We start from the raw sequence: 56,484 nt of genomic DNA on the forward strand, positions 1-56,484 counted from the left end.
CCTGCAGTACCGCAACGTCCGCCCGGACTACGTGGAGAAGCTGTGGTCCCTGGTCAACTGGGACGACGTCATCACCCGCTACACCGCCGCCGCGGCGTGACCGTCCCGTCCTGACCCGGGACGGTCCCCTGACCGGTGCCCGCACGCCGGCCTTCCTTGGCCGCCATCCGCCCGGCGTGCGGGCGCCGCCGGTGGCCGTCAGCGGACGAAACGGCCGCGGGCGGCGAGGTCGACGGTCACCAGGACGGCGACGGCCTCGGCGGCCAGGAGCGCCACCAGCACCACCAGCTGCACGATCCCCGCCTGGATCGGGCTCGCGCCGCCCAGCACCATCCCCACGAACGCGCCGGGCAGGGTGACCAGCCCCACGGTCCTGGTCTGGTCCAGCGCGGGCAGCAGCGCCTGGGCCGCCGCCGGGCGGCAGATCTCCAGCGCCGCGTCCCTCGGCATGAAGCCCAGTGCCAGGGCCGCCTCCACCTCGCCCCGCCGCTGGGTCAGCTCGTCCACGGCACGGCGGCCCGCCAGGGCCGTGGCCGTCAGGCAGCCGCCCAGCAGGATCCCGCTGACCGGGATCAGGACGATCCCGGCCGTGGAGATCACCCCGCCCGCCAGGAGGACGGCCAGCACCGGCGCCGTCCCCGCCGCGATGGGCACCGCCGCCCACAGACCCGACCGGCCGGAAGTGATGCGCCGCCCCGCGGTGAAAACGGCGACCCCGTACATGAGCAGGATGAACCCCGCCACCGCCGGGGAGGACGCGATCACCCAGGTGATCACCGCCGACACGGCGAGCAGCTGCGCGGCCGCCCTCAGGCACGCCCTCACGACGGCCCCGCCGTGCCCGAGCCCGCCCAGCCGGGCCACCACCGCCCCCATGAGGCACAGCGCGACCAGGATCGCGGGCAGAAGCGGCGTGATGGAGATCAGCGACGAGTTCCGCACATCAAGCAGTCTGTCGTGATGTGCGGTGATCTCCGCGGCCGGGCCCAGGCCTGTTCTCCGCACGAGCCCGAATCTCCCTGGCCAGGTGGTGTATGCGATCCGGTGCTATCAGTGCTCAACCCAGGTCGATGAGGGCGATGTGCGGAAAATGGGCCTAGGAGTCCTCGTCGATCATCTTGCGCAGGGCCCGGGTGAGCTCCTCCAGCTCGCCGTCGGTGGTGAAGTAGTGCACGGACGCGCGCACCAGCTCGGGCAGCCCGCGCCGCTCGTGGTCCAGCCGCGTCGAGGACGCCTTCGCGTACGAGGTGTTGACGCGCTGCTCGCGAAGCCGCCCGCTGATCCGTTGGGCCCTCAGCCGGTCGTGGGCGAAGGTGACGATTCCGCTCGGACGGCGCCCCTTGTCGTACACCGTGATGCCGGGGATCTCCGTCAGCATGGCGCGCAGGCGGGCGGCGAGGGCCACCACCCGCGTCTCGATCCGGTCGAGCCCGATCGCCAGGGCGTAGTCGGCGGCGGCGCCGAGCCCCAGCCGGCCCGCGACGTAGCTCTCCCAGTTCTCGAAGCGCCGGGCGTCGGGGCGGAGCTCGTAGGAGTCGCGGGTCACCCAGGTGGCCGCGTGGAGGTCGATGAGCGGCGGGTGCAGGTCCGCGGTCGTGGCGGCGCGGGCGTACAGGAAGCCGGTGCCGCGCGGGCCGCGCAGGAACTTGCGCCCGGTGGCCGACAGGAAGTCGCAGCCGATGGCGTCGACGTCGACCTCCAGTTGCCCGACGGACTGGCAGGCGTCCAGCAGGTACAGGACGCCGTTCTCCCTGGCGATCCGGCCGACCTCCGCGGCCGGGTTCACCACACCGCCGTTGGTGGGGATGTGCGTGATGGCGATCAGCCGGGTGCGCTCGTGGGAGGCGGCCCGGGCCAGGGCGTCCAGGTCGATCTCACCGGCGTCGTCGTCCGGGACGACGACGATCTCGACGCCCCGGGAGTCCCGGAGCTGGAGGAAGGCCAGGTAGTTGCTGGCGTATTCGCTGACGCAGGTGAGGACGCGGTCGCCGGGGGCGAAGGGGATCGAATAGAAGGCCATGTCCCACGCGCGGGTGGCGTTCTCGACCAGCGCCACCTCCGCGGCGTCCGCGCCGATCAGCGTGCCGATCGAGGCGTACACCTGCTCCAGGGCGCCGGCCGCGGCGTCGGCCGCCTCGTACCCGCCGTACTCCGCCTCGAGGCGCAGGTGCCGTGTCACCGCGTCCAGCACCGGCGACGGCGGCAGCGAGGAACCGGCGTTGTTGAGGTGCACCACGTTCCGGCAGCCCGGCGTCTCCGCCCGCCAGCGGGTCACCTCGTCCTCGATGTCCGTATTCATGGGTTCGAGCCTATGAAGCGGCGTCGGTCCAAGGGAACGCCTATCTGCGTAGAGCTGGCCATAGGCTGTGCCTATGACTCTGGAGCTGGCCGACCTGCACGCGTTCGCCACCGCCGCCGCGACCGGGTCCCTGTCCGGGGCCGCGCGGGAGCTCCACGTCACGCAGCCGTCCGTCAGCGAACGCCTCGGCCGGCTCGAGCGGCTCATCGGCCGGCCGCTGCTGGTGCGGTCGAACCGCGGAGTCACCCTCACCCCCGCGGGCCGGCGGCTCCTCCCGCACGCCGAACGCTGCCTGGCGCTCGCCGGGCGCGCCCTCGCCGCCGCCAGGGCCGAGGACACCACCGCGGCCCTGCACGTCACGACGTACGCCAGCTACGCCCCGCTGGCCGTCCCCTTCGTGGCGGCCGCCCTGCGCCCGCTCAAGTGCTCGATCACCGTCGACGACCAGCACAGCCGGGACGCCCTGCACCGGGTCGCCGCGGGCAGCACCGACATCGCCTTCACGCTGCCGGTTCCCCACGCTCACGAGGTGCGGCTCCACCGGTTCCGCCGCGACGAGGTCATCGTCGTCGCCCACCCCGGCCACCCGCTCGCCGGCCGGCGCGTCGACCTGGGCGAGCTCGGCGCCCATCACCTCGCCTTCAACAACTGGGGCACCGGCGCGGCGGCCTTCCGCGAGCGGCTCTCCGACCAGCCCGCCGGAGCCCACCAGGTGTACGACGTCAGCCCCGCCGAGACCGTCGCCGAACTGGCCCGGGCGGGACTGGCGGTCGGCCTGCTGACCCGCTCCACCGTCCGCCAGGACCTCGCCCACGGCACGCTCGTCCAGGTGGACGTCACCGACCTGCCCGAATGGCACGTCGAGGTGATGCTGGCCCACCACCGCGACCGGGCCGGTGAGCCGGCGATCGCCGCGGTCGTCGCCGCCCTGGACCCCGTTCCCGCGCTCCCGGGGATGACGAAGTAAGAAGCCTGGTGCTCTCGCACATCTACCAGGGTGACGGCGACCAGGCCGCCGCCGACGCCGGGCGGCGCGTCTACTCCGCCACGACCTCCGGCGGCATCGCCGGCCGGCCCCTTCCCCAGATCGCGTCGTACTTCGCCGGGATGACGCTGCTGGACCCCGGCGTGGAGTAGGCTCCGGCGGCGTGGAACCGCTGCTCGCCGTGCCCCTGCTCGCCGTGCTGCTCGGGGTGCCGGCGGTGGTGCTGTGGCGGGTGCTGCGCGGGCGGCGTGAGCTGGGCACCAGCCCCGCCGAGCGCGCCACCTTCGAGACGCTGCACACCGCCTCCCTGGCCGCGCCGCCGCTGCGGGCCGGCCTGACGGCGGCCGGGGCGATGAAGGCCTCGCGCTACCTGCGCGAGCTGCTCGGCTCGCCCGCCATCGCGATCACCAACGGCGAGGAGCTGCTGGTGTACGACGGCGCGGGCGAGCACCACGCGAAGAACGCCTTCGCCGCGGCGGCGGCGACCCTGCGTGACGGCCGTATCCAGGTCCTCGGCCCCGAGGTGGTCTGGTGCGACCGGCCCGAATGCCCCGTGCGATACGCCGTGGTGGTTCCCCTGACCACCGACGACCGCGTCGTGGGGTCGCTGGCGGCCTACGGCGACCACGCCTCGGCGGGACTGGTCCGGGCGACGGGCGAGGTCGCGCGCTGGGTGGACTCCCAGCTGGAGCTGGCCGAGCTCGACCGGTCACGTACCCTGCTGATCGAGGCCGAGGTGCGGGCCCTCCGCGCCCAGATCTCGCCGCACTTCATCTACAACTCGCTCACCACGATCGCGTCGTTCGTCCGCACCGACCCCGAGCGCGCCCGCGAGCTGCTGCTCGACTTCGCCGACTTCACCCGCTACTCCTTCCGCCGGCACGGCGAGTTCACCACCCTGGCCGAGGAACTGCGTTCCATCGACCGCTACCTGACCCTGGAACGGGCCCGCTTCGGCGACGAGCTGCGGGTCACGCTGCGCATCGCGCCGGAGGTGCTGCCGGTGGCCGTGCCGTTCCTGTGCCTGCAACCCCTCGTGGAGAACGCCGTCCGGCACGGCCTGGAGGGCAAGGACGGCGCCGGCCACATCTCGATCACCGCCGAGGACGCCGGCGCCGAGTGCCTGATCGGCGTCGAGGACGACGGGGTCGGCATGGACCCCGAGCGGCTGCGCCGCATCCTGTCCGGCGACGCGGACGAACGGTCCGGCGCGGGCGGCGTCGGGCTGGCCAACGTCGACGAGCGGCTGCGTCAGGTGTACGGCGACGAGTACGGCCTGGTCGTGGAGACCGCACCGGGCGCGGGCACCAAGATCACCGTCCGGGTCCCGAAATACCGGCCGGGTGTCTCCGTATAGTTATCTCCGCCGGTCACCGTACCCGTTGACTTCCCGTTCCCGATTTACCACGCTCTAGTGGATTCGAAAATGCGGCAGGGCGAACGGAAGTGATGTGACAGGGCTGCGTGTGCTGGCCGTGGACGACGAGCAGCCGGCGCTGGAGGACCTGGCCTACCTTCTGCGCGCCGACGCGCGGATCGGCGAGGTCGCCACGGCGCGCGACGGCGCGTCGGCGCTGAAGATGCTCGACCGGGCCATGGCCGAGGGCAAGCCCGTCGACGCGGTGTTCCTCGACATCCGGATGCGCGGGCTCGACGGCGTCGTGCTCGGCCGCCTGCTGGCCCAGTTCACCCGGCCGCCCCGCGTGGTGTTCGTCACCGCCTACGAAGAGCACGCCGTGGACGCCTTCGAGATCAAGGCCGAGGACTACCTGCTCAAACCGGTACGCCCCGAGCGGCTGGCCGAGGCGATCCGCCGGGTCTGCGCGAGCATCCCGGACGCCCCCGGCGCGGCGGCGGAGGCGGCACGCGCGGCGCCCGACGCCGAGACGATCCCCGTGGAGCTGGCGGGGGTCACCCGGTTCGTCGCGAGCTCGGACGTCCGCTACGTCGAGGCCCAGGGGGACTACGCGCGGCTGCACACCGCCGGTGGCAGCCACCTCGTGCGCATCCCGCTCGCCGCGCTGGAGGAACGATGGGCCGCCGCCGGGTTCGTCCGCGTGCACCGCAGCCACCTGGTGGCCCTCAAGCACATCGACGAGCTCCACATCGACTCCGGCCGCTGCACCGTGCGGATCGGCGACACCGAGATCCCCGTCAGCCGCAGGCACACCCGCGAGCTGCGCGACCTGCTCGTCCGCCGCGCGCGGAAGGGCCGCGCCGAGTGAGCGGCGCGACGTACGGCAGGCGGGCGGCCCCGACGAGAGGACACCGGTGGTGACCAGGACCCCCGAGAAGCCGCGCCGGCAGGTCGTGACGAGCCCGCGCACCACCGCCGCCCGCAGGCCGCGCTACCCCGTCACCATGGAGATCGACGAGCAGACGCGCCTCGGCGAGGTCTACATGCGCTCGCTGGTGCGCACCCAGTTCCGGCTCGCCCTGTTCGTGTGCACGGTGCTCGGCTGCCTGATCGGCGGCCTGCCGCTGTTGTTCCTGCTGGTCCCGGCCCTGCGTGAGGTGCGGCTCGGCGGGCTGCCGCTGCCGTGGGTGGTGCTCGCCGGGCTGATCTACCCGGCCTTCGTCGCCGGCGCCTGGCTGTACGTCCGGCAGGCCGAGCGCAACGAGCGCCACTTCGCCGACCTGGTCGAGCGCGAGTGAGGCCGGCGGGAGCGCTGACCGGCCGGGGGACGGCCGGGCGCGGGCAGGTCGCGTGTACGGCCGGGTGTGGGCCGGTCGTGCGTACGTCCGGGTGTGGGCCGGTCGGGCGCGGGCCGGTCGTGCGTGCGGCCGGGCGCGGGCGGGCGGTGCGGGGACGGTGAACACAGGGCTCGGCCTCGGGGCCGTGCTGGTGGTGGTCGTGGCGGCGATCCTCATCGGCGCGTTCGGGCTGCGGCTGTCGCGGACGACCTCCGACTTCTACGTCGCCTCGCGCACGGTGTCCCCGCTGTGGAACGCCTCCGCCATCGGCGGAGAGTACCTCTCGGCGGCGTCGTTCCTCGGCATCGCCGGGCTGATCCTCGCCTACGGGGCCGACATGCTGTGGCTTCCGGTGGGCTGGACGGGCGGCTACCTGGTGCTGCTGGTCCTGGTGTCGGCCCCGCTGCGCCGCTCGGGCGCCTACACGCTGCCCGACTTCGCCGAGGCCCGCCTGGAGTCCATGGCCGTGCGGCGGGTGGCCAGCGTGCTGGTCGTGGCGATCGGCTGGCTGTACCTCATGCCGCAGTTCCAGAGCGCCGGCCTGGTGTTCCGTACGATCACCGGCGCGCCCGCGTGGGTGGGCGGCGTGCTGGTCGCCCTCGTGGTCGCGGCCAACGTGCTGTCCGGCGGCATGCGGTCGATCACCTTCGTCCAGGCCTTCCAGTACTGGCTGAAGCTCACCGCGCTCGCCCTGCCCGTGGTGTTCCTGCTGTTCGCCTGGCACACCGGCGGCGGCCCGGGCCTCGCGAGCGACGCGCCCCCGGTGTTCACCGAGCCGGTCACCGTGTCCGTCGGCGCCGACGTCACCGTGCGCGTCGACCGGCCGGTCACCGTGACCGCCACCGGACGCGTGGACGGCCGGGCCGTCCGCGACGCCCGGCTGGCGCTCCCGCCCGGGGAGCACACGATCGCGCACGACACCACCGTCGCCTTCCCCGCCGGCGCCGCGGTGCCGCACGTCGAGAACCTGCCCGTGCTGACCGACCACGAGTGGATGCTCCCGCTGCACGGCCGCGAGCACCCGCTGTACGCGACGTACTCGCTGATCCTGGCGACCTTCCTCGGCACCATGGGGCTGCCGCACGTGCTGGTGCGGTTCTACACCAACCCCGACGGGCGCGCCGCGCGCCGCACCACGCTCGTCGTGCTGACCCTGCTGGGCGCGTTCTACCTGCTCCCGGCCGTGTACGGCGCGCTCGGCCGGCTCTACACGCCCGAGCTGCTCATGACCGGCCGCACGGACGCGGTGGTGCTCACCCTCCCGGGCCGCCTGATCGGCGGCACCGCCGGGGACGTGCTCGGCGCGCTGGTCACGGCGGGGGCCTTCGCGGCGTTCCTGTCCACCTCCTCCGGGCTCGCCGTGTCGGTGGCGGGCGTGATCGGCCAGGACATCCTGCGCGGGGGAGTGCCGTCGTTCCGGGTGGCCACGCTGCTCGCCGTCACCGTGCCGCTCGTGCTCGCCACGGGGGCGCGGTCGCTGGCCGTCGCCGACGTCGTGGGGCTCGCCTTCGCGGTGGCGGCCTCGTCGTTCTGCCCGCTGCTGGTGCTCGGCATCTGGTGGCGGCGGCTGACCACCACCGGCGCCATGGCCGGGCTGCTCGTCGGCGGCGGGCTGGCCGGGGCGGCGGTGATCGCGGTGATCGCCGGTGGGCCGTACGGGGGCTGGGCGGGCGCCCTCCTCGCCCAGCCGGCGGCGTGGACCGTCCCGATCTCCTTCGCGGTGATGATCCTGGTCTCGCTGCTCACACCGGGCCGGGTGCCGCGGGGGGTGGCGCGCACGATGGTGCGGCTGCACGCGCCGGAGGCGCTGAACGTCGACCGCGGCGACTGGCGTCCCCGCTCCAGCTGACCTCTCCCGGGCCGCCGGCGGACATCCGGCCGTATCGGCCGCGCCTCGCGCCCGATCGCGAGCGGTGGCCCGCTCGCAACGGTCCTCCCGTCATCGCGAGCGGTGGCCCGCTCACGACGGTCCGCCATCATCGCGAGCGGTCGCTTGCTCGGAACGGTCCGACCGCTCGTCGTGCGGAACGGGCCTTTCGGCGCAGGCCCCGTCCCCATGGGCGACCGGTCGGGGCGGCTTGGCGACGGCCCTCCCCGCGCCTCTCCGCAACCGCCTGCCCGCCCTCCTACGGTGAGCGTGATCCAGATCACAACATGGGAGGTCTCCGTGGCGACTCAACAAGAGGAGTCATCGGCATACGAACAGGTGCAGGCGGGGCCGGAGTTCCAGGAACTGCGCCGGCGCTACCGCAACTGGGCTTTCCCCGTGACCATCGCCTTCCTCGCGTGGTACCTGCTGTACGTGGTGCTGTCGGCCTGGGCGCGCGGGTTCATGGGCACCAAGGTCTTCGGGAACATCAACGTGGCGCTGATCTTCGGCGTCCTGCAGTTCGTGTCGACGTTCCTCATCGCGTGGGCCTACGCCAGGCACGCCGACAGGAAGCTCGACCCGCTGTCCGGCAAGCTCCGCGGCGAGATCGAGGGGACGTCCAATGAGTGACCAGGCGCTGTCGATCACACTGTTCGTCATCTTCGTGGCCGCCACGCTCGGCATCACCTTCTGGGCGAGCCGGCACACCAAGAACGCCGCGGACTTCTACGCCGGCGGCCGGTCGTTCAGCGGCGTGCAGAACGGCCTCGCCATCGGCGGCGACTACATGTCGGCCGCCTCGTTCCTCGGCATCGCGGGCATCATCGCGCTGTCGGGGTACGACGGCTTCCTGTACTCCATCGGGTTCCTGGTGGCCTGGCTGGTGGCGTTGCTGCTGGTCGCCGAGCTGATGCGCAACTCCGGCAAGTACACCATGGCCGACGTGCTGGCCTTCCGGATGAGCCCCCGCCCGGTGCGCACCGCCGCGGGCGTCTCCACCATCGTGGTCAGCATCTTCTACCTGCTGGCGCAGATGGTGGGCGCGGGCGCGCTGGTCGGCCTGCTGTTCGGGATCACCTCCGAGGGCGGCAAGGCGGCGACCATCGCGGTCGTCGGCCTGCTGATGATCGTCTACGTGGTCGTCGGCGGCATGAAGGGCACCACCTGGGTGCAGATCGTCAAGGCCGTGCTGCTGATGACGGGCGCCGCGCTGGTGACCCTGCTGGTGCTCGGCCACTTCGGCTTCAACCTCTCCAGCCTGCTCGGCAGCGCCGCGCAGCAGAGCGGCAAGGGCGACGCCTTCCTGAACGCGGGGCTGAAGTACGGCGTGGACGCCAAGGGCCTGGCGGGCAAGCTCGACCTGATCAGCCTCGGCCTCGCCCTGGTCCTCGGCACGGCCGGCCTGCCGCACATCCTGATCCGCTTCTACACCGTCCCGACCGCGAAGGACGCCCGCAAGTCGGTCATCTGGGGCATCGGCATCATCGGCGTGTTCTACCTGCTCACCCTGGTCCTCGGGTTCGGCGCCGCGGCGTTGGTCGGCAGCAAGGCCATCGCCGAGCAGAACAAGGCGGGCAACACGGCCGCCCCGCAGCTGGCGCTGAAGATCGGACAGCTGATCTTCGGTGAGGTGGGCGGGACGATCCTGCTCGCGGTGATCGCCGCGGTGGCGTTCGCCACCATCCTCGCCGTGGTGGCCGGGCTCACCCTGGCCTCGTCCTCCAGCTTCGCCCACGACCTGTACGCCCACGTGTTCAAGAGGGGGACGGCGACCGACCGGCAGGAGATCCTCGTCGCGAGGATCGCCGCCTTCGTCATCGGCGCGGTGGCCATCGTGCTCGGGATCTTCGCCCAGTCGCTCAACGTGGCCTTCCTCGTGGCGCTCGCCTTCGCGGTCGCGGCCTCCGGCAACCTGCCCGCCATCCTCTACAGCCTGTTCTGGAAGCGGTTCAACACCGCCGGGGCGGTCTCGGCGATCTACGGCGGCCTGGTGTCGGCCGTGCTGCTGGTGGTGTTCTCGCCGGTGGTCTCGGGCACGAAGACCTCGCTGTTCCCGAGCGCGAACTTCGCCTGGTTCCCGCTGGAGAACCCCGGCCTGGTGTCGATCCCGCTCGGCTTCCTCGCCGGCTACCTCGGGACGGTGCTGAGCAAGGAGTACAACGCCCGCAAGTACGCCGAGATCGAGGTCCGCTCCCTCACCGGAGCCGGCGCCGAGAAGGCGGTCTCCCACTGACCTTCCGCCACGGAAGCCACCCGGCCGCGAACCCTCCCCACACCTCCGGAGGGCCGCGGCCGGGCTCTTGTGTCAGCCGACCGCGTTCCCCGGATGCGCCACCACGCCGTCGAACCGGAGGGCCGCGGCCGGGCTCGCGTGTCAGCCGACCACGGTCACCGGGTGGGCCACCACGCCGTCGAAGTGGTAACCCAGGCTGTTGTAGCGCGCCTCGCGCGGCTGGGTGGCGCCCGTCTCGTCCGTCGCCCTGGCCATCAGCACGTACGGCCCGGGTGTCCTCGGCGCCCAGGCGACGTGCCAGGGCGCCCAGGCGCGGGCCAGGCGCGGCCCGCGGGTCTCGGCCCGCCGCCAGCTGAGCCCCCCGTCGACGCTGATCTCGACCTTCACGATGTGGCCGTTGCCGGACCAGGAGCGGCCGTGCAGGATGTGCTGCCGCCCGGCCCGAAGCGTCGCGCCCCACGGCAGCTCGAACGCGCTCTTGACGGCCTGCACGGTCAGCGGCGCGCTGCCCTCCGGCGGGTATCCCGGCCCGAACATCCGGTAGAAGCGCGTGCTCCACGGCGAGGACAGCGGCCTGCTGGAGACCTCGATGTCACCCAGCCACTTGATCGAGGCGACCCCGCTCCAGCCGGGGACCACCAGCCGCGCCGGGAAGCCGTGGTCGGGCGGCAGGGGGACGTCGTTCATCTCGTAGGCCACCAGCACGTCGGCCAGGGCCTTGGTGATGGGCAGCGGGCGGCGTACCGGCCCGTGGTCGACGCCGTCCTCAACGTAGGGGGCGTCGAGGCCGCGCGGCATGACGTCCACGGCGTCCGCGGTGACCCCGGCCAGGTCGAGGAGGGTCGACAGCCGAACGCCGCGCCAGCGGGCCACGCCGATCGCGCCGAGGCGCCATGGAATGCCGGGGGTACGGGTGCCCTGCTGCGACTCGAAGAACGCCCGCCCGTTGCCCGCGCACTCGATCGCCACGTCGGCCGTCGTGCACGGCAGGGCCAGCAGATCCTCGTAGGAGAGGCTGCGGGGCGCGCGCAGGGCGTCGCCGTGCAGGCGCAGCCGCCACGTGCCGGAGTCGATGAGCGGGGTGGCGGTGTGGTTGCGGACGAAGAACCGGTCGTTAGGGGTGTGGTAACCCTGCCCGCGCATGGCCTCCCACCGCATCTCGGCCACGGTGCCGTGGACCACGAACAGCTCGGGCGGCAGCGGTTTGACGATGGGGGAGGAGATGACGCCGGCACGGGAGCCAACGTTCTCGTCGAGATCCATACGGCACCCCCATATCCGGGCAAAGCATCTATATATTTCCTACCAACAAACCAGCCTATATGTACAGTCTACTTCCCACCCCACCCCACGAGCGCCGAACCCCCGACCCACTTCCCAAACCCGCTCCGCAAGGGGCGGACCCGGGATGGGCTACCGGTTCGGCAGGCGGGCGACAAAGAGACGGTCTTCGCGAGCCCGAGCCCGAGCCCCCGACCCACTTCCCAAGCCCGCCTCGTCAGCAGCGGACCTGGGATGGGCTACCGGTTCGGCAGGCGGGCGACAAAGAGACGGTCTTCCCGAGCCCGCGAGGGACGAAGCCCCGGCCCACTACCGCCCCCGGGCCCGCGAGGGGCGGGCTCAGGATCGGGCCGCCGGCCGTCGGGCGGCGGGGTGGTGGACAGTCTCCCGGCGCTCGGCTCGCGGGCGGGGCTCGGCTCTCAGTGGGCTGTGAGGTAGGCCAGCAGGCGGTCGACCGGCCAGGTGTTGACCACGTCGTCGGGGGTCAGCCAGGCCCGCTGGGCGATGCCGACGCCGAACCGGAGGTTGCCGAGGTGCGGCACGGCGTGCGAGTCGCTGTCGATCGAGAACTTCACGCCGTGGTGGCGGGCGAGCCGCACGAGATCGGACGGCAGGTCGGCGCGGTCGGGGTAGGCGTCGATCTCCATGATGGTGTTCGTGCGGGCCGCGGCGGCGAACACCGCCTCCCAGTCGGCGTCGACCGGCAGGCGCTTGCCGATCTTGCGGGTGGTGGGGTGGCCGATGATGTGGACGTGGGGGTTCTCGCAGGCGGCGATGAACCGGCGGGTCATCTCCTCGCGGGACTGGGTGAAATGCGAGTGCACCGAGGCCACGCACACGTCGAAGCCCTTGAGGACCTCGGCCGGCCAGTCGACCGTGCCGTCCGGGGCGATGTTGAGCTCGGTGCCGTGCAGCAGCCGCATGCCGGGGTACTCGTCCTGGAGGCGGTGGAGCCGCTCACGCTGCTCCAGCATCTTGTCGAGCGTCATGCGCTGCATGAAGAGGTTCGGCGCGTGGTCGGTGACCGCGTAGTAGGCGTACCCCAGAGCGGCCGCCGCCCCCACCATCTCCTCCAGGGAGGCGATGCCGTCGGTGAGGTCGGTGTGGGTGTGCAGGTCGCCCTTCAGGTCGGCGGCCGTCACCAGCTCGGGCAGCTCGCCGCGCAGCGCGGCCTGCACCTCACCGCCGTCCTCGCGCAGGGTGGGGGGCACCCACTGCATGCCGAGCGCCTGGTAGATCTCCTCCTCGGTGCGGGAGGCGATCACCTTCTCGCCCTCGAACAGGCCGTACTCCGACAGCTTCCAGCCGCGCTTGACGCACATCTCGCGCACCCGGACGTTGTGCTCCTTGGAGCCGGTGAAATACTGCATCGCCGCACCCCACGACTCGGCCGGCACCACGCGCAGGTCGACCTGCAGGCCCTCGGTGGTGCGCACCGACGTCTTGCGGTCGCCGCTCGCGATCACCTCGGCGACGTACGGCTGCCGCCGGAACTCCTCCATCAGCGACTCCGGGCCGACGGCCAGGATGTCGATGTCGCCGACGGTGTCCTTCATGCGGCGCAGCGACCCCGCGTAGGCGATCTTGTCGGCGGGCAGCGACGCCATGACGCGCTCGGCGAGATCCATGGCGACGCCCAGGTGCACCCGCTCGCCCGCCTGCCGCATCTGCTCGATGCCCTTGAGGAGGTTCTCCTCGGTCTTGGCGCCGAACCCGCGCAGCCCCGCGAGCCGGCCCTGCCTGATCGCCTCGGCCAGCGCCTCGGGGGAGTCGATGCCGAGCTCGTGGTAGAGGAAGACGGCCTTCTTCGGCCCGAGCGAGGCGATGCGCGTGAGCATGCGCACCCCTTCGGGCACCTCGGCCCGCAGCGCGTCGAGCTGGCGGAAGCTGCCCCTCTGGAGGAACTCCTCCATCTTCTTCGCGATCGCCTCGCCCACGCCGGGCACCCGGCGGACATCGACCTTCGAGATGTCCTCCGGGAACCCCGCTATGGCCTTGGCGGCCTTCTGGTAGCTGCGGACCCTGAACGCGTCACCGCCGGTCATCGCGAAAAGATCGGCGTACTCCTCAAGAGCCGCCGCCGCCTCGTCGTTCGCCCTCCCCATGGGGGTCAGCTTACGGAAGGGCTCCGACATTTCCGCCTCGCCCCCGGCCCGGCGGGTCCTCGGCTCAGTGCACCACGGGACGCGTCCGGTACGGCTCGGCCAGGTAGGCCAGCTCCTTCTCGTCGAGCTCCAGCCCCACGGCCGCGATGGCGTCGTCCAGGTGGCGTTCCTTGGTGGCGCCGACGATCGGGGCGTTCACGCCGGGCTGGGCGAGCAGCCAGGCCAGGCCCACCTGGGCCGGGGTGACGCCGCGCTGGGCCGCGACCTCGGCCACCCGGTCGAGGACCGCCTCGTCGCCCTCCCCGCCGTACAGCTGCTCGATACGGCCGTCCGTGCCGGCCCGCGTGGTGCCGGTGTCCCGCGACCCGGCCCTCGCGATCAGCCCGCGCGCGAGCGGGCTCCACGGGACCAGCCCGACCCCCTGGTCCAGGCAGAGCGGGATCATCTCGCGCTCCTCCTCGCGGTAGAGGAGGTTGTAGTGATTCTGCATGGACACGAACCTCGTCCAGCCGTTGAGCTCGGCGACGTGCTGCGCCTTGGCGAACTGCCAGGCGTACATGGTGGAGGCGCCGATGTAGCGGGCCTTGCCGGCGCGGACGACGTCGTGCAGCGCCTCCATCGTCTCCTCGATGGGCGTCTGGTCGTCCCAGCGGTGGATCTGGTACAGGTCGACGTAGTCGGTGCCCAGCCGCTTGAGAGAGGCGTCGATGGCGTCGAAGATGTGCTTGCGCGACAGGCCCCAGTCGTTCTGGCCCTGCCCCACCGGGAAGAACACCTTGGTGGCGAGCACGTAGTCCTCACGGCGGGGGAAGATCCTGCGCAGCAGCCGCCCGGTGACCTCCTCGCTGGTGCCGGCCGAGTAGACGTCGGCGGTGTCGAAGAAGGTGACGCCCGCGTCGGCGGCCTTGCGGACCAGGGGCTCGCTCCGCTCCTCGTCGAGCACCCAGTCCTGCCACCTCGACGGGTCGCCGTAGCTCATCATGCCGAGGCAGATCCGCGACACCTTCATCCCGGTCGCACCAAGCCTGACGTAGTCCATTTCCATACCTCCTGCTGGACATACCATCACGATGCCGTCATCTCAGTCATATCGGCTGATCGCCGGTGGGTGGCGGCCGGGGCGTCAGCGCGGTGGTGGTTCCCAGGGATCTCCGGAGAGGAACCGCTCCAGCGTGGCCGTGTACGGGGCCGGGTCAAGGCCCTTCTTCTCCGCCCAGGTGTCGTCATGGTAGGTCCGGAGATGGCGCGGACCGGCGTCGGCGATCAGCGTGACCACCGCCCCTTCGATTCCGTCGCGGCGCATGCGCGCGATCAGCTCCAGGCTCGCCCACAGGGTGGTGCCCGTCGACCCGCCCACAGGCAGGCCCGTCACCGCCCGCACGTGCCGCGCCGCCGCGACGCTGGCGGCGTCCGGGACGGGCACGACCATGTCGATCAGCGCGGGGACGAAGGCCGGTTCCATCCGGGGGCGTCCCACGCCCTCGATGCGCGAGGGCATGCCGGTGGCGTAGTCGCCGGCGCCGCTCGCCCAGCCGGGGAAGTAGGCGGAGTTCTCCGGGTCCGCCACCGCCAGCCGTGTCGGCAGCCCGTGCTCACGGACGTGACGGCCGACGGCGCCGCTGGTCGCGCCGGTGCCCGCGCCGGCCACCACCCAGCGGGGCACGTCCATGCCGTACCCGGGCAGTTGCCCGAACAGCTCCGCCGCCAGGTCGCCGGCACGCCGGTCGGCGACCGCGGCGGCCGAGGAGAAGTGGTCCATGAAATGGCCGCTGGTCTCGGCGGCCAGCTCCCGGGCCGCGTCGTAGATCGCCAGTGGCGGGCTGACGAACCGGCACTCGCCGCCCAGCCGCTCGACGGGCACGGCCCGCTCGGGCGACGGCTCACCGGGCATGACGGCGATGTAGGGCAGGCCGAGGAGCCTGGCGAAGTACGCCTCCGCGACCGCCATCGGGCCGCCCGTCGCCCCCACGACCGTGGTGCCTTCGCGGATCCGGCCGCGCGCCATCGCTTCGGCGAACAGTGCGCGGGCCAGGCGGTGCTTCAGGCTCCCGGTGGGATGCGCCGACTCGTCCTTGAGGTACAGGGCGGCGCCCGAGCCGGCGGGCAGCGGCAGGACGCGCAGCGGCGTCGGCCCCACCTCGGCGGCCTCGTCCTCCAGCCGCTTGATCGACTCGGCGGCCCATCGGTCGTACGCCCCGGGGCTCGTCATGGCGCCAAGCTACCGGATCTTGGGGTCGCTCTGAGGCGGATGTGACCCAGGAACAGGCAGCAACAACGCGAAACTACCTTGCCGGGTTTCTTGGCATATTTCTAGGTTCGTTCCATGAGCTTTCCTGCTGGGAGTCAGGGCGGCGGTGAGCGTGCCGAGGTGCGGCTGCGGAGGCATCCCGCCGCCCGCGCCGCCCACCGTCTGAGGCGGGCGCTGGAGTGGCACGGCATCACCTCAGAGGTTCACGAAGGTAGAGGCATAGCGCTGGTGTCCGTGTGTGTCGATCTCGTGGCCTGGACGGACGGCTCCTGCTACTTCTGGTGGTCGGGCACGGTGTCCGGGAGCACCGGCCGCAGGACGTACAACTACAGCCCGGCCGGCGATCCGGTGACGGCGGCACGCCGCGTCGCCGGCCGCTACATGGAGCTGCGCCACGGCCGCCCGATGCGGTCGCCGGTCACCGGGGTGCCCGCCACGGACGCCCCCGCCGCCCCCGTCCCGGCGCTCCCCCCGGTCGTCCCCCGGCAGTCGTCGGCTGCGGAGACGGCCGCCGCGGCCGAACCCCCCGTCGTCCCCCGGCAGTCGTCGGCTGCGGAGACGGCCGCCGCGGCCGAACCGCCCGTCGTCCCCGCCCAGATGTCCACCGCCGGTGGGCACCTGGTCGCCTCGGCGCCCGTGCCGCCCCCGGAGGTACGGTGATGCGGGCCGGTGGCATCCGAGCGGAGGGCCCGGAGGACGGGCACCGGGTGAACCGGGCGACGGTGGAGCGGGTGCGCATCGCCGTGGCCTTCATCGTGGAGAGCGAGCGTCGCAGACGACGCGCCGAGGGGTTGATGCACTCCTGGCACCTGAGCCGCGCGGACCTCGACGAAGCGGCCCGCGCCCTCGGCACCCCGCCGGTCTCCGACGAGGAGTGGAACGCCATCCTGGACGGCCGGGGCCACTACCCCTGACCGGTGCCGCCGCCCCGCTGCCCGGCCGGCCTCAGGTGCCGCGCGAACCAGTCACCGGCCAGTCGCGCCACCTGTTCCAGCGCCCCGGGTTCCTGGAACAGGTGTGTGGCGCCCGGCACGATCTCCAGGCGTGTCCCTTCCGGCAGGTGCGTCATCGCCTCGCGGTTGAGCTGGACGACCACCGGGTCGGCGCCTCCGACGATCAGCAGCGCCGGTCGGCGCACCCGGCCGAGGTACTCCCCGGCCAGATCGGGCCTGCCGCCCCGGGAGACGACCGCCTGGACGTCGCCGGGCCGCTCGGCGGCGGCGACGAGCGCGGCGGCGGCCCCGGTGCTCGCACCGAACAGCCCGATGCCGAGGCCGGAGGTACGCCGGTCGGCCGCCGCCCAGCCGACCAGCGCCGCGAGCCGGGTGGCCAGCAGCCCGATGTCGAACCGGAGCTCGGCGCTCACCGCGTCACGCCGTTCCTCGGCCGGGGTCAGCAGATCCGCCAGCACGGTCGCCAGTCCCGCGCCCTGGAGTTCACCGGCGACGTAGCGATTGCGCGGGCTGTGGCGGCCGCTGCCGCTGCCGTGCGCGAACAGCACCGCTCCCTGGGCGTGATCGGGAACCACGACGTCGGCGTCCAGGACGACACCGGCGACGGCCACCCGCACGCTTTCCTCAACGATGTTCATGGGTCCTCCGATGCCGATCCGGCGTGCGGAGATCTTCCTCGGGGCCGACTGCCTCACCTGCAACGGTACGTCCAGGGCCGGCGGACGTTCACCTCGCCCGTGCCTCGCGGGGCGAGGGCCCGCCGAGCCGCGGAACCTGCCGGCGCTTGACGATCCGGACCGTGGTCCGATAACTTCTGGATTCAATCGGACCGTGGTCCGGTTATCGGGAAGTCCTTGAACGTCAGGAGGGTCGATCGTGTTCAGGAAGACGTCGATGGTGACGGTGGTCGCGGCGCTGGCGGTCGTGGCGGCGGGAACGACGAGCTCGTCCGCGGAGTCGCGCCCCGCGGGCGCGGCGGACCGGGTCATCTACCAGCACCACCACAAGGACGGAGGGTCGCCCTGCGAAGGACTGGACGGATGCACCTTCGTCCAGCTGAAAGGCGACCCCGAGACGGGCCCGTCGGAGGCGATGTTCACCCTCAAGGCCGGCACGCCGTTCTCGCCGCACTGGCACACCAGCCCCGAGCACGTCGTCGGGGTCTCGGGAGTCATGCTGTGGCACGTGAAGGGCCACCCGACCTACCGGGTCGGCGCGGGCGACTACCTGTACTACCCGTCCAAGGCGGTGCACTGGGGCAAGTGCGCGCCCGGTGCCGACTGCGTCTACTACGTGTACGACTCCAAGCCGTACGACTTCCACCCCGCCGGACGCTGACAGGCGCCCGCCGGTCGAGCCCCTAGGCGACGAGGGCGCGGAGGCGGGTGACGGCGGCGTCGAGGAGGGGAGCGGGGACGGGCTCGAAGAGGTCGGGGGTGATCGTGTCACCCTCGAGCTCCCAGACGCCGGCCACCCGGCCCCGGTAGACGACCACGGGGGAGATCCACCCCGCGGCGCGGCTGACCCTGGGGCGGACGGCGGCGGGCAGGAGCGGCTCGAGGCCGCGGGGCGCGCCCAGGATGTACTGGTCGAAGCCGGGCAGGAGATGGACCGCCTGGGAGGGAGCGGTGGCGGCGAGGTCGTCGAGATGCTCGGCGAGGATCTTCATGGGCTGCCCGTCGACCTCGACGTCTGCCAGCTCGGGCTCGAGCTCGCGGAACCACCCGCGCAGCACGGCCTTCGGCGTCATGCCGCGCAGCAGCCACGTGTCGAACATCGCCGGGGTGGCCGGGCCGTGGGCGCCGAGGAAGGCGCGCGCGAGCCGCACCCCCGCCTCCTGCGCGGAGAGCGGCCGCCCGGCCCGGCCCGGGAACCACGCCGAGGGCGCGACGAAGGTGACCTTGCGGTCGCGTGGCGGGCCGTAGCACAGCTCGCCGAGGATGCTGAGCGGCTTGAGCAGCGCCCCCCAGCCCGAGGTGAGCGCCTCCCGCAGGTGGAGGTCGCCGGTGACCTCCAGGACGGCGTCGACGAGCTCCTCGCGGGTGAGCATAGCGCCGTCCGCGAGGGCCTTGGGCACCGCCTCGATGACGGCGTCGAGCTCGGCGGCCGTCACGCCGTGGCCGCGCTGCCAGGAGCCCTTCTCCCAGAACCGCAGCGAGGCGAGGGCGGCGCAGTGAACGGGCAGCTCGTCGGCGGGCACCAGGTGGAGGGTGCCGCGCATCAGCCACGTCTTCGCGAGGGTGCGATCATGCCACAGCGCCTGCCCGATCTCGCCGGGACGGGGCTCGGCCTGCCGCACGGCCGTCGCGAGCTCGGCGGAGGAGGCCACCTGGGCCTGGACGCCGCACAGCCGCCGCGCCACCGACACCGCGTCGCCGCCGGCGGCCGGCTCCACGAACTGCCGCCGCAGCCGCCACGCCAGCGCCTGCCCCCACGTCACATTGGTCGTCACAGGCCTTTTGTACAGGACCGCACCGACAGAGCAGACCGAGCCGGCGCCCGATGGGCGCCGGCTCGCGTCGTGAGGCCGCCTCCCGCCGGGCTCAGCGGGAGGAGCCGCCCGCCTGCATGACCTCGCTGATCAGGCCCGCCGAGGTGACCTGCCGCAGGTATTCCGGACGGCGCAGCTCCCCGCCCATGAAGGGGCGCAGGTTGCGGTGCACGGCGGGGCTGGGCTCGTCGGTGAGGGCGGCGAAGTGGATCTCGCTGACGCCGGTCTCGGCGAGGATGCGGCCGATGTTCCGCTCGGTCACGCCGCCGCCGGGCATGACGACGATGCGGTCGCCGGCAAGCCGGACCAGCTCGGCGATCAGCGGCGCCCCCTCCAGGACCGACACCTCCTGCCCCGACGTCAGCACGCGGTGCACGCCGAGGTCGACCAGGGTCTCGAGCGCCTGGTAGGGGTCGGCGGTCATGTCGAAGGCGCGGTGGAAGGTGACCGCCAGGTCGCCCGCCGCGGCGATCAGCCGCTCGCACACCGGGCGGTCGACCGTGCCCTCCGGGGTCAGGGCGCCGATGACCACGCCGTGCGCGCCCGCGGCCCGTACCTCCCGGATGTCCCGCTCCATCGCCGCGACCTCGTGCGGGTCGAAGATGAAGTCGCCGCCCCGGGGCCGGATGATCACGTGCACGCGGACGCGGGACACGGCCTCGAGGGTCGCCGCGACCGTGCCGATCGTCGGGGTGATGCCGCCCTCGAACAGCGCCGCGCACAGCTCGACCCGGTGGGCGCCCGCCCGTTCGGCGGCCAGCGCCGCCTCGGTGCCGTCGACGCAGATCTCGTAGGTGAGGCTCATGTGTTTCCTTCGGAAGGTGTGCGGAGACAGGGAAGGGAAGACGGTCACAGGGTGGCGTGGACGTCGCCGACGGGCCGGCCGCCGCCGAGCACCGGGATCGTGGTGAACGCCGCGGCGCCGGTGACGTCCGCTCCGATGCGCGCCAGCGCGGCCACGGCGATCGCGGACGTCGCCCGCGGGCCGCCGTCGATGACCTTGACGGCCACCGCGTGCCCCTCGGCGGTCGCGGCGACGAGGACGCCCTCGGCGCCGCCCTTCACGATCGCCCCCGGCAGGGCGCGCATCAGCTCGGTGTTCAGGTGCCCGGTGCCGCCGACGTACTCCGGGAACGACCGCATCGCGTCGGCGACGGCGCGCTCCGGGGTGTCGGCGGGGGCGGCGGCGAGGGCCCGGATCGCGCGGGCCAGCCCGGCGAGGGTGACCGCGAACAGCGGCGCGCCGCAGCCGTCCACCGCCGTGTGCGGGCTCTTCTCGCCGGACAGCTTCTGCACCAGCGACCGGACCCGCCGCTGCAGAGGGTGGGAGACGTTGAGGTACGACGCGATGGGCCAGCCGGAGGCCGCGCAGGCCAGGAGCATCGCCGCGTGCTTGCCCGAGCAGTTCATCCGCTCGGGGCTCCTGTCCTGGCCCGCCCGGATCAGCGTGTGCCGCGTCGCCTCGTCCTCCGGCCAGTCGGCCGGGCAGCGCAGCGCGCCGGTGTCCAGGCCCGCCTCGCGCAGCATCTTGCCGACCAGCGCGACGTGGAAGTCCTCTCCGGTGTGGCTGCCGGCGGCGATGGCGAGCCGTGAGCCGTACAGGGCGCCGCCCGAGGTGAGGCAGGCCAGGGCCTGGAACGGTTTGGCCGACGAGCGGGGCAGGATCGGCTCGTCGACGGCGCCGAGCGACAGCGCGAGGCTCCCGTCGGGCGCGATCGCGGCCACGCTGCCGAAATGGACGCTCTCGGTGAAGCCGGAACGGACGACTTCGGCGAGGCGGGCGTACATGGTGGTGCCTTTCTGTGTTCGAGGGCCTCGCTGCGCTCGGCGGGCTCGGGGCCTCTTTGGGGCGGCGGCTTTCGTCGTCGTACGGGCTCGTTCCTCACCCTCCCTCCTCCTCCAGCCACCGCCGGCCCTGTGTTCGATGGCCTCGCTGCGCTCGGCGGGCTCGGGGCCTCCTTGGGGCGGCGGCTTTCGTCGTCGTACGGGCTCGTTCCTCACCCTTCCTCCTCCTCAAGCCACCGCCGGCCCCGAGCCGGGCGCGGTCAGGCGTGGAGGGTGGCTTCCGGGGCGGCCTTCGTGGCGGCGCGGGGACGGCGGGCGCCGCCGCGCTGCCGGGCCTCCAGAGTGCGGGCCAGCTTCGACAGCGACGCGTTGACCACCAGGTAGACCAGCGCGACCACGATGTAGGTCTGGATCAGCAGATGGTTGTAGTTGGCCAGGACCTTCCCGCTGTAGAGCAGCTCGGCGTAGCTGACGACGAACCCCAGCGAGGTGTCCTTGAGCAGGCCGACCGACTGGCTGACGATCGAGGGCAGCACGCGGCGGGCCGCCTGGGGCAGCACGATCATCCGCATCGTCTGGCCGCGCGTGAGGCCGACCGCCAGGCCCGCCTCCGTCTGGCCGCGCTCGACCGACATGATGCCCGCACGGAAGATCTCGGCGAAGGCCGCGGCGTTCGACACCGACAGCGGGACCACGAGCTTCCAGAACAGCGGCAGGTCCAGGCCGTACTTCGGCAGCGCGAACAGCACCACGTACACCAGCAGCAGCGCCGGGATCGTCCGCACCACCTCGACGTACGCGCCCGCCGCCCAGCGCGCCGGGCGGCGCGGGGACAGCCGGCCGAGCGCGAGCAGCAGCCCGCCGGCCATGGCGATCGCCGCCGACACCACGGCCGCGAGGACCGTCGACCACAGGCCGTTCAGCAGGTAGCGCCACATGGGCCAGGTGGCGTACGGCTGCCAGCGCGCCGCGTCCAGCTGCCCGTTGGCGGCGAACTGGCGTACGGCCAGGGCCACCAGGGCGAGCGCGGCCACCGCGAAGACGGCGGTCGCGATCCGGACGCGCCGCCGGGCGCGCGGCCCCGGCTCGTCGAACAGCAGCCGGTTGTTCATCGTGGCACCGCCAGTTTCCGCTCCAGCACGCCCGTGACGAAGCCGATCAGCGCCGACAACAGCATGTACGCCACGCCCGCCCCCACGAAGATCGGGATCGGCTGCGCCTCGACGAGGTTCACCCGGTTGGCCGCCGCGGTCAGCTCGACCACGCCGACCGCCGCCGCCAGCGAGGTGTTCATGGTGAGCATGATGAAGACGTTGCCGAGCGGCTGGACGACCGTGGCGAGCGCCTGGGGGAGCACCACGTGGCGCAGCGACCCGGCGAAGCCCAGCCCGAGCGCCCGGGCCGCCTCGCCCTGCCCGGCGGAGACCGAGTTGATCCCCGAGCGGAGCGCCTCGGCGACGTACGCCGCCTGGTACAGGGCGATCACCACCACCGCGGTCGTGAACAGCCCCGCCTGGACGCCGATCTCGGGCAGCCCGAAGACGGCCAGGATCAGCCAGACCAGGAGGGGGATGTTCTGCAGCGCCTCGACGTACACCGTCCCGGCGGCGCGCAGGACGGGAACCGGGCTCACCCGCGCCGTGGCGACCAGCACGCCCGCCACGAACGCGCCCGCGAAGGCGAGCAGCGTCAGTTGCAGCGACACGACCAGTCCGTCCCACAGCGCGGGGAGGTTGCCGAACAGGGCATCCATGGGTGGCGGCGACCTAGGAGCCGGGGACGGATCCGATGGCGGGCGGCGCCGGGGCCTCGCCCTGGACGACCGTGCCGATCGACTTCTTCCACGCCTCCTGCCACAGGCCGGCGTCCTGGACCTTCTTCAGCCAGTCGTTGACGAACTTCTTCATCTGGTCGTCGCCGTGCTTGAGGCCGATGCCGTAGGGGTCGGTGGTGAACGGCTCGCCGACCACCTGGAGCTCCGGCTCGGTCTTGCCGTCGGCGACCAGCAGCGACTGGTCCTGCACGTAGGCGACGCCCCGGCCCTGCTTGAGCGCCTGGACGCACTCGGGGTCGCTGCCGAAGGTGACGATCTTGGCGCTCGGGGCGGCCTTCTTGATGGCCGGGATGGCCGGGGTGTTGGCGCCCGCGATGACCGTCTTGCCGGCGAGGTCCTCGGGCTTGGCGATCCCCGGAGTGCCCTTCTTCACCGCGATCGCCAGACCGGAGGTGTAGTACGGCCCGGCGAACGCCACCTGCTTGGCACGCTCGGGAGTGATCGTGTACGTCTGGAAGACCACGTCGACGGTGCCGTTGGACAGCAGCGCCTCGCGCGTCTCCGACGCCGAGTTGACGATCTTCACCTTCGGCTGCCCGATGATGTACTTCGCCAGGAGCTTGCCGAGGTCGGCGTCGAAGCCCTCGACCTCGCCGGTCACGGGGTTCTGCTGGGACAGCAGCGGCGCGTCCAGCGAGCCGCCGACGATCAGCTCGCCGCGCTTCTTGATCTTCTCCATGGTCGAGCCGGGCAGGATGTCGGCGGCCGCGGCGACGGGGGCGTTCGCATAGGCGTCCGCCGTCTTGCCGCCGCCGGAGTCGCCGGGAGCGGCGGGAGGGACGGCGGAGGAGCCGCCGTCTCCCGAACAGGCGGCCGCGCCGGCCAGCGACACCACGGACACCACGGTCAGCGCCGCGCGGCGCGCACGTGACAGTGCGGGAGCGTGCACCATCACCAACTCCATTCTTTGACGAGCATTTCTTGCGGAACCCGGCCTTTCAGTGGGTGAGCACCTTGGCCAGGAAGTCTTGGGCCCGGGCGGTGCGGGGGGCGGAGAAGAAGGAGCCGGGCGGCCCGGTCTCGACGATCTCGCCGGCGTCCATGAACACCACCCGGTCGGCGGCGCGGCGGGCGAACCCCATCTCGTGGGTGACGACGACCATGGTCATGCCCTCGCGCGCCAGGCCGGTCATGACGTCCAGCACCTCGCCGACCATCTCGGGGTCCAGCGCGGAGGTCGGCTCGTCGAAGAGCATGACCTTGGGGCGCATGGCCAGCGCGCGGGCGATCGCGGCGCGCTGCTGCTGGCCGCCCGACAGCTGTGAGGGGTACTTGCCCGCCTGGTCGGCGATGCCGACCCTGCCGAGCAGTTCCCGCGCCCGCGTCTCGGCCTCCTGCCGGTCGATCCGGCGCACCTTCATCGGCGCCAGCGTGACGTTCTCCAGGATGGTCTTGTTCTGGAAGAGGTTGAACGACTGGAACACCATGCCGACGTCGGCGCGCAGCCGGGCCAGGGCCTTGCCCTCGCCGGCGACCGGCCGTCCGTCGATGCGCACCTCACCGGCGTCCGCCTGCTCGAGCCTGTTGAGACAGCGGCACAGGGTCGACTTGCCCGACCCGGACGGGCCGATGACGACGACCACCTCTCCTTGGGCGACGTCCAGGTCGACGCCGCGGAGAGCGTGGTGGTCGCCGTAGCGCTTCGCCAGGCCGCGCACCTCGATCATCGTTTACCGTCCGACTTCGTTCGGAATCGAATTTTCTAGGGACGATAGAGGCCGATGTCGGCTGAAGTCAATGCATTGCCGCATTAAGTCAAGTCATGGTAAGCATCTCCTGTGTCAGGCAAAGGTGAGCTTCTCCGTCTCGTCGCCCTCGGCCAGGCCGAGTCACGCGCCGAGCTCGCCAGGCTTTCCGGCCTCGCCCCCTCCAGCGTCTCGTTGCGCGTGGAGGAGCTGATCGACGCCGGCCTCCTCCAGGAGGAAGGCTCCGGGCTGTCGACCGGCGGGCGTCGTCCGCGCCGCCTCAGGCTCGCCCCCGAGGCCGGGCTCCTGCTGGTCGCCGACCTCGGCAGCCACCACGCCCGGCTCGGCCTGGTCGACCTCAGCGGCACGCCCCTCGCCGTCGTCGAACACGCCTGCGACATAGGAGCCGGCGCGGAGCAGACCCTCGACTGGCTCGCCGGCAGGCTCGAGGAGCTGCTGGCCGCCAGTGGCGGCGGCCTGCCCGTCAGAGGCGTCGGCGTCGGCATCCCCGGCCCGGTCGACCCGGCCGGCGGCACCGTCATCTCGCCCTCGCGCATGCCCGGCTGGAACGAGTACCCCGTCCGCGACCACCTGGCCGCCCGGTTCGGCGTCCCGATCCTGGTCGAGAACGACGCCAACCTCATGGCCGCGGGGGAGTACCTCGCCTGGCCCGGTTGCGAGAACCTCATGGTGCTGAAGGCGGGCACCGGCATCGGCTGCGGCATCATCGCCGGCGGCCGGCTGCACCGCGGCCGGGGCGCGGCCGGCGACATCAGCCACGTGCGCGTGCGGTCCGACCAGTCCGTCATCTGCTCGTGCGGCCACTCCGACTGCCTGGAGGCCTACGCCAGCGGGGCCGCGATGATGGCCGCCCTCGCCGAGCAGGGCATCGAGGTCGAGCACCCCGCCAGCATCGCCGCCCTGGCCGCCGACGGCGTGCCGCAGGCCACCAACCTGGTACGCGGAGCCGGGCGCCTCATCGGCGAGGTGCTCACCGCGCTGGTCAACTTCTTCAACCCCGACGCCGTGCTCATCGGGGGCAGCCTGTCGGCCGCCGAGCAGCTCATCGCCGCGGTCAGGGGCGCGGTCTACGAGCGATGCCTGCCACTGGCCACCCGCGACCTGAAGATCGAGGTGACCCGGGCCGGGCCGAACGCCGCCATTCTCGGCGCGGGCAGCCTCCTGCTCGACGTGGTGCTCGCCGGCGGCTGGGTGGAGGAGGCCGTCGGCCGCGCCTGACGCGCCAGGTCAGATCCAGTCCCTCTTGCGGAAGACGACGTACAGGATCGACGACACCACGACGATCAGCACGCTGGAGACCAGGAAGCCGCTCAGCTTCGAGAAGCCCGGGAACGGCACGTTCTGCCCGTAGAAGCCGGTGATCAGAGTGGGGACCGCGATGATGGCGGCCCAGCTCGTCACCTTCTTCATGATGTCGTTCATGCGGTAGCCCTGGAGGTTCAGGTGGGTCTCGTAGACGTTGCCCACCAGCTCGCGCAGCGACTCGGTCCAGTCGGACACCCGCAGCACGTGGTCGTAGACGTCCTGGTAGTAGGGCGCCATGTCGGACTCCACCACCACCAGGTCGCGGCGCATGAGCGAGCTCACCACGTCGCGCATGGGCACCACGACCCGGCGGAACCGGACGGTGGTCCTGCGCAGGTCGAACATCTCGCGCTGCATGACCCGGCCGTTGCCCGGCCGCTCGGTGAACAAGGTGTCCTCCAGCGCCTCCACCCGGTCGTCGAGCGCCTGGGCGACGTCGAAGTGGCCGTCCACGATGTAGTCGAGCAGCCCGTGCAGCAGGAACGCCACCCCGTGCCTGCTCATGGCGGGGCTGGCGTCCCAGCGCGCGACGAGCTGGTCGATGTCGCACGAATCGTTCGACCGCACGGTGACCAGCGCGTTTTTGGTCACGAACACCGACACCTCGGTGAGGTGGAGCTCGGAGGGGTTCTCGCCGAGCCGCACCGCGTACAGCGTCAGGAACAGGTGGCTGTCGTACACGTCGAGCTTGGGCCGCTGGTGCGGGTGCAGGACGTCCTCGACGGCGAGAGGATGCAGCCCGAGCTCCTCGCTGATGACCTCGAGCTTCTCGGGGGAGGGGGCGAGCAGGTCGAACCACACCGTCGCCGAGGGGTCCTCGATGTGGTCGGACACCTCGGCGATCGGGAACCCCTCTCGCTCCAGCTCACCGTTGCGGTACAGGCGCGTACGGACCATGCCGGTCAGACTAGCCGCGCCGCCCGGCACCGGGCAGCCTCAGCGCCGCTGCCCGCCGCGGATGGCGTACACGATCAGGGCCAGGCCCAGCAGGATCTGGGCGCCGGTCACGATGCGGGTGACGTCGACGGCGGGCCGCCACGACACCTTGCCGCCGCTGATCACGTACGCCCCGACGGGCCGGGCGATCGTGCCGCCGCCCCCGCCTTCGCCCCCGGTGACCGCCTCCTTCACATCGCCCTTGCCGCCACCGCCACCCGCCCACACCTTGAGCGCCGGGATCACCGTGGCGCCGTCCTTCTCGTACGGTTCGCCGTACACCCGCTGGGCCCCCGACAGGTGCTCGAAGATGTCCCGTAGTTCCATGGCGTCCTCCGCTCGGCAGGGTCCTGTCGAGAAGTCATCATCCCGCAGCCGGTCCACGCCTGGAATGATCGGCTGCGTCCGCGCCGCCGCCGGTGTCCGCCCGCCGGGGCGCCCCACCTCACGACGAAGAGTGCTGCCATGACCGACGAGAAGACCTCCCCGCAGATCGACACCACCGCCCCCCACTCGGCCCGCGTGTGGAACTACTGGCTGGGCGGCAAGGACAACTACCCCATCGACCGGCAGGTCGGCGACCAGGTCCGCAAGGTGTACCCCGGCATCGTGGACGTCGCCCGGCACTCGCGGGTCTTCCTCGGCCGCGCGGTGCGGCACCTGGCCGGCGAGGCGGGGATCACCCAGTTCCTGGACCTCGGCACCGGGCTGCCCACGGTCGACAACACCCACGAGGTCGCCCAGCGCGTCAACCCCGCCTGCAGGATCGTCTACGTGGACAACGACCCGCTGGTGCTGGTGCACGCCCGCGCGCTGCTGACCAGCACCCCGGAGGGCGAGTGCGACTACGTCGACGCCGACGTCCGCGACCCCGAGCACGTCCTGCGGGAGGCGGCCCGCACCCTGGACTTCACCCGGCCGGTCGCGCTGATGATGCTGGGCATCCTCGGCAACGTGTGGGACGACGCGGAGGCCACCGCGATCCGCGACCACCTGGTGGGGGCGCTGGCGCCGGGCAGCTACCTGGTTCTGGAGGACGGCACCGACGCCGTCGACCCCGAGGCCGCCGCCCAGGCCGAGAAGACCCGCGCCGAGGCGGGCGACCCCTACAAGCTGCGCACCCCCGAGCGGATCGCCGCCTTCTTCGACGGCCTGCGCCTGCTGGAGCCGGGCGTGGTGTCGGTGTCGCACTGGCGCCCCGAGGCCACCCCGTGGGGGGTGCCCGAGGAGGTCACCGCCTACTGCGGCGTCGCCCTCAAACCGTAGGGCCAAGTCGCGGACCAGTACGAGGCAAGTCGGCGGGCGTACAACAGAGGGGTGAACACGAATCCCGACCTGGACGCATACGACATCCGGCGGCCGGCCCGGAAGGACGCGCCCGCCGTCCACGGGCTGGTGTCGGCCTGTGACATCGAGGTGCTCGGCCACCCCGACATGACCCTCGACGACGTCGCCGACACGCTCGCCGACCCCGACTTCGACCCCGGCCGCGACGGCTGGCTGGTGTACCCGCGCGCCGGGGGCGAGGCCCCGGTGGGCTGGGCGTACGCCGCGCGCCGGGGCGACACGGGGAACGTCGAGATCGAGGTGTGCTCCCGTGACTCCCGGTTGACGTCCTGGCTGTGGGACACGGTGCTGCGGCGCGCCCGGGAGATCGCCGCCGAGGTCGGCAGCCCGCGGGCCGTGGCCGACATCGGCATCTACCAGCAGGACGGCGCCAAGCGGGCCCTCGCCGAGGAGCACGGATTCGCGCCGGCGACCGGCTTCCAGCGGTTGCGCATCGACCACACCGAGGTCGACCCCGGCTTCCTCCCCGGCGCGACCGTCCACCCGGCGGCCGACTCCGAGGAGCTGATGCGCGCCGCCCACCGCATCCACCAGGTGGGCTTCGCCGAGCACTTCGGGTTCGTGCCGAGGGAGTTCGACGAGTGGAAGGAGCACTTCGAGTCCTCCAGCACCCACGACTGGTCGCAGCTGGTGCTGGCACAGATGGACGGGCGGCCGGCGGCGATGCTGCTCGGCAGCGACATGTTCGCCGCCGACGAGAACTGCGGGTACGTCCGGGTCCTGTCGGTGCTGCCGGAGTTCCGGGGCAGGGGCCTCGGCCGGCTGCTGCTCAAGCGGGCCTTCGCCGCCGACGCTCGCCGCGGCCGGGTCGGCACCTATCTCCACGTGGACACCAACAACACCACCCCGGCCCTCGGCCTGTACCTGTCGGTGGGCATGCGCCCGGTGCTGGCCATGGACGTCTGGCGGCGCACCCTGGAGGCGCACGTCCCGGCCTGAGCGCTCAGCCCGCCGTCTTCTCCGGGCGCCCGCGCCCCAGCAGGGGGAGGGCGCAGGCGCCCGCGAGGGCGGCGACGACGGCCAGCCAGAGCCCGGTCACGCCGATCGCGTGGGACGACGGCGTCAGGCTCAGGAACAGCGAGCCGAAGGTCGCCACGCCGACCACCTGGCCGAGCTGGAGCGTCGTGCTCAGGATCCCGCTGGCGTCCGGCGCGTCGGCGGGGTCGACGTGGGCGAGCGCCACGGTGAACAGCGGGTTCTGGGCCGCGCCGAGGCCGACGCCGGTCAGGGCGAGCACCACCAGCAGCGGCGCGCCCCGGTCCCCGCCCGACAGGAGCGGCGCCTCGGCGAGGTAGCCCGCCGTGGCCAGCGCGAAACCGGCCAGGATCAGAACGCGGTGCAGACGCGCGGGCAGACGCCGCCAGGTCAGGCTCACCACCGCGAACCCCGCCGCGGCGGGGACGAACGTCAGCCCCGCCCGCAGCGGGCCGTCGCCGAGCCCACCTTGCAGGTACAGCGCCACGCTGAACAGGAACCCGCCGTAGGTCACCATCTCGCCGAAGATCGCCGCGACGGCCGGGAGGAGGCCGGGGGCGCGCAGCAGCCGGCCCGGCATCAGGGGGTGGCGCGCCCGGCGCTCGACGGCCACGAACACCCCGGCGAGCACGACGCCGGCCCCCATCGACCACCAGCCCCAGGCCGGCCAGTGCTGCTCGTGCCCGAGCACGAGCGGGATCACCAGCAGCGACACCGCCGCCGAGAGGGTGACCAGGCCGGGCAGGTCGACGCCCTGGTCGCGGGCGACGTGGTCGCGGGGGAGCAGCCGCCACGCCAGGGCGAGCACGGCGGCGCCGATCGGCACGTTCACCAGGAACACCGGACGCCAGCCCGTCCCGAACAGGTCGGCCGTGACCAGCAGGCCGCCGAGCACCTGCCCGGCGACGACGCCGCCGGCGAGCACCGCCGAGTACGCGCTCACCGCCCTCGCGCGGGCGGCGCCCTCGAAGTTCAGCTGGATCATGCTCAACACCTGCGGCACCATGAAGGCCGACCCGGCCCCCTGCAGGAGCCGGAACGCGATCAGCGTCCCCTCCGAGCCCGCCAGCCCGCAGGCCAGCGAGGCGGCGGTGAACAGGCCCAGGCCCAGCAGGAACATCACCCGCGGCCCGCGCAGCCCGCCCAGCCGGGCACCGGTGATCAACAGCATGGCGTAGGCGATCGTGTAGCCCGAAATGATCAATTGGAGGCCGGAGCCGGTGGCCCCGAGGTCCGCGCGGATCGTCGGCGCGGCGACGTTGACGATGGAGACGTCCAGGATGGCCATGAACTGCCCGGCCAGCACGACGGCGAGCATCCAGCCGGGGCCGCGCCGGGCGCGGCGCACGGCGGGGGAACGTGTTGCGACTGCGGTCATGGGGAAATCGTGGCCGTGCCGCCATACGGGTAATGAGAGCCTGTCGATACTGGTACTGCCACTACCTGGCAGGGCCCCCGCACGTCCGCCAGTATGGGGATCGTGACGACGACGGCCACCCGACGCGGCGAGCTGGCGGCCTTCCTGCGCAGCCGCCGCGAGCGCATCACCCCCGCCGACGTGGGCCTGCCGCCCGGCCTGCGCCGCCGCACGCCGGGCCTGCGGCGCGAGGAGGTCGCCCAGCTGGCCGGGGTCGGCGTCACCTGGTACACCTGGCTCGAACAGGGCCGGCGCATCAACGCCAGCGTCCAGGTGCTGGACGCCATCGCCCGCACGCTCAAGCTCGACGCGGCCGAGCGGGAGCACCTGTACCGGCTCGCCGAGGTGCCGGAGGTGCCGCAGTCCGGGGAGTGCGGCAGGCTGGAGCCCGAGGTGCAGGTGATCCTGGACAACCTCGACCCGCTGCCCGGCTGCGTCTACAACAGCAGGTACGACCTGCTCGCCTGGAACGCCTCCTACGCGGCGCTGTTCCCGAACCTCGTAAGGTCGGATCCGCCCGAGCGCAACGTCATGTGGCACTGCTTCACCCAGCCCGGGTGCTGCAGGGCGGTGGTGAACGCCGAGGACGAATTCCCGCTGATGGTCGCCACGCTTCGCACCGGCTTCGTGCGGCACATCGGCGAGCCGGCGTGGGAGGAGTTCGTCCGGGGGCTGTCGGCGGTGAGCTCCGAGTTCGCCGCGCTGTGGGCCGACCACCAGGTGGCGAGGCCGGGTACGCGCATGAAGATCTTCCGGCACTCGGCGGTCGGCCTGGTGCGTGCCGTGTCGACCAGCCTGGCCCTCGCCGGGCCGCCGGAGACCCGCATGGTCGTCTACACGCCGCTGGACGACGAGAGCAGGCAGCGTCTCGCCTGGCTCGCGGCCCACCCCGAGGCCCCCGCCGTCGGCCACCGGCACTGACCTGGGCGTGGGGCCGGCGGGTTCACCCGCCGCCCAGCAGGCCGTGCACGATGGCGCGCACGCCCTTGTCGTAGGTGTCGCGGGCGGTCAGCTCCTCCCAGCGCTCGCCCAGCGCGGCCAGGCGGGGCAGTTCGGCCGCGTCGAGCGTGGCGAACACCTGGCCCCGGTAGGTCGGCCTGTCGTCCTCCCGCCGGCGCGCCGCGGCCGCCCGAGCGGTGATCTCACCGGCCGTGTAGTGCCAGATGATCCGGTACAGATCGACGGCCGCCTCGGGCGTCAGCCCGGCCCGCACGGCCGCGTCGATGATCGTCTCGGGGTACCACAGCGCGTGCACGGACATCAGGTCGTCGGCCCTGAGCACCTCGACGATCCACGGGACGCCGATCAGCGCGTCCCGCATGGCGACGGCGGCGGTGACGACGAGCTCGCCCGGATCGCCGCCGTCGGCGGGCATCTCGGGTCTCGGCACGGTGGCGGCGTAGTCGTCGAGCAGGAGCTGGAGCAGCTCGTCCTTGTCGCGCACGTGGTGGTACAGGGCCATCGGGGTGGCGCCCACCTCGCGGGCGAGCCTGCGCATGGTCAGGCCCTGGGTGCCCTCCTCCTCGATGACGCGGTGGGCCGCGGACACGATGTCCGCTCTGGAGATCCTCGGGGGTCGCCCCGTACGCGACGGCATCCCGTCATGATACTTTCTATACATGTACAAAAAGTCACCTTGGGTGGCCGTCGGCGTGCTCGCGTTCGCCGTCGCCGTCGGAACGCTGCAGATGACCGCGGTGGTGCCGATGCTCCCCGTGCTGCAACAGCGGCTTCAGGTGCCGCTCACCTCCGTCTCCTGGACCCTCACCGCCTCGCTGCTCTCCGGATCGGTGACCATCCCGCTGCTGTCCCGCCTCGGCGACCTGTACGGCAGGCGGCCGGTCGCCATGGCCGCGCTCGGCCTGCTGGTCGCCGGGTCACTGCTCAGCGCCCTGGCCACCACGCTTCCCCTGCTGATCGCCGGCCGGGTGCTGCAGGGCGCGGCCGCGCCCCTGCTGCCTCTGTCCATGGGCATCGCCCGGCAACAGGTGCCGCGTGACCGGCTGCCCACGGCCATCGGCGTGCTGAGCGCCATGATCGGCGTGGGCAGCGGTGCCGGGATGATCCTCGCCGGTCTGGTCGGCGGCACCTACCAGGCGCTGTTCTGGGTTCTGGCCGGGCTCGGCGCGGCCGGTGTCGCGCTGGTCGCCCTCTTCGTCACCGAGCCCGCGCGCACCGCACCCGGCGGCCGGCCCGACCTCACCGGCGCGGCGCTGGTGGCCGCCTGGCTGGTCTGCCTTCTCCTGGCCATCAGCGAGGGCCCGGCCTGGGGCTGGGCCGCACCGCCCACCCTGGGGCTGCTGGCGGCGGCCGCCGTGCTGGTCGCCGTCTGGGTGGTCACGGCCCGCCGTACCGCCTCGCCGCTGATCGAGATCCCCATGCTGCTGCACCGGGGGACGGTGGGCGCCTCGGTGGCGTCGCTGCTGCTCGGATTCGCGCTGTTCGGCACCATCACCACGCTGTCGTCGGTGGCCCAGGCGGACCTGGGCGCGTCGGTGCTCCAGGTCGGGATGTACCTGCTGCCGACGGCGCTGCTGATGCTGGGAGTCTCGCTGCTCGCGGGCCGCCTGATGCGCCGGTTCGCCGCGTCGGCGCTGGTCGGGGCCGGGTCGGCGCTGGTGGCCGCGGCGGCGCTGTGGCTGAGCCTCTCCCACCGCGGTCCGGCCGATCTGTACGCGGCGGCCGTCGTGCTGGGCGTGGGCATCGGCCTAGGCTACGCGGCGCTCGGCACGATGGCGGTCGAACACGTCGAACCGGCCAAGACGGCGGCGGCCGGAGGCGTCAACGCCCTGGTGAGAGTCGTCGGAAGCAGCCTGGCGGGCGCGGTGAGCTCGGCCCTGCTGTCGGGCGCGGGAGCGGGATGGAGCTTCGCGGCCTCGGCGGTCGCGGCCCTGGTCTCGGCCGTCTTCGGCTACGCGCACGGTGTCCTGGCCCGGGTCCCGGGCCTTCTGGCGGAGGAGTTGACATGACCGAGCACGACGGCGAGCGGTTGGTCGCGTGGGGCGACGAACTGGTGAAGCTGCACGACGGGTTCCGCCGCGACCTCGCCGAACTGCGGCGGACGTCCAGGCTGGGCCCGAGCCTGCGTGAACACTGCCTGACCTTCTGCGAAGCCCTGCACGCCCATCACACCGGGGAGGACGCGGTCCTGTTCCCGCACCTCGACCGCTTGCACCCCGAGCTGGCCTCGGTGCTGACCCGGCTGCGTGACGAACACCAGGTCGTGGCGCGCATCCTGAACCGGATCCGGACCCTGGTGGACTCCGGCGCCCCGGACGGGGTCGAGGCCGAGCTGGAGCGGCTCACCGAGGATCTGGAGGCGCACCTGGACCACGAGGAGAGAGAACTCGTCCCCCTCCTCAACCAGATGATCGACATGCCCGAGGACCTCTGACCGGGGGCCTCCGGAGGATCGACGTGCCCGGGGGCTTCCAGCCGGGAGGTCCGGTGATCGACATGTCTCAGGACCTGTGCCCGGGGGCGACGTGCCCGGCACCCTCCAGCCGGGGGCGTCCGATGATCGACGTGTCCGAGGGCCTCTGACCGGCGGTGTCCGGATGGCCGACGTGCCGGGGCTTGCCCGGGAGTGTTCAGGCGACCCTCGCCCCGTGCGGCCCGCGCCTCGTCCGCGGCCCGTACGGGGCGGTCACGCCCGGCCGTCTTGCCCGATTTATCGGGATATATCCATCTTTGTTCCGTTTACCCGATCGTGACTTGACGCTGTGCCGCGCGTGACGATTACATGTCCTCACTCCGTAAACGTTTTCAGAAGCGTAATGTGATCGCCGACCCCTGTAAACGTTTACAGTCCTATAAGAGTCCGAGGTGACAGTGAGCGACGGGCCGACGATCACGACGATCGCCCAGCGTGCTGGCGTATCCATCGCCTCCGTCTCACGCGTGCTGAACGGCCTCCCCACCAAGGCGGAGACCGAGCGCCGTGTCATGAGCGCCGCCCGCGAGCTCGGCTACGTGCCCAACTCCGCGGCGAGGTCCCTGAAGTCGCGGCGCAGCAACCAGCTCGGCTTCGCGATCGCCGACATCGGCAACCCGGCCTACCTCGCCATGATCCGCGAGATTCAGCCGATCTTCAAGGCCGCCGGTTACCGCCTGGTCCTGCACTCCACCGACGTCGACACCGCCGACGAGATCGAGGTGCTGCGGGGCCTGGGAGAACGCTACGTGGACGGGCTCATCATGGTGCCGCTGCGCATGACGCGCGAGCACCTGGACATGTTCGCCGGCGCCCGCGCGCCCATCGTCATAATCGGCTCCGTGCCCGACGGCACCCCCGTCGACAACGTGCGGACCGACTCGCGCACGGGCGTGCGGCTCGCCGTCGAGCACCTGCACGGGCTCGGCCGGCGCCGCATCGGCTTCCTGAACGGCCCGCTCGACACCGTCCCGGGCGCCGCCCGCGGCGCCGCCTACATCGAGGCGCTCGAGGCCTGCGGACTGCCGTACGACAAGAACCTCGTCGAGGTGGGCGACTTCTACCGCGCCGAGGGCGCCCAGGCCGCCGAGCGGCTGCTCGGGCGGGCGCCCGAGATCGACGCGCTGCTGTGCGCCAACGACCTGATCGCCTTCGGCGCCCTGGAGACGCTGCGGCGCACCGGGCGGCGGGTGCCCGAGGACGTCGCCGTCGCCGGTATGGACGACACCGACCTCGCCACGCTCGCCTGGCCCCCGCTGACCAGCGTCTCGCTCGGATCGGCCGAACGCGGCCGGGTGGCGGCCGAGCTCCTGCTCGACCGGCTCGGCAAGGGCCCCCGGGCGCCCCGCGTGGTCACCGTCGAGCCCCGGCTTGTGATCCGCGCCTCGACCACTGGGGAGGAGACTCGATGACCCTGACGGCCGAAAGAACGCGCACGACGCCCACCAGGCGCGGGACGCGCAGGCCGGGCTGGCAGCGGCGCGAGTCGCTCATGCTCATGCTGCCCGCGCTCGTGCCGGTGCTCGTCTTCAGCGTCGGCCCGCTGCTGTACGGCATCTTCCTGGCCTTCACCGACGCGAGGTCCGGGCGCAACGCGGTGACGACCTTCACCGGCCTGTCGAACTTCGGCGACCTGCTGACCGACGGCGACTTCTGGTCGTCGTTCCGGATCGGCCTGGTCTGGGCGGTGTCGGTCACCGTGCTGCAGTTCCTGGCCTCGCTCGGGCTCGCCCTGCTGCTGAACGAGAACCTGCGCTTCCGGGGGTTCGCGCGGGTGCTGGCCGTGGTGCCGTGGGCCATGCCTCCGGTCGTCATCGGCCTGATGTGGCGGCTGGTCTACCACCCGAACGCCGGCATCCTCAACGCCGTGCTGCAGAGCATCGGGCTGCTCGACCACAACGTCGACTGGCTGAACGACTTCTCCATCGCGCTGCCCGCCGTCATCGTCGTCGGCATCTGGACGGGCATGCCGCAGACCACCGTCGTGCTGCTGGCGGGCCTGCAGAACGTGCCCAAGGAGCTGTACGAGGCCGGGCACATGGACGGCGCGCGGACCTTCCGCCGCTTCTGGAGCATCACGCTGCCGCAGTTGCGCCCGGTCATCGTGACGATCACCTCGCTCGACTTCGTCTGGAACATCAACCAGTTCGGGCTGGTGTACGTGCTCACCCAGGGCGGCCCGGGCGGGCAGACGCGCCTGCCGATGCTCTTCGCCTACGAGGAGGCCTTCCGCTACGGCTTCTTCGGCTACGCCGCCACCCTCGGCGTCGCCATCGTCATCGTCGTGCTGGCCGTGCTCGGCCTCTACATCGGACGCCAGATGCGGGAGGCGGACTGACATGCGCAGGCTACTGCAGTACCTCGCCCTGCTCGGCTACGTCGTCTTCCTGGCGTTCCCGCTGCTCTGGCTGCTGTCCACGGCGCTGAAGACGCCGCATGAGATGGCGAGCCTCACCCCGACGTGGATCCCGCGTCACCCCGTCCTGACCAACTTCACCGACGCCTTCAGCGAGCAGGACATCGTGGGCAGCGCCGCCCGCAGCCTCGGCGTGGCCGTCGCCAGCGCGGTGCTGACGGTCGTGCTCGCCCTGCCCGCCGCCTACGCCATGGCCCGCTACCGCTCGCTCGTCAACCGGTTCGCCGTCGGATGGGTGCTGGTCAGCCAGGTCTTCCCGTTCATCCTGATCATCATTCCGCTGTTCATGGTGCTGCGGAGCCTCGACCTGGTGAACACCCTGCCGGGCCTGACGATCGTGCACGTCACCTTCACGCTGCCGTTCGCGCTGTGGATGCTCCAGGGGTACGTGCGGGCGGTGCCGCGCGAGCTGGAGGAGGCCGCGGCCGTCGACGGCGCGGGCCGGGTGCGCAGCATCGTCAACGTCGTCGCGCCGCTGCTCGCGCCCGGCGTGGTGGCGACGCTGCTGTTCGCCTTCATCTCCTCCTGGAACGAGTTCCTGTTCGCCCTGGTCGTCCTGAAGGACCCCGACGTGGCGACCCTGCCGCTGACCCTGGTGAAGTTCACCGGCGCGGAGGGCGTCGTCCGCCTCGGGCCGCTCGCCGCGGCCTCGCTGCTCGCCACGATCCCGAGCCTGGCGTTCTTCGCGATCATCCAGCGGCGGCTGAGATCCGGCCTCATGGCCGGTGCCGTGAAGGGATAGCGCCGCCGGCACCTCGCGGCCGTCCGCGGACGGCACCCACGAACCGCTTTCCACGTCCCCCCGATAGGAGAAAACCCGTGCGTACCAGAACCGCACTCGCGGCCGCGGCGGCCGCGGTCGTCGCGCTCACCGCGGCCGCCTGCGGCGGCTCAGGCGGCGACAGTTCCGGCGGCGGCAAGGCCGGTCAGCCGGTGAACCTGAAGTTCCTGAGCCTCGCCTGGCAGAAGGAGTCCATCGCCGCCAACAAGCAGCTCGTCGACGAGTGGAACAAGGCCAACCCCGGCATCCAGGTCGAATACGTCCAGGGGAGCTGGGACAACGTCAACGACCAGCTCGTCACCTCGTTCGAGGCCGGCGACCCGCCGGACGTCATCCACGACGACTCCCCGGCGCTGGCCGGGTTCGCCTCGCGCGGCTACCTGATGGACCTGTCCGGCAAGGTGCCCGCCGACCTCAAGAGCGACATCCCGCAGGCGGCCTGGGACACCGTGACCTTCCCCGACGGCAAGGGCGGCCAGGGCGTGTACGGCGTGCCGTTCCTGCAGGAGTCGCAGGTCCTCATCGGCAACAAGAAGCTGCTGGACGCCGCGAAGGTGCGCATCCCCACCCCGGACAACCCCTGGACGTGGGACGAGTTCGCCGGCATCAGCAAGAAGCTCACCACGGGCGGGAACTTCGGTGTCGCCTGGCCGCTGAAGTCGCCGGTCAACAAGGTGCTCAACCTCGCCCTCAACTTCGGCGGCACGTTCTTCCAGACCGACGGCACCAAGGCCACCGTCAAGGTCGGGCCGGAGGAGCGCGAGGTCATGCAGCGCATCCACGACCAGCTCTACAAGGACAAGTCGGCCGACCCCTCCGCGCTCGGCATGGGCACCGCCGACCCGCTGCCCGGCTTCTACGCCGGTAAGTACGCGCTGCTCCCCGCGGGCGTCTACCTGCGCCAGCAGGTCGTGGAGCAGGCTCCCAAGGGCTTCGAGTGGATCACGATCCCGCCGCTGAAGGGCACCAGCTCCGACCAGGGCGCCACGTCGCAGACCCTGTCGGTCGCCGCCGACAGCAAGAACCCAGACGCGGCCACCAAGTTCATCTCCTTCTTCCTCAACAGCGCCAACCAGGCCAAGCTCGCCAAGGGCGACTGGCTGCTGCCGACCAGCGTGAAGGCGGCGAGCGACCCGTCGATGACCACCAAGGAGAACGGCTGGGACGTCGCGACCGCCTCCGCCAAGAACCTCGTCGTCGCGCCGTACCTGAAGGTCAACGGCTTCGACGAGTGGAAGAGCAAGGTGGCCACGCCGACCCTGCAGCAGTACTTCGCCAACAAGATCAGCCTCGACCAGGCGGCCAAGACGCTCGTCGACGAGGGCAACAAGGTGCTGGAGCGGTACAACAAGTGACGCCGCTCACCCGCGCCCGGGGGTGCCTGCTCGGCCTGGCGGCCGGCGACGCCCTCGGGCGCCCCGCCGAGAACCTCACCCGGGAGGAGATCGCCCGTCGCTGGGGCCGTCTCACCGAGATCGAGCCCGGCAAGGGCGGCACCGACGACACCGAGTACACCATCTTCGCGGCCTCCCTGCTGTGCCGGTACGGCGCGGCGCTGACCCCGGCCGACGTCGAGCGGGAGTACCGCGAGCGGATCATCCCGGGCGTCGACGGGCCGATGCGCGGAGCCGGCTTCTCCGAGCTGGGCACCGTCCAGGCGCTGCGCCGCGGCCTCGCGCCGCCGATGTCCGGCCTGTGGCACCAGCACGGCTGGTCCGACGGCCTGGCGATGCGCGCCGCCCCGTACGGTGTCTTCGCGGCCGGCGACCCCGCCGAGGCGGCCCGTCTGGTGGCCGTCGACGGCGCGGTCAGCCACAGCGGTGAGGGCGTGTACGGCGGGCAGGCCGTCGCGGCGGCGGTGGCCGTCGCGATGACCGGCGCCGCGACCGGCGAGGTCGTGGACGCGGGCATCGCCGCCGTCCCCGAGGACTCCTGGACCTCCCGCAGCCTCCGCGCGGCCGTGCGGGCCGTGGCCGCGGGCTCGGTAGAGGAGCTGTACGCCGCCGTGGTCGTGCCCCACTACCCGTGGACCGACCTCGCCCCGGAGGCCGTCGCGCTCGCCTTCGCCGGGTACCTGCTCGGCGGCGGCGAGGTGGAGGACGCGGTGGTGGAGGCGGCCGGCCTCGGCCGGGACGCCGACACCACCGCGGCGATCGCCGGCGCCCTCGCGGGGGCAGGGCGCGGCGAGGCCGCCGTTCCGGAACGCTGGGCCCGCGAGATCGGCCCCGTCAGCGGCCGCTGCCTCCCCGTCGTCGCCGGCCGTCACGTCCTGGACGTCGCCACCGAACTGTCGGCGGCGTCGGCGTCCCGGAACTGACATGACCAGACCCCACCGAAGCGCCCGCAAGCCGCGCCGCGTCAAGGGATAGAGGAGACACATGCGATCGGGGGACAGGATCCGGGGCGCGTTCGCGGGCCTCGCGATCGGGGACGCGGCCGGCTGGCCGTCCGCGCGGCACCGGTCGGCGCTGCACGCGCCGTGGAGCAGGCGCCTGACACGCGAGCTGGACGGCTTCGCCGAAGAACACCAGGTCACCACGCTGCCGGTGCCCTTCGCGCTGAACCAGCCGGTCGAGCCGCTCGCGATCGGCCCGTCCGACGACGCCGAGTGGCTCGCCTGGACGGCGCTGACCGTCCACGAGGACCGCGCCGAGGCGTTCGGCCGCCTCGCCGGCCGCACCGACCTGCGGGTGCGCATATCGGTGCGTTCGGCGCTGGCCAACCTGGCCGCCGGCAAGCGCCCGCCGGCCAGCGGGCACGACAACCCGCACTTCTTCGACGACGCCGCGGCCGTACGGGCCGTCGCCTTCGGCGCGGTGGGAGCGGATCCCCGCCCCGACGCCGTGGTCACCAACGCCGGGGACGGCGTCCTCGCCGCCGCCGCGATCGCGGCCGCGGTCGCCGAGCTCGTCGCCGGAGCCCCCATGGCGACGGCCGTCCAGGCGGCGCTCGCCGAGCTGCCCGCCGGGACCGCCATCGGCCACGCGGCCCGCACCGCCCTGGCGGCGGCGCGTGCGGCGGGCGACCCGTTCGCGGCGGTCCCCGCCCTGGACGCGGCCCTGCTCGACCACGTCTACAGCTACGGGGTGGCGGCCGCGCAGACGGTCCCGGTGGCGCTCGCCCTCGCGGAGGTCTCCGGCGGCGCGATCGCCGCCGCCGTCTCCGCCGCCGCGTGCCTGCCCTCGCTCGCCGACTCGGCCCCCGCCCTCACCGGTGCCCTGACCGGGGCGTTCACCGGATACGACGCTCTCCCCGGAGGCTGGCGCGACTCGACGCGCACGCTCGCCGGATGCGGCCTGCCCGACCTGGCCGGAACCGATCTCATCGACATCGCTGGAGGACTTGGATGACGCCCCCCGAGGACCTGCTGACCGACAAGGCCGTCGGATGCGTGACGGGCGCGGCCGTCGGCGACGCGCTCGGCGGCGCGACCGAGGGCTGGACCCCCGAGCAGATCCAGGAACGTTACAACGGGTACGTGACGGGGATCGTCCCGCCGTACTTCGAGGACTGGCGCAACGCCCGGCCCATCGCGCCGTACCACAAGGGCGACGGCCACGTCACCGACGACACCCTGATGACGCACGCGCTGATCCGCGTGTACGAACGGGTGGGCGGCCACCTCGACGCCTACGCCGCCGCCGAGCACCTGGTGCCGGAGATGATGGGCGAGAAGCGCTGGATCCCCGAGCTGGAGGCCGAGGCGCTGCCGCTGCAGCGCGTCTTCCTCGCCGAGAAGTGGCTGGCGCTGCGGCTGCACTACGGCCACGTGGACCCGCGCGAGGCGGGGGTCGGCAACATCGTCAACTGCGGCGCCGCGATGTACATGGCGCCGGTCGGCATCGTGAACGCCGCCGACCCCGACGGCGCGTACGCCGAGGCCATCGACCTGGCGGGCGCCCACCAGTCCAGCTACGGGCGGGAGGCGGCGGGGGTGGTGGCCGCGGCCGTCGCCGAGGCCATGCGTCCCGGCGCGACGCCCGACTCGGTGGTGGCCACCTGCCTGCGGCTCGCCCGCGACGGCACACGCGCCGCGATCGAGGCCGTATGTGAGCGCGCACGCGACTTCGACCACTGGGAAGGGTCCTTCACCGCGCTGCGCCAGGCCGTCGCCCCGTACGACACGGTGGCCGAGACCTACCGCGACCAGGGGCTCGGGGCCCGGCGGCCGAGCCGCCTGCACAGCATCGAGGAGCTCCCGCTCGCGCTCGCCTTCCTCGTCATCGCGGGCGGCGACTACCGTGCCACGGTCCTCGGCGGCGTGAACTACGGCCGCGACGCCGACTCCATCGCCAGCATGGGCGGCGCGATCGCCGGGGCGCTGTCCGGCGCCAAGGGCGTGCCGTCGGAGTGGCTCGACCCGGTGGCGGAGGCCAGCCGCATCGACCTGGTGGGCCCCGGCGTGTCGATCGCCGCGGTGGCCCGCCGCGTCCACGCCGGCGACCTGGCCCGCCGCCGTGCCCACGAGGCCGCCTTCACCTCCCTCACCTGGGGCTTCTCCGGGGAATCCGGCTCATGACCGGCAGGCCGATCCGCCTGACCTGGGTTCAGCCCGAGGACCTGGTGGGGCACGAGCTGCGTCAGGCGGCGGAGGACGGGCGCGCGTCCGACGTCGGGGAAATCGCGGCGCGCTGGCACGCGGCGGGAGGGCACCACGCGCCGCCCCGGGCGGGTGCCTCGCCCGAGCCCGCCTCGCCCGAGCTGCGGCGGCTGGCCGAGCGCCTGCTGGACGAGCTGGCGGCGATCCCGTCCCCGCTTCCCGAACCCTCCGACCTCGCCGGGATCCGCGCGAGCGCCCCCGGAGGCGCGGCCACTCCCGCCGGACGTGACGCGCTCCGCGGACGCCTGCTGGGCGCCTGGCTCGGCCGTGCCGCCGGGTGCGTGCTCGGCAAGCCCGTGGAGAAGATCCCGCGCGAAGGCATCAGAGAGATCGCGCAGGCCACCGGCAACTGGCCGATCCGCGGCTGGTTCACCGCGGCGGGCCTGCCGGCGGAGGTGGCCGTGCGCTGGCCGTGGAACAGGCGCAGCGCCGTCAACTCCCTGGCCGAGAACATCGACGGCGTGCCCGAGGACGACGACCTGAACTTCCCGCTGCTCGCCCTCGCCCTCCTCGAACGCTTCGGCCGGGACTTCACCACCGCCGACGTGGCGACGATGTGGCTGGACGAACTGCCCGCCGGGCGGGTCTTCACGGCCGAGCGGGTGGCGTACCGCAACCTGCTCGACGGCGTCGAACCGCCGGGCACGGCCACCCGGCGCAACCCGTTCAGGGAGTGGATCGGCGCCCTGATCAGGGCGGACGTGTACGGCTGGGTCAATCCGGGCGATCCGCGCACGGCGGCGGAGTTCGCCTGGCGCGACGCCCGCCTCAGCCACACCGCCAACGGCCTCTACGGCGCCATGATGGTGGCCGCGATGTGCGCCTCGTCCCTGGTGGCGTCCTCGGTCGAGGAGGTCGTCGAGGCCGGGCTGTCGGTCGTGCCGACCGGATCGCGCCTGGCCCTGGCCGTACGGGACGCCGTCGCCGACGCCCGCACGGAACCCGACTTCGAGCGCGTCGTGGACCGGCTGTACGAGCGGCACGGCCGCCTGCACTGGGTCCACACGATCAACAACGCCGCCCTCGTCGCGGCGGCCCTGACCCACGGCCGAGGGGACTTCACCGCCTCGATCGCCGGTGCCGTCGCCGCCGGATGGGACACCGACTCCGCCGGGGCCACGGTGGGCTCCATCGTGGGCGGCCTGCTCGGCGCCTCCGGTGTCCCGCGCCAATGGACGATGGCGAACCGGCTGGCCAGCAGCCTGCGGGGCTTCGACGGCGTCGGCTTCGACACCCTGACCGACCGCACGCTGGCCCTCGTGGCGGCATGATCACGGTGGACGGCGACGGCAGGGGAGAGGACGGACAATGATCTCGGTATTCGGCAGCGCGAACATGGACCTGGTGGCCTACACCGCGGTCGCCCCCAGACGCGGTGAGACGGTCACCGGACGGGCCTTCGCCACGGTCCCCGGAGGCAAGGGCGCCAACCAGGCGATCGCCGCCGCCCGGGCCGGGGCGGAGGTGGCGTTCGTCGGCGCGGTCGGCGACGACGCCTTCGGGCCGGTCGTGCGCGACACCCTGGAGGAAGCGGGCGTCGACGCGGGCCGCCTGCGCGTCGTGCCCGGCTCCTCCGGCATCGCCCACATCGTCGTCGACGACGAGGGCGGCAACTCGATCATCGTGATCCCCGGCGCGAACGGCACGGTGATCGGCCCCACGCCGGAGGACGTGGCCGTCATCGCCCGATCCGACGCCCTGCTGCTCCAGCTGGAGTTGCCCATGGAGGCCGTGGTCGCCGCCGCCCGCGCGGCGACGGTCCCCGTCGTCCTCACCCCGGCCCCCGCCCGTGAGCTGCCGCCCGAACTGCTGGAGGCGGTCGACCTCATCGTCCCCAACGAGCACGAGGCCGAGACCATCACCGGCCTCGCCGACCCCGGCGAGGCGCTGAAGGCGCTGCTCGACCTCGTCCCCGAGGCGGTGATCACCCTCGGCTCGCGGGGAGCGGTGTACGGCTCGAGGGCCGGGGAGAGGATCCACGTGCCCGCCGTGCCGGTGAAGGCGGTCGACACGACCGCCGCGGGCGACACCTTCGTCGGCGCGCTCGCCGTGGCCCGCGCCGAGGGCAGACCTTGGCCGGAGGCCCTGCGCTTCGCCACGGCGGCCGCCGCCCTGTCCGTCCAGCGTCAGGGCGCCAGCACGTCCATGCCCACCCGGCCCGAGATCGACGCCGCCCTGTGACGGCTCCCACCACCTGGAGGAACACCCCATGAAAGCCCTGGAGGGCGTCCGTGTGCTGGACCTCGCGACGCTGTTCGCCGGTCCGATGGCGGCGATGCTGCTCGGTGACTTCGGAGCCGAGGTCATCAAGGTGGAGCACCCCGCCAAACCGGACCCCTCCCGGGGACACGGGCCCGGGGGGCTGTGGTGGAAGATGCTCGGCCGCAACAAGCGGACCATCACGCTCAACCTCTCCACCACCGAGGGCCAGGACCTGCTGGTCGCGCTCGCCCGCGACGCCGACGTCGTCATCGAGAACTTCCGGCCGGGCACCCTGGAGCGCTGGAACCTCTCCTACGACCGGCTCCGCGAGGCCAACCCTCGCCTGGTGCTGGCCCGCGTGACCGGTTTCGGGCAGTTCGGCCCGTACGCCCGGCGGCCGGGGTTCGGGACGCTCGCCGAGGCGATGAGCGGGTTCGCGGCGATGACCGGCGAGCCGGACGGCCCCCCGACGCTCCCGCCGTTCGGCCTGGCGGACGGCATCTGCGCGCTCGCCACGTCGTACGCGGTGATGGCCGCGCTCCGGGCGCGTGAATCCACCGGCGCGGGGCAGGTGGTCGACATGTCGATCATCGAGCCGATCCTCACCGTGCTCGGCGCCCAGCCGACCATCTACGACCAACTCGGCGTGGTGCCCCCGCGCACCGGCAACCGTTCGGTGAACAACGCCCCGCGCAACACCTACCGCTGCGCCGACGGCTCCTGGGTGGCGGTCTCCACCTCCGCCCAGAACATCGCCGAACGCGTCATGCGCCTGGTCGGACGGCCCGAATACATCTCCGAGCCGTGGTTCGCCACCGGCGCCGGACGCGTCGAGCACGCCGACGAACTCGACCAGGCCGTCGCCGCGTGGGTCGGGGCGCACACGCGCGAGGAGGTGCTGGCCGCGTTCGAGGAGGCGCAGGCCGCGGTGGCGCCGATCTACGACGTGCGCGACGTCCTGACCGACCCGCAGCTCACCGCCCTGGACGCCGTCACCACCGTCCAGGACCCCGAGCTCGGGCCGCTGCGGATGCAGAACGTCATGTTCCGCCTGTCCGGCACGCCCGGCGAGATCCGCTGGACCGGCCGCCCGCACGGCGCCGACACCGCCGACGTCCTCACCGGCCTGGGCCTTTCCGGCGCCGACATCGAGGCCCTGCGCGAGAAGGGGGTCATCTGATGCTGACCTACCTGTACGCGCCCGCCGACAGGCCCGCGCTGGTCGCCAAGGCGCTCGCCGGGCCCGCCGACGTCGTGATCGTCGACCTCGAGGACGCCGTGGCGCCGGACAACAAGGCCGCCGCCCGCGCCGAGGTCGTCGCGCTGCTCGCCTCGCCCCAGCCGCGCGTCCAGATCCGAATCAACGACGTGCGCACCGCCTGCGGGCAGGCCGACATGCACGCCCTCGGGGCGCTGTGCGCCGGCACGGCGGGCATCCGGGTGCCGAAGGCCGAGTCGGCGGAGGAGATCCGGGAGATCGCGCGGGCCGTCCCCGGCGTCGGCCTGCACCCGCTGATCGAGTCGGCTCTCGGGCTCGAACGCGCCTACGAGATCGCCTCGGCCGACCCGGCCGTGGCGAGCGTCGGGCTGGGGGAGGCCGACCTGCGGGCGGACCTGGGCGTGAGCGACGACGCCGGGCTGATGTGGGCGCGGTCCCGCGTCGTGGTCGCCGCCCGCGCCGCCGGCCTGCCCGCCCCGGCCCAGTCGGTCTACACCGACTTCCGCGACCTGGAGGGGCTGGCCGAGTCGTGCCGCGTGGGACGGGCGATGGGCTTTCGCGGCCGGGCCGCCATCCACCCGGCCCAGCTCCCGGTCATCGAGGCCGCCTACCGTCCCACCGAGGAGGAGGTCGCGGCGGCGAACGAGGTCGTGGCGGCGGCCGGCGTCGGGGCCGTGGCCCTGCCGGACGGCCGCTTCGTCGACGAGGCCGTCGTCCGCCAGGCCAGAGCGGTCCTCACCGACGCCGTCCGCGCCCCCGGCGTCACCCCGGCGGGCAACCCCTAGTGCCCGCGCGCCCCTCCAGGCGGTCACGGGGGCGGGGATTAGCCTGGAGGGGTGGAGTACACCTTCGGTCCGGAGTCCGGTCTGCTTCTGGTGAGGACCACGCGCACGGGGCTCGGCGCCAAGGCCGGGCACGATCTGACGATCGAGGTCACGCGGTGGCAGGGCCGGGCCGAGATCGATCCCGGCGACGCCGCGGCCTGTTCCCTGGTCGTCGAGGCCGACGCCCGGTCGCTCACGGTCCGGGAGGGCACGGGAGGCGTCAAGCCGCTCACCGACAGGGACCGCGCGGACATCGGCGGGAACATCCGCCAGAAGGTCCTGCACACCGACCGGCACCCCACCATCATCTTCCGCTCGGTCCGCGTGGCGGGCACGGCCGAGTCGTTCCAGGTCGAGGGCGACCTGACGATCGCGGGCGTCACCCAGCCGCTCACGGTGACCGGCCGGATGAGCGACGGCCGGGTCCAGGGATCGGCGACCGTCACCCAGACGCGGTGGGGCATCAAGCCGTACTCGGCGTTCTTCGGCGCGCTCAGGCTCGACGACGACGTCGAGGTGGAGTTCGACGTCACCCTCACCCCCCGCCCATGAAACGTCACCGGGGGGCAACCTTGCGATAAGCGGGTGGATCACCGCCGCTGGCACGATCTGCGGCGTCCTGCTCCACTCACCGGAAGAGTTTCCATGTCGCACGGACCCTCACGCCGCAGGTTTCTGGCGCTCGGCGCCGGAGCCGTCGGCGGTGCCGCCGCCGCATCCCTCCTACCTCCCTCCGTCCACGCGGCCCTGGCCATGCCCGCGCCCAAGGGCGGGCTGTCCGCCATCAAGCACGTCGTGTTCCTGATGCAGGAGAACCGGTCGTTCGACCACTATTTCGGGACCCTGCGCGGCGTACGCGGGTTCGGGGACCGCAACGCGATCACCCTCCCGTCCGGGAGACCGGTGTTCGAGCAGCCGGCCGGTTCGGCGGCGGTGCTGCCCTTCCCCGTGAAGGACGCGGCCGCGCACGTCGGCAAGGACCTGCAGTGGATCTCCGCGCTGCCGCACGGCTGGGACGACGGTCAGCAGGCCGCCGCCAAGGGGTGGCACGACGGGTGGGTCGCCGCCAAGAGTTCCGCGACGATGACGTACTACCAGCGGCAGGACATCCCCCTGCAGTACGAGCTGGCCGACACCTTCACCGTCTGCGACCACTACCACTGCTCGGTGCTCTCCTCCACGAGCCCCAACCGGAATTACCACGTCAGCGGGCACACCGGCTACGAGCCCGGCACGACCAGGCGGGCCGTGGACAACTCCGCCTACGCCGAGGACACCCACGCGGGATACACCTGGTCGAACGCCGGGGAGATCCTGGAGGCCGCCGGCCACTCGTGGAAGGTGTACCAGGAGTGGGACAACTACGAGGACAACAACCTCGAGTTCTTCGCCCGCTTCCGGCAGATCGCCCGGGCGGCGCTGCAGGGTGACCACCGGAGCCTCGACTCCTTCTACTCGGCCCTCGCCAAGGCGTCCCCCGCGGACCAGGAGCGGATGCTCGCGCGCCTGGAGGAGGGCGTGGCCAGGCTGAGCCCGCAGGACCGGTCGCTGTACGACCGGGCGCTGCGCCGCGGGCGTCCGGAGACGCTGGCCGCGTCCTTCCGCGCCGACGTCGAATCGGGCAGGCTGCCCAAGGTCAGCTACATCGTGCCGTCGGCGGCCGACTCCGAGCACCCCAGCGCGTCCTCACCGATCCAGAGCGCGCGGATCACCTACGACATCCTCGACGCCATCGCCTCAACCCCCGAGGTCTGGCGGTCCACCGCGCTGTTCGTCACCTATGACGAGAACGACGGTTTCTTCGATCACGTGCCGCCGCCGCTGCCGCCCGCGGACCAGGCCGACGACCACTACGACGGGCGTCCGATAGGCCTCGGCATGCGGGTCCCGATGATCGTGGTCTCCCCGTGGACCGTGGGCGGCTACGTCTGCTCGCAGATCTTCGACCACAGCTCCACCGTCCGCTTCCTGGAGAGGTGGCTGGGCGTCCGCTTCCCCGACATCACCCGCTGGCGCCGGACCGTCGCCGGCGACCTGACCTCGGCGTTCGACTTCACCGCCAGCGGCCCGCGGCCCACGCCGGCCGAGCCCGCCGAGGTCCCCGCGTTCACCGGCCGCTGGCGTCCCGCCCCACCGGCCGACCAGCGGATGCCCGTGCAGGAGGAGGGCTCGCGCCCGGCCAGGCCGCTGCCGTACCAGCCGGACGGCTGGGGCGTCGTCGAGGCGGGGAGGCTGAAGCTCACACTGGCCAACACCGGCACCGAAAGCGTCCATATGGCGATCTATCCGTACGCGGGGGAGTTCACCGTGCCCGTCCACGTGGACGTCCTCGGCTCCGCCACCGTCGAGGCGCCGGTCCCGAACGGCTCCTACAACCTCACGCTGACCGGCCCCAACGGCTTCCGCCGCGAGTTCGCGGGCACGCTGTCCGGGGCGGCCGCGGGTGTCAGGGTGGAATCGGAGGTCGAGGGCAGGCGGCAGAGCCTCAGGCTGACGGTGACCAACGGCGGCGACCGCGCGGTCGAGCTGCGGATCGCCCCGCTGGCCTACGGCGGGGACGAGCGGACGTTCACCCTCGGACCCGGCCATCGCCGGCACGTGACCTGGCACTGCCGGGAGGGGCAGGGCTGGTACGACCTGCGGGTGACCTGCGAGCAGGACCCGTCGTACGTGCGGCGCCTGATGGGGCACATCGAGAACGGCCGCCCGAGCGTCACCGGGTGAGCCTGTGTGCCGGCCCGCCCGTACGGCGGGCCGGCACCGGTGGTCACTCCCGCTCGACGGTGTCCTCGAGCACGATGCGGCCGATGATGTCGTACTTCACCGGGTTCCTCGCCCGCAGGTACAGCGCCAGGCCCGCCCCGGCCGCGGCGACGGCCAGCACGATCCACGGGATGAGCCGGAAGAGCAGGGTCCTGGAGGCCTCCCCGGCGGCGGCCTCCTGGTTCTGGAACAGCAGGAACACCACATACAGCATCGCGAGCCCGCCGGCGAGCGGCGCCGCCAGCGTTCGCCAGAAGTTCGCGGTCTCCGGATGCCTCCCACGCAGGTGGAAGTAGCCGATGACCGAGAAGGAGCACATCGACTGCACGATCAGGATCGCCAGCGTGCCGAGCACCGCGAGCAGCGTGTACATGTGGATGTAGGGGTCCATGCCGGCGAAGAAGAACGCCAGCACCAGCACGACCGAGATCCCCGTCTGCACGAAGCCCGCGACGTGCGGGGAGCCGTGCCGGGGGTGGGTGCGGCCGATGGTGCGGGCCGTGCCGGGCACGAGGTCCTCGCGGCCGATGGCGTACAGGTAGCGCGAGGCGCAGTTGTGGAACGCCATGGAGCAGGCGAACGACCCGGTCAGGATGAGGATCTTGAACAGGTCGACGGCCCACACGCCCACCAGGTCCCTGGTCGGGTCGAAGAACACCCCGGCGAACTCCTTGGCCGCGATCGCGGGGGCCTTCGCGCCGCTCGCCGCCACGGTCATCCAGGACACGAACGTGTAGAACAGGCCGATCCCGACGACGGACACCAGGGTCGCCCGCGGGACGATCCTCTTCGGATCACGGGACTCCTCGCCGTACATCGCGGTCGACTCGAAGCCCACCCACGACCAGAAGCACATGAACAGCCCGAGCCCCACCGCTCCGGTGGCCAGGCCGCTGGTCCTGAAGGCGTTCACCGGGTTCAGCGAGCCGGCCATCAGCCCGTCGGGGCCGCCGCCGTGCAGCAGCGTCACCGTCGCCGTCAGGCCCAGCATGAGGATCTCGCTGACGAGGAAGACGCCGAGGACCTTGGCCGTGAGGTTGACGTCGAAGTACGTCAGCACCGCGTTCAGCCCCAGGGCCAGGAAGGCGAACCACAGCCAGTGGACGTCCACGCCCGCCAGGGTCTTGAAGGTGTCGTTGGCCGAGTAGGCGAAGAAGCCGATGATCGAGGCCTCGAACACCACGTACGCCATGGACGCGAGCAGCCCGGCCACCATGCCCGCCACCTGGCCGAGGCCGTGGGAGATGTAGCCGTAGAACGCGCCGGCGGAGGTGATGTGCTTCGCCATCGCCACGTAACCCACCGAGAAGACGGTGAGGACGATGGTCGCCACGAGGTAGCCCGCGGGGACGCCGAGGCCGTTGCCGAAGCCCAGGGCGATCGGGACGTTGCCCGTCATGGCCGTGATGGGGGCGGCGGTGGCGACCGCCATGAAGATCACGCCGATCAGGCCGACGGCGTCCTTGCGGAGCCGGTCGACCCCGGGAGCCGCCGGGGGAGTCGTCGTGGGGTGGTCGGTGGTACTCAAATCCGCGCCCTTCAGATATGCGAGCTGAAGTGGGCAGATGCTGTCATTTATCGGCTCTTACAGGCAATAGCATTCGAATTTCCGAATCTCACAGGGTGTTAAACCGGCGTCGTGCGTCACCGAGGTGCGGGAAGATCGAGGGGGCCATCGGGTGGCGAGCGGAGGAGGGCAGATGCGGCTTCACGACCTGTCGGGCGGCGACGCCGTGCTCGGCCGGGTCGAGCGGGTCGCCCGCCGCGCGCTCGGCCGCTACGACCTCGCCCCGGACGCCGAGGTCAAGCTGATCAACGTCTCCGAGAACGCCACCTTCCTCGTCACCGGCGCGGGCGCCCGCACGATCCTGCGGGTCCACCGGCTCGGCTACCACTCGCCCGAGGCGATCGCCTCCGAGCTCGACTGGCTCACGGCGCTGCGCGATGAGGCGGGTGTGCGCACCCCGGCCGTGCTGCCCGCCGTGGACGGATCGAGGATCGTCACCGTGGAGGACCCCGGCTCGCCACCGCGCACGTGCGTGATGTTCGAGCACGTCCCGGGGGTCGAGCCCGCGGAGGACCGCCTGGTGGAGCACTTCGGCCCGCTCGGCGCGATCACCGCCCGCATGCACCTGCACGCCCGCTCCTGGCGGCGGCCCGCCGCGTTCACCCGGTTCCACTGGGACGAGGACGCAGCGTTCGGCCCGGCGCCCAGGTGGGGGAGATGGCAGGACGGCGCCGGCGTCGGCCGCGAGGCGCACGCCGTGCTGTCCAGGCTGGAGGCGGTCCTGCGCGACCGGCTCGCCCGCGTCGGCAAGGGAGGCCGGCACTACGGCCTGATCCACGCCGACCTGCGCACCGCCAACCTCCTCGTCGACGACGCCGCGGGCACCACGGTGATCGACTTCGACGACTGCGGCCTCGGGTGGTACCTGTACGACCTCGCGGCCGCCCTGAGCTTCATCGAGCACCACCCCCGGGTCCCCGAGATGATCGACTCCTGGGTGCGCGGCTACCGCAGCGTCCTCGGCCTGACCCGAGAGGAGGAGGACGAGATCTGGACCTTCGTCATGTTCCGCAGGCTGCTGCTGGTGGCCTGGATCGGATCCCACCCGGCCGTGGAGATCGCCCGGGAACTGGGCGCGGGCTACACCGAGGGAACCTGTGAGCTGGCCGAACGCTACCTCGGCCGGCCGCCGCGCTCCTCCTGGCGTTAGCGGACACCGGCCGGCTCACCTCACGAGGCCCGCCGGCCCGGCGGTGGCCAGGTGGAGCAGGTGTTCCAGAGGACCCCGGCGGAAGAAGCGTGACCAGATCACCGCGAACGCCGTGGTCAGCACCACCATGGCGGCGAGCACCGCCACGGGCGACCCGAGCAGCCCCTCGGCGTCCACGAACCTGACGATCAGGATGTGGGCGACGTAGGCGCTGAGGGACATCGTGCCGAGGGCGGTCACCGGGCGGGCGATCCGGCGCAGGCGCGGGAACGCGGACAGCGCCGACAGGGCGGCCACGATGACCAGGACCGCCACGCCGATGTTGCCGGCCTGCTCGAACGTCGTCCCGCTGTGCGGTGAGGCCACCAGCAGCCGCTCCACGAGCGAGCCCTCGTGGTCCGCGGCGGACACCGGCCCCTGGCCCGAGGAGGCCCGCGGGATGGTGGTGTGCAGGTCGGTGAACACGTGCAGCACCAGCCACGAGCCGCCGTACCCCACCGCCGTCAGCGCCGCCCCGAGGACGGCCAGCCGGCCCCGCACCCGCCCGCTCTCGAGCTCCGCGCGGCCGAGCGCCATGCCGGTGAACACGTACGACATCCAGGTGACCGCCGGGTAGGCGCCCACGAGCACCAGGTCGATGAACCCGCGGCCGTCCAGCATGTTGACGGGGTCGTGCTCGGCGAAGGCGTCCAGCCACGACCCGGGGAGGATCGCCGGCGCGAACGTCAGGAACGGCCCCACCAGCGCGGCGACCGCCGCGGCGGCCGACAGCGTCCTCGCGCGACGTCTCAGCAGGGGGAGGGCCAGCAGGAAGTAGACGCCGTAGTAGGGGATGATCACCGAGATGTGGGTGCCGAGCATCGTGAGCCCCGTCCCGGCGATGATCAGGATCACCGCCCGCAGCGCGAGGCGCACCGTGACCCGGCGTCCCTCGCCGCCGGTCCTCGGCCGCGCCCGCCCGCTGACCAGCACCAGGGACAGGCCCGCGAGCGTGGCGAACAGCGCCGACGAACGTCCCTGGCAGGCCGAAAGCAGCACGGCCGGGAAACCGCCGACGCTCTCCGGATCGGGACCGAGGTGGACGGTGAACATGCCGAACACCGCGAGCGCGCGGGCCAGGTCCACCCCGTCCAGCCGCCCGCCGGACGGCTGGACGGGCGCTCGCGGACCCGCTGGGAGCGGCTCGGACGTCCCGGGGTCCCGCACCGGGTCGAGCGGGAGGTTGGTGTCGGTCACGGAACCAAGGATCTTAGGACTTCCTGTGCGCTTCCATCAGGTATTTCGTGAAGCGGCGAATGCCGGGGCCGATCGCGGCGGGAGGGCCGCCGGGGCGGGCGGGTGGCGGCGACTTCACGGCCGCCGGGGCGGCCGTCCCCGAGGGTCTGATGTCGCGGCGGACGGATCTCCTTCGAGGGCCGGAGAAGCGCCGCCGCCGGCGGAGAATCCTCTCGGACATCAGAACAATTGCAGCTTGCACTGATTACCTAATGTGATAGCTATGTGACGGCATGCGATCGGTAAAGGGCCGAACGTCATGCCAAAACACAGCTATGGAGACGGACATGCTGGTCTGCCTGCTCGCCATCGCCGCGGCGGTCGGCGTCGTGGCGCTCGCCGCCTTTCTGTTCCGCAGGCTCGTCGAGGGCACCGATGACCACGCGCCGAACGGTCCCACCGCCAACTACGCAGGGTCGATGCTCTCGTCCCTGTTCCTTCTGGTCTTCGCCATCGCCATCGTCGTGCCCTGGACCACGGCCGACGCCGCCCGGCAGAACACCAACGCCGAGAGCCAGGCGGCCGTCGAAGCCTACTGGTCGGCTTCACGGCTCCCCGCCCCCGCCGGCGCCCAGGTGCAGCAGCAGGTGCGCGATTACGTCGGATTCGTGGTCCACAAGGAGTGGCCGCTCATGGCCTCCGGACAGCTCAGCCCCGAAGGCGGCTCCCGGCTGGACGCGCTGCGCAATCAGGTGGCGGGGCTCACGGTGACCGGTGACGACGCCAAGGCCGCCAAGAGCGACCTGCTCGACGACATGAAGGACATCTCGGCCGCCCGCAGGCAGCGAGAGGCCGACGCCCGGGCACAGCCTCCCGCGGGCGTGCTGCCGCTGGCGATATTCACCGGCCTCACGGTCATCCTCTTCCCGTTCCTCGCCGGCGCCCGGCCTCGCGGCAACGCCCTGGTGCCGCTGACCTTGATGGCGGCACTGCTCGGGTTCGGCATCTACCTGGCCTGGCACATCACCCACGTCTTCGACAGCGGGCTGTCGGTCGGCCCCGACGCCTTCCAGACGGCACTGTCGGAGTTCCAGCGGATCCCCTGGAGCGGCTGACCGTGATCGTCTCGCGCATGACGGTGATACTGGCCGGTTCTCTCACCGGCCTCCCTCTCGTAGGTCTCATGGGCGACCTGCCGCAACCCGCGTCACCCCCCACCCTCACTCGGGCACCCTCCACCCCCGCCCCCACCGTCCCCGGCGAGGTCGTCCCCGGCTCCGTCGCACCGGTCGGCCCGGCTGCCGGACCTCGGCAAGCAGAGCCCCCCACCGAGCAGCCCGCCACCTCCTCGCCACGCGGCGACGACCGGCCGAGAGCCCGGAACGAACTTCCCACCCGGCTCCGCCCGACAACGGCACCACTCTCTGAGGTGCTGTCGGCTCAGGTTCGTGCGGGGGTGTCCGGTGCTTCCTCGGTGCGCGGTGGTGGTGGGTCCGAGGAGGGGGTGTCCGCTCAGGTCCAGGCCAGGGTGCCGGGTTCTTCCGGCGCTGGTGGGTCGCTCGGGGCCGGCGGGGTGCTTCCGGGGGTCGTTCGTGCCGGGGCGGGTGTGCGGGCGGGGGGTTCCAGCCCAGGTCTGCTGGGCCTCGATCCCGAGGTCAAGGTGTGCGTCGAGGCCGACGTGCTGGTGAAGCTGCGGGTCGGCATCACCATCGGAGGGCAGCCCCCGGCCTGCCCACAGGCCGCCGCCCCGCCGGAACCGGCACCGGTGCCGACGACGCCCGTTCCCACGCCGCCCGCAGCCGTGCCCCGCCCGACGCCGCCCGCACCCGCGCCTCGCCCGACGCCGCCTGCGGCCGCACCGCTGCCGACGCCGGCCGTGCCCACGCCGCCTCCGCCCGCCACCTCGCCCGCACCGGTTCCCCGTCCGTCGGCGCCCGGTTCACGGCCGTCCTCGTTTCCGCGGCCGGGAACGTCCGTGCGGGCCGCGGCCCCGGCCGTACCTTCCCAGAAGCCCCCGGCGCCGCCCACACCGGTCGCCGTGCCCCGCCCGCCGGCATCCGTGATCACGCCGAACCCTGCGCCGCCTCGGCTGCTGCGAGACAATCATGCTGTGGCGCGGCTCCCGCGCCGCCGCAATCCGATGGGCACCATCATGTTCGTCGTGATCCTCTCCCTGACCGTCGCCCTGGTCGCCGGCATGGCCTTCGCGACCATCCGGTAGCGGGGGGAACAGGTCCCGCGCAAGAGGATCCGACCTTCGTTCTCCCGATCGAGCAGCACGGCCGGGCCTCGACAGGCTGTCCAGCGCGGCCGGCCCGTTCTTCCGGTCGAGGACCGCTGGGGCACGGACGTGCTGCCCGGGTTGGCGGCGGTGGCAAGTTACAAGTTTTGACATCTGTTACCAACGCGCTTAGCGTTCTCGTATGGAGCAGAGAACACTCGGCGCCGATGTCCGTGTGGGGGCGGTCGGGCTCGGCTGTGCGGGCATGTCCGGCGCGTACGGACACAGCGCCGACGAGCAGAGCATCGCGACACTTCGCAGCGCGCTCGACGCCGGGATCACGTTCATCGACACCGCCGACCACTACGGGATGGGCCACAACGAGACGCTCATCGGGCAGGCGCTGCGACCCGCCGCTCGCGACCGCGCCGTGGTGAGCGTGAAGTTCGGCGCGCTGTTCGGTGTGGACGGCAGCGTGCGAGGCGTCAACGGCCGGCCCGACGCGATCCCGAACTTCCTGGGCTACTCACTGCAGCGGCTGGGCACCGACTACGTGGACATCTACCGTCCGGCCCGGCTGGACCCCGCCGTCGCGATCGAGGAAACCGTCGGCGCCATCGCCGAGATGGTGCAGAAGGGCTACGTGCGCGGCATCGGGCTGTCCGAGGTCGGCGCCGAGACGATCCGCCGCGCCCACGCCGTGCACCCGATCACGGACGTCCAGATCGAATACTCGCTGTTCAGCCGCAGCGTCGAGGACGAGATCCTGCCCACCTGCCGCGAGCTGGGCATCGGCATCACCGCCTACGGGGTGCTCGCCCAAGGAATGCTGACCGGGACGTGGCAACCGTCCGCCGGCGACGCGCGGCATCGCGGGCACCTGCCCCGCTTCGCCGCCGGCAACATCACGACCAACCTCGCGTTGGTCGAACGGCTGCGGAAGATCGCCACCGCTCGCGGCGCCACGGTCGCACAGCTCGCCATCGCCTGGGTGCTCGCGCAGGGGCGCGAGCACCGCGACATCGTCGCGCTGGTCGGGGCCGGCCGGCCGTCCCGCATCGCCGAGACGGTGGACGCCGCCGGCCTGCGGCTGACCGAGGACGACCTGGACGCGATCGAGCGGGCCGTCCCGCGAGGGGCGGTCGCCGGAGAACGCTATGCCCCCTCCCTGCTCGCGCTCCTGGACAGCGAGCGAACAGGAGGCAGGCACTGATGCCCGCCCGAACCCCGCTGGACGCGGACACCATCCTGGCGGCCACCGAGGAGATCCTGCGCCGCCACGGACCGGACAAGGCGACCGTCGTCGACGTCGCCCGGGCACTCGGGGTCAGCCACGCCGCCGTCTACAAGCACTTCGCCTCCAAGCAGGCGCTACGCGAGGCCGTGACCCGGCGCTGGCTCGACCGCAACCGCGACACCCTCGCCGTCATCGCCGCCGACCGTACGGTCCCGCCGGCGCGACGACTGCGTGCCTGGCTGCACGCCGTCCTGGCCCTGAAGCAGGCCAAGATCCGCGAGGACCCGGAGCTGTTCGCCGCCTACGGCATCCTCGCGGCCGCGCACAGCAGCGTCGCCACCGACCACGTCGCCGACCTCCTGGGCCAGCTGGCGGCCATCATCGCCGACGGC

At 72.5% G+C, this 56,484-nt stretch carries 55 protein-coding genes (1 of these 55 only partly in view); 35 read left to right on the plus strand and 20 right to left on the minus strand.

What is annotated here, in order from left to right:
- Position 1: 1 nt before the first annotated feature.
- Positions 2-100 carry a Fe-Mn family superoxide dismutase gene (locus KIK05_RS42145; RefSeq protein ID WP_250564363.1) on the plus strand — a complete coding sequence of 33 codons (99 nt, stop codon included), beginning with the start codon at positions 2-4 and terminating at the stop codon, positions 98-100.
- A 98-nt stretch (positions 101-198) separates the two neighbouring features.
- Here the strand turns inward: KIK05_RS42145 and KIK05_RS42150 are convergent, their stop codons facing one another.
- The gene (locus tag KIK05_RS42150) at positions 199-942 is read right to left on the minus strand and encodes an ABC transporter permease (protein WP_308250361.1); all 744 of its coding nucleotides are present in this window, start codon (positions 940-942) and stop codon (positions 199-201) included.
- Between the two features lie 154 nt (positions 943-1,096).
- The gene (locus tag KIK05_RS42155) at positions 1,097-2,299 is read right to left on the minus strand and encodes an aminotransferase class V-fold PLP-dependent enzyme (protein WP_214416525.1); all 1,203 of its coding nucleotides are present in this window, start codon (positions 2,297-2,299) and stop codon (positions 1,097-1,099) included.
- A 73-nt stretch (positions 2,300-2,372) separates the two neighbouring features.
- Here KIK05_RS42155 and KIK05_RS42160 point away from each other — a divergent pair, with 73 nt between their 5' ends.
- The 8 genes from KIK05_RS42160 to KIK05_RS42195 all read left to right on the plus strand — a co-directional run bounded on the left by KIK05_RS42160 (position 2,373) and on the right by KIK05_RS42195 (position 10,081).
- A complete protein-coding gene (locus KIK05_RS42160) occupies positions 2,373-3,266 on the plus strand; it encodes a LysR family transcriptional regulator (protein ID WP_214416526.1) in 894 nt (297 codons plus the stop codon).
- A gap of 8 nt (positions 3,267-3,274) precedes the next feature.
- Positions 3,275-3,436: a hypothetical protein gene (locus KIK05_RS42165; RefSeq protein ID WP_214416527.1), complete on the plus strand. Its 162-nt coding sequence runs from the start codon at positions 3,275-3,277 to the stop codon at positions 3,434-3,436.
- Between the two features lie 11 nt (positions 3,437-3,447).
- Entirely contained in the window at positions 3,448-4,641 is a 1,194-nt protein-coding gene (locus tag KIK05_RS42170) for a sensor histidine kinase (RefSeq protein ID WP_214416528.1), read from the plus strand.
- Between the two features lie 94 nt (positions 4,642-4,735).
- Positions 4,736-5,509 (plus strand): LytR/AlgR family response regulator transcription factor, encoded by a 774-nt coding sequence (locus KIK05_RS42175; RefSeq protein WP_214416529.1) that lies wholly within the window; start codon positions 4,736-4,738, stop codon positions 5,507-5,509.
- Positions 5,510-5,558: 49 nt separating this feature from the next.
- Entirely contained in the window at positions 5,559-5,939 is a 381-nt protein-coding gene (locus tag KIK05_RS42180; protein WP_214416530.1) for a hypothetical protein, read from the plus strand.
- A gap of 157 nt (positions 5,940-6,096) precedes the next feature.
- Complete coding sequence (locus tag KIK05_RS42185) at positions 6,097-7,827, plus strand: sodium/solute symporter (RefSeq protein ID WP_214416531.1); 1,731 nt, start codon at positions 6,097-6,099, stop codon at positions 7,825-7,827.
- 318 nt (positions 7,828-8,145) lie between these two features.
- Positions 8,146-8,478, plus strand: coding sequence for a DUF485 domain-containing protein (locus KIK05_RS42190; RefSeq protein ID WP_308250362.1), 333 nt, complete (start codon positions 8,146-8,148; stop codon positions 8,476-8,478).
- Positions 8,471-10,081 carry a monocarboxylic acid transporter gene (locus KIK05_RS42195; protein ID WP_214416533.1) on the plus strand — a complete coding sequence of 537 codons (1,611 nt, stop codon included), beginning with the start codon at positions 8,471-8,473 and terminating at the stop codon, positions 10,079-10,081. Before KIK05_RS42190 ends, KIK05_RS42195 begins: the two co-directional genes overlap by 8 nt.
- Positions 10,082-10,222: 141 nt before the next feature.
- On the opposite strand, the gene KIK05_RS42200 is transcribed toward KIK05_RS42195, so the two are convergent.
- The 4 genes from KIK05_RS42200 to KIK05_RS42215 all read right to left on the minus strand — a co-directional run bounded on the left by KIK05_RS42200 (position 10,223) and on the right by KIK05_RS42215 (position 15,676).
- Complete coding sequence (locus KIK05_RS42200; RefSeq protein ID WP_214416534.1) at positions 10,223-11,344, minus strand: sulfite oxidase; 1,122 nt, start codon at positions 11,342-11,344, stop codon at positions 10,223-10,225.
- A 437-nt stretch (positions 11,345-11,781) separates the two neighbouring features.
- A complete protein-coding gene (gene polX, locus KIK05_RS42205) occupies positions 11,782-13,467 on the minus strand; it encodes a DNA polymerase/3'-5' exonuclease PolX (protein ID WP_214416535.1) in 1,686 nt (561 codons plus the stop codon).
- Positions 13,468-13,531: 64 nt separating this feature from the next.
- Entirely contained in the window at positions 13,532-14,506 is a 975-nt protein-coding gene (locus tag KIK05_RS42210; RefSeq protein WP_214416536.1) for an aldo/keto reductase, read from the minus strand.
- A gap of 84 nt (positions 14,507-14,590) precedes the next feature.
- Positions 14,591-15,676, minus strand: a complete 1,086-nt coding sequence (locus KIK05_RS42215; protein ID WP_214416537.1) for a PLP-dependent cysteine synthase family protein — start codon at positions 15,674-15,676, stop codon at positions 14,591-14,593.
- Between the two features lie 114 nt (positions 15,677-15,790).
- Between KIK05_RS42215 and KIK05_RS42220 the strand changes: the two genes are divergently transcribed.
- Both KIK05_RS42220 and KIK05_RS42225 read left to right on the plus strand, forming a co-directional pair.
- Positions 15,791-16,375 carry a hypothetical protein gene (locus KIK05_RS42220; protein ID WP_214416538.1) on the plus strand — a complete coding sequence of 195 codons (585 nt, stop codon included), beginning with the start codon at positions 15,791-15,793 and terminating at the stop codon, positions 16,373-16,375.
- A complete protein-coding gene (locus KIK05_RS42225; RefSeq protein ID WP_214416539.1) occupies positions 16,375-16,629 on the plus strand; it encodes a hypothetical protein in 255 nt (84 codons plus the stop codon). The genes KIK05_RS42220 and KIK05_RS42225 overlap by 1 nt, the downstream gene beginning before the upstream one ends.
- On the opposite strand, the gene KIK05_RS42230 is transcribed toward KIK05_RS42225, so the two are convergent.
- Positions 16,620-17,306, minus strand: a complete 687-nt coding sequence (locus KIK05_RS42230; RefSeq protein WP_214416540.1) for a dienelactone hydrolase family protein — start codon at positions 17,304-17,306, stop codon at positions 16,620-16,622. The two genes, KIK05_RS42225 and KIK05_RS42230, sit on opposite strands and share 10 nt — an antisense overlap.
- A 238-nt stretch (positions 17,307-17,544) precedes the next feature.
- Between KIK05_RS42230 and KIK05_RS49275 the strand changes: the two genes are divergently transcribed.
- Positions 17,545-18,006: a cupin domain-containing protein gene (locus tag KIK05_RS49275; protein ID WP_214416541.1), complete on the plus strand. Its 462-nt coding sequence runs from the start codon at positions 17,545-17,547 to the stop codon at positions 18,004-18,006.
- A gap of 22 nt (positions 18,007-18,028) precedes the next feature.
- Here KIK05_RS49275 and KIK05_RS42240 read toward each other — a convergent pair whose 3' ends face one another.
- The 7 genes from KIK05_RS42240 to KIK05_RS42270 form a co-directional block, all read right to left on the minus strand.
- Entirely contained in the window at positions 18,029-19,120 is a 1,092-nt protein-coding gene (locus KIK05_RS42240) for a winged helix DNA-binding domain-containing protein (protein WP_308250363.1), read from the minus strand.
- A 91-nt stretch (positions 19,121-19,211) separates the two neighbouring features.
- Positions 19,212-19,964 carry a copper homeostasis protein CutC gene (locus KIK05_RS42245; RefSeq protein ID WP_214416542.1) on the minus strand — a complete coding sequence of 251 codons (753 nt, stop codon included), beginning with the start codon at positions 19,962-19,964 and terminating at the stop codon, positions 19,212-19,214.
- Positions 19,965-20,008: 44 nt separating this feature from the next.
- Entirely contained in the window at positions 20,009-20,947 is a 939-nt protein-coding gene (locus KIK05_RS42250; protein ID WP_214416543.1) for an asparaginase, read from the minus strand.
- A 257-nt stretch (positions 20,948-21,204) separates the two neighbouring features.
- A complete protein-coding gene (locus KIK05_RS42255; RefSeq protein ID WP_214416544.1) occupies positions 21,205-22,056 on the minus strand; it encodes an amino acid ABC transporter permease in 852 nt (283 codons plus the stop codon).
- On the minus strand, positions 22,053-22,697 hold the full coding sequence (locus KIK05_RS42260; protein WP_214416545.1) for an amino acid ABC transporter permease: 645 nt from the start codon (positions 22,695-22,697) through the stop codon (positions 22,053-22,055). Before KIK05_RS42260 ends, KIK05_RS42255 begins: the two co-directional genes overlap by 4 nt.
- Positions 22,698-22,710: 13 nt before the next feature.
- The gene (locus tag KIK05_RS42265) at positions 22,711-23,670 is read right to left on the minus strand and encodes a glutamate ABC transporter substrate-binding protein (RefSeq protein WP_214416546.1); all 960 of its coding nucleotides are present in this window, start codon (positions 23,668-23,670) and stop codon (positions 22,711-22,713) included.
- A gap of 46 nt (positions 23,671-23,716) precedes the next feature.
- On the minus strand, positions 23,717-24,445 hold the full coding sequence (locus KIK05_RS42270; RefSeq protein WP_214416547.1) for an amino acid ABC transporter ATP-binding protein: 729 nt from the start codon (positions 24,443-24,445) through the stop codon (positions 23,717-23,719).
- A 111-nt stretch (positions 24,446-24,556) separates the two neighbouring features.
- Between KIK05_RS42270 and KIK05_RS42275 the strand changes: the two genes are divergently transcribed.
- Positions 24,557-25,702 carry an ROK family transcriptional regulator gene (locus KIK05_RS42275; RefSeq protein ID WP_214416548.1) on the plus strand — a complete coding sequence of 382 codons (1,146 nt, stop codon included), beginning with the start codon at positions 24,557-24,559 and terminating at the stop codon, positions 25,700-25,702.
- Positions 25,703-25,711: 9 nt separating this feature from the next.
- On the opposite strand, the gene KIK05_RS42280 is transcribed toward KIK05_RS42275, so the two are convergent.
- Together KIK05_RS42280 and KIK05_RS42285 are read right to left on the minus strand one after the other, a co-directional pair.
- Positions 25,712-26,686 carry a magnesium transporter CorA family protein gene (locus KIK05_RS42280; protein ID WP_214416549.1) on the minus strand — a complete coding sequence of 325 codons (975 nt, stop codon included), beginning with the start codon at positions 26,684-26,686 and terminating at the stop codon, positions 25,712-25,714.
- 39 nt (positions 26,687-26,725) lie between these two features.
- A complete protein-coding gene (locus KIK05_RS42285) occupies positions 26,726-27,052 on the minus strand; it encodes a spore germination protein GerW family protein (protein ID WP_214416550.1) in 327 nt (108 codons plus the stop codon).
- A 138-nt stretch (positions 27,053-27,190) separates the two neighbouring features.
- On the opposite strand from KIK05_RS42285, the gene KIK05_RS42290 reads away from it, so the two are divergent.
- Together KIK05_RS42290 and KIK05_RS42295 are read left to right on the plus strand one after the other, a co-directional pair.
- A complete protein-coding gene (locus KIK05_RS42290) occupies positions 27,191-27,991 on the plus strand; it encodes an SAM-dependent methyltransferase (RefSeq protein ID WP_214416551.1) in 801 nt (266 codons plus the stop codon).
- Between the two features lie 51 nt (positions 27,992-28,042).
- On the plus strand, positions 28,043-29,011 hold the full coding sequence (locus tag KIK05_RS42295) for a GNAT family N-acetyltransferase (RefSeq protein ID WP_308250364.1): 969 nt from the start codon (positions 28,043-28,045) through the stop codon (positions 29,009-29,011).
- A 4-nt stretch (positions 29,012-29,015) separates the two neighbouring features.
- On the opposite strand, the gene KIK05_RS42300 is transcribed toward KIK05_RS42295, so the two are convergent.
- On the minus strand, positions 29,016-30,425 hold the full coding sequence (locus KIK05_RS42300) for an MFS transporter (RefSeq protein ID WP_214416552.1): 1,410 nt from the start codon (positions 30,423-30,425) through the stop codon (positions 29,016-29,018).
- 102 nt (positions 30,426-30,527) lie between these two features.
- On the opposite strand from KIK05_RS42300, the gene KIK05_RS42305 reads away from it, so the two are divergent.
- Positions 30,528-31,385 carry a helix-turn-helix transcriptional regulator gene (locus KIK05_RS42305; RefSeq protein ID WP_372455660.1) on the plus strand — a complete coding sequence of 286 codons (858 nt, stop codon included), beginning with the start codon at positions 30,528-30,530 and terminating at the stop codon, positions 31,383-31,385.
- Positions 31,386-31,407: 22 nt separating this feature from the next.
- Here KIK05_RS42305 and KIK05_RS42310 read toward each other — a convergent pair whose 3' ends face one another.
- A complete protein-coding gene (locus tag KIK05_RS42310) occupies positions 31,408-32,061 on the minus strand; it encodes a TetR/AcrR family transcriptional regulator (RefSeq protein ID WP_214416554.1) in 654 nt (217 codons plus the stop codon).
- A gap of 22 nt (positions 32,062-32,083) precedes the next feature.
- Between KIK05_RS42310 and KIK05_RS42315 the strand changes: the two genes are divergently transcribed.
- From KIK05_RS42315 to KIK05_RS42385, 15 genes are all read left to right on the plus strand, one after another.
- Positions 32,084-33,433, plus strand: coding sequence for an MFS transporter (locus tag KIK05_RS42315; RefSeq protein ID WP_214416555.1), 1,350 nt, complete (start codon positions 32,084-32,086; stop codon positions 33,431-33,433).
- Positions 33,430-33,858 carry a hemerythrin domain-containing protein gene (locus tag KIK05_RS42320; protein WP_214416556.1) on the plus strand — a complete coding sequence of 143 codons (429 nt, stop codon included), beginning with the start codon at positions 33,430-33,432 and terminating at the stop codon, positions 33,856-33,858. The genes KIK05_RS42315 and KIK05_RS42320 overlap by 4 nt, the downstream gene beginning before the upstream one ends.
- A gap of 431 nt (positions 33,859-34,289) precedes the next feature.
- Entirely contained in the window at positions 34,290-35,309 is a 1,020-nt protein-coding gene (locus KIK05_RS42325; RefSeq protein WP_308250365.1) for a LacI family DNA-binding transcriptional regulator, read from the plus strand.
- Positions 35,306-36,235, plus strand: a complete 930-nt coding sequence (locus tag KIK05_RS42330; protein ID WP_214416557.1) for a carbohydrate ABC transporter permease — start codon at positions 35,306-35,308, stop codon at positions 36,233-36,235. The genes KIK05_RS42325 and KIK05_RS42330 overlap by 4 nt, the downstream gene beginning before the upstream one ends.
- Position 36,236: 1 nt before the next feature.
- Complete coding sequence (locus tag KIK05_RS42335; protein WP_214416558.1) at positions 36,237-37,055, plus strand: carbohydrate ABC transporter permease; 819 nt, start codon at positions 36,237-36,239, stop codon at positions 37,053-37,055.
- A 77-nt stretch (positions 37,056-37,132) separates the two neighbouring features.
- Positions 37,133-38,449 carry an ABC transporter substrate-binding protein gene (locus tag KIK05_RS42340; protein WP_214416559.1) on the plus strand — a complete coding sequence of 439 codons (1,317 nt, stop codon included), beginning with the start codon at positions 37,133-37,135 and terminating at the stop codon, positions 38,447-38,449.
- Complete coding sequence (locus tag KIK05_RS42345) at positions 38,446-39,411, plus strand: ADP-ribosylglycohydrolase family protein (RefSeq protein ID WP_214416560.1); 966 nt, start codon at positions 38,446-38,448, stop codon at positions 39,409-39,411. The genes KIK05_RS42340 and KIK05_RS42345 overlap by 4 nt, the downstream gene beginning before the upstream one ends.
- A 61-nt stretch (positions 39,412-39,472) precedes the next feature.
- Positions 39,473-40,444, plus strand: coding sequence for an ADP-ribosylglycohydrolase family protein (locus KIK05_RS42350; RefSeq protein WP_214416561.1), 972 nt, complete (start codon positions 39,473-39,475; stop codon positions 40,442-40,444).
- Positions 40,441-41,613: an ADP-ribosylglycohydrolase family protein gene (locus tag KIK05_RS42355; protein ID WP_214416562.1), complete on the plus strand. Its 1,173-nt coding sequence runs from the start codon at positions 40,441-40,443 to the stop codon at positions 41,611-41,613. Before KIK05_RS42350 ends, KIK05_RS42355 begins: the two co-directional genes overlap by 4 nt.
- Positions 41,610-42,965: an ADP-ribosylglycohydrolase family protein gene (locus KIK05_RS42360; RefSeq protein WP_214416563.1), complete on the plus strand. Its 1,356-nt coding sequence runs from the start codon at positions 41,610-41,612 to the stop codon at positions 42,963-42,965. Before KIK05_RS42355 ends, KIK05_RS42360 begins: the two co-directional genes overlap by 4 nt.
- A gap of 37 nt (positions 42,966-43,002) precedes the next feature.
- Positions 43,003-43,875: a ribokinase gene (gene rbsK, locus KIK05_RS42365; protein ID WP_214416564.1), complete on the plus strand. Its 873-nt coding sequence runs from the start codon at positions 43,003-43,005 to the stop codon at positions 43,873-43,875.
- A 28-nt stretch (positions 43,876-43,903) separates the two neighbouring features.
- The gene (locus tag KIK05_RS42370) at positions 43,904-45,076 is read left to right on the plus strand and encodes a CaiB/BaiF CoA transferase family protein (protein WP_214416565.1); all 1,173 of its coding nucleotides are present in this window, start codon (positions 43,904-43,906) and stop codon (positions 45,074-45,076) included.
- Positions 45,076-45,900, plus strand: coding sequence for an HpcH/HpaI aldolase/citrate lyase family protein (locus KIK05_RS42375; protein WP_214416566.1), 825 nt, complete (start codon positions 45,076-45,078; stop codon positions 45,898-45,900). Before KIK05_RS42370 ends, KIK05_RS42375 begins: the two co-directional genes overlap by 1 nt.
- A gap of 51 nt (positions 45,901-45,951) precedes the next feature.
- Entirely contained in the window at positions 45,952-46,491 is a 540-nt protein-coding gene (locus KIK05_RS42380) for a YceI family protein (protein WP_214416567.1), read from the plus strand.
- 93 nt (positions 46,492-46,584) lie between these two features.
- A complete protein-coding gene (locus tag KIK05_RS42385) occupies positions 46,585-48,663 on the plus strand; it encodes a phosphocholine-specific phospholipase C (protein WP_214416568.1) in 2,079 nt (692 codons plus the stop codon).
- Between the two features lie 43 nt (positions 48,664-48,706).
- Here the strand turns inward: KIK05_RS42385 and KIK05_RS42390 are convergent, their stop codons facing one another.
- Positions 48,707-50,230, minus strand: a complete 1,524-nt coding sequence (locus KIK05_RS42390; RefSeq protein WP_214416569.1) for an APC family permease — start codon at positions 50,228-50,230, stop codon at positions 48,707-48,709.
- Positions 50,231-50,402: 172 nt separating this feature from the next.
- On the opposite strand from KIK05_RS42390, the gene KIK05_RS42395 reads away from it, so the two are divergent.
- On the plus strand, positions 50,403-51,419 hold the full coding sequence (locus KIK05_RS42395) for a phosphotransferase enzyme family protein (protein WP_214416570.1): 1,017 nt from the start codon (positions 50,403-50,405) through the stop codon (positions 51,417-51,419).
- 15 nt (positions 51,420-51,434) lie between these two features.
- Here KIK05_RS42395 and KIK05_RS42400 read toward each other — a convergent pair whose 3' ends face one another.
- Complete coding sequence (locus KIK05_RS42400; protein ID WP_214416571.1) at positions 51,435-52,655, minus strand: acyltransferase family protein; 1,221 nt, start codon at positions 52,653-52,655, stop codon at positions 51,435-51,437.
- A 314-nt stretch (positions 52,656-52,969) separates the two neighbouring features.
- Between KIK05_RS42400 and KIK05_RS42405 the strand changes: the two genes are divergently transcribed.
- The 3 genes from KIK05_RS42405 to KIK05_RS42415 all read left to right on the plus strand — a co-directional run.
- Positions 52,970-53,749, plus strand: coding sequence for a bestrophin-like domain (locus KIK05_RS42405; RefSeq protein WP_250564361.1), 780 nt, complete (start codon positions 52,970-52,972; stop codon positions 53,747-53,749).
- Between the two features lie 1,308 nt (positions 53,750-55,057).
- Positions 55,058-56,068 (plus strand): aldo/keto reductase, encoded by a 1,011-nt coding sequence (locus KIK05_RS42410; RefSeq protein ID WP_214416572.1) that lies wholly within the window; start codon positions 55,058-55,060, stop codon positions 56,066-56,068.
- On the plus strand, positions 56,068-56,484 hold the 5' portion of the coding sequence (locus KIK05_RS42415; protein ID WP_214416573.1) for a TetR/AcrR family transcriptional regulator. 183 nt of this gene lie beyond the right edge of the window; 417 of the gene's 600 nt are visible here — the first part of the coding sequence; its start codon is at positions 56,068-56,070; its stop codon lies off the right edge, out of view. The genes KIK05_RS42410 and KIK05_RS42415 overlap by 1 nt, the downstream gene beginning before the upstream one ends.

This window comes from Sphaerisporangium fuscum, assembly GCF_018531465.1.
Lineage (GTDB): Bacteria > Actinomycetota > Actinomycetes > Streptosporangiales > Streptosporangiaceae > Sphaerisporangium > Sphaerisporangium fuscum.

Bases quoted from the DNA above. Each gene is read 5' to 3' on its own strand.
- KIK05_RS42155 (WP_214416525.1), bottom strand. From the start codon at position 2,299: ATGAATACGGACATCGAGGACGAGGTGACCCGCTGGCGGGCGGAGACG.
- KIK05_RS42160 (WP_214416526.1), top strand. From the start codon at position 2,373: ATGACTCTGGAGCTGGCCGACCTGCACGCGTTCGCCACCGCCGCCGCG.
- KIK05_RS42195 (WP_214416533.1), top strand. From the start codon at position 8,471: ATGAGTGACCAGGCGCTGTCGATCACACTGTTCGTCATCTTCGTGGCC.
- KIK05_RS42200 (WP_214416534.1), bottom strand. From the start codon at position 11,344: ATGGATCTCGACGAGAACGTTGGCTCCCGTGCCGGCGTCATCTCCTCC.
- polX (WP_214416535.1), bottom strand. From the start codon at position 13,467: ATGGGGAGGGCGAACGACGAGGCGGCGGCGGCTCTTGAGGAGTACGCC.
- KIK05_RS42210 (WP_214416536.1), bottom strand. From the start codon at position 14,506: ATGGACTACGTCAGGCTTGGTGCGACCGGGATGAAGGTGTCGCGGATC.
- KIK05_RS42215 (WP_214416537.1), bottom strand. From the start codon at position 15,676: ATGACGAGCCCCGGGGCGTACGACCGATGGGCCGCCGAGTCGATCAAG.
- KIK05_RS42220 (WP_214416538.1), top strand. From the start codon at position 15,791: ATGAGCTTTCCTGCTGGGAGTCAGGGCGGCGGTGAGCGTGCCGAGGTG.
- KIK05_RS42225 (WP_214416539.1), top strand. From the start codon at position 16,375: ATGCGGGCCGGTGGCATCCGAGCGGAGGGCCCGGAGGACGGGCACCGG.
- KIK05_RS42230 (WP_214416540.1), bottom strand. From the start codon at position 17,306: ATGAACATCGTTGAGGAAAGCGTGCGGGTGGCCGTCGCCGGTGTCGTC.
- KIK05_RS42245 (WP_214416542.1), bottom strand. From the start codon at position 19,964: ATGAGCCTCACCTACGAGATCTGCGTCGACGGCACCGAGGCGGCGCTG.
- KIK05_RS42250 (WP_214416543.1), bottom strand. From the start codon at position 20,947: ATGTACGCCCGCCTCGCCGAAGTCGTCCGTTCCGGCTTCACCGAGAGC.
- KIK05_RS42255 (WP_214416544.1), bottom strand. From the start codon at position 22,056: ATGAACAACCGGCTGCTGTTCGACGAGCCGGGGCCGCGCGCCCGGCGG.
- KIK05_RS42260 (WP_214416545.1), bottom strand. From the start codon at position 22,697: ATGGATGCCCTGTTCGGCAACCTCCCCGCGCTGTGGGACGGACTGGTC.
- KIK05_RS42265 (WP_214416546.1), bottom strand. From the start codon at position 23,670: ATGGTGCACGCTCCCGCACTGTCACGTGCGCGCCGCGCGGCGCTGACC.
- KIK05_RS42270 (WP_214416547.1), bottom strand. From the start codon at position 24,445: ATGATCGAGGTGCGCGGCCTGGCGAAGCGCTACGGCGACCACCACGCT.
- KIK05_RS42280 (WP_214416549.1), bottom strand. From the start codon at position 26,686: ATGGTCCGTACGCGCCTGTACCGCAACGGTGAGCTGGAGCGAGAGGGG.
- KIK05_RS42285 (WP_214416550.1), bottom strand. From the start codon at position 27,052: ATGGAACTACGGGACATCTTCGAGCACCTGTCGGGGGCCCAGCGGGTG.
- KIK05_RS42290 (WP_214416551.1), top strand. From the start codon at position 27,191: ATGACCGACGAGAAGACCTCCCCGCAGATCGACACCACCGCCCCCCAC.
- KIK05_RS42300 (WP_214416552.1), bottom strand. From the start codon at position 30,425: ATGACCGCAGTCGCAACACGTTCCCCCGCCGTGCGCCGCGCCCGGCGC.
- KIK05_RS42310 (WP_214416554.1), bottom strand. From the start codon at position 32,061: ATGCCGTCGCGTACGGGGCGACCCCCGAGGATCTCCAGAGCGGACATC.
- KIK05_RS42315 (WP_214416555.1), top strand. From the start codon at position 32,084: ATGTACAAAAAGTCACCTTGGGTGGCCGTCGGCGTGCTCGCGTTCGCC.
- KIK05_RS42320 (WP_214416556.1), top strand. From the start codon at position 33,430: ATGACCGAGCACGACGGCGAGCGGTTGGTCGCGTGGGGCGACGAACTG.
- KIK05_RS42330 (WP_214416557.1), top strand. From the start codon at position 35,306: ATGACCCTGACGGCCGAAAGAACGCGCACGACGCCCACCAGGCGCGGG.
- KIK05_RS42335 (WP_214416558.1), top strand. From the start codon at position 36,237: ATGCGCAGGCTACTGCAGTACCTCGCCCTGCTCGGCTACGTCGTCTTC.
- KIK05_RS42350 (WP_214416561.1), top strand. From the start codon at position 39,473: ATGCGATCGGGGGACAGGATCCGGGGCGCGTTCGCGGGCCTCGCGATC.
- KIK05_RS42355 (WP_214416562.1), top strand. From the start codon at position 40,441: ATGACGCCCCCCGAGGACCTGCTGACCGACAAGGCCGTCGGATGCGTG.
- KIK05_RS42360 (WP_214416563.1), top strand. From the start codon at position 41,610: ATGACCGGCAGGCCGATCCGCCTGACCTGGGTTCAGCCCGAGGACCTG.
- rbsK (WP_214416564.1), top strand. From the start codon at position 43,003: ATGATCTCGGTATTCGGCAGCGCGAACATGGACCTGGTGGCCTACACC.
- KIK05_RS42370 (WP_214416565.1), top strand. From the start codon at position 43,904: ATGAAAGCCCTGGAGGGCGTCCGTGTGCTGGACCTCGCGACGCTGTTC.
- KIK05_RS42375 (WP_214416566.1), top strand. From the start codon at position 45,076: ATGCTGACCTACCTGTACGCGCCCGCCGACAGGCCCGCGCTGGTCGCC.
- KIK05_RS42385 (WP_214416568.1), top strand. From the start codon at position 46,585: ATGTCGCACGGACCCTCACGCCGCAGGTTTCTGGCGCTCGGCGCCGGA.
- KIK05_RS42395 (WP_214416570.1), top strand. From the start codon at position 50,403: ATGCGGCTTCACGACCTGTCGGGCGGCGACGCCGTGCTCGGCCGGGTC.
- KIK05_RS42405 (WP_250564361.1), top strand. From the start codon at position 52,970: ATGGAGACGGACATGCTGGTCTGCCTGCTCGCCATCGCCGCGGCGGTC.
- KIK05_RS42410 (WP_214416572.1), top strand. From the start codon at position 55,058: ATGGAGCAGAGAACACTCGGCGCCGATGTCCGTGTGGGGGCGGTCGGG.